This is a genomic window from Candidatus Woesearchaeota archaeon, assembly GCA_016187565.1.
Taxonomy (GTDB): Archaea; Nanobdellota; Nanobdellia; order Woesearchaeales; family JACPJR01; genus JACPJR01.
In genome coordinates, this window is sequence record JACPJR010000013.1 from 1 (window position 1) to 57,169 (window position 57,169).

Sequence of the window (57,169 nt, forward strand, 5' to 3'; positions counted from 1 at the left end):
GACCCTTCTTTCTTATGTTTTGCAACAAGCTTGTAAACCATCTGCCTGCTGATTTTTTGAATTCTTGCTATAGAAGTAGCACTTCTACCGCTTCTGTATTGCTGTACTACCCACTTTCTTTTTTTTCATTCAATTTTTCCATTTAAATCACCAAAAGTGCAGAAATCTCGGCTTATTATTAAAGTGTAAACTAATAATCAAATTAAACAGTTCTCTAAAGATTTAGAAATCTTTATATAGGAAAAGAAGTTTTTTAGTTGTGCTATGAAAAGAGGGTTAATCTGGCTGAGTATGGTTCTTATTCTTCTACTTACAGGACTTATTGCAGGCTGTGCAGAATCCGGGATATTTGGAAATATTGTTTTAAACCAGGAACAGCAACCATCAAACACCAGTACAACCAATCAACAAAATAATCAAATAGTTGAGCAACAAAATGGGCAAGGCAGCGGACAGCCAGAACCAGTAGCACAACCCGTACCATCAGAACCTTCAGGTGTACAAGATTGGCGCTGTATTGATGATAGTGATGGTGACGATCATCACGTCAAAGGAAGTATTCTATTAAAGAACATTCAAAGTGGAGAAACAAAAACAAAATATGATCGTTGTAGTACCCAATATCCGAATGTCCTTCTTGAGTACTGGTGTAATGGAGGTCTTTGGGAGTTAACAACGGTAAACTGCAATGACCTGTATGGAAGTACGTGCAGTGATAGCGTATGTACAGTTAACGGTAAAACCAGTTCTCCAACAACGACAAAAGCTTCGCCAAGTTGTGTTGATTCGGATCAAGCAATTGATGAGTTTACCCCTGGGTATGTTAATCGTACCATCACAACAGATAATGATTCTGCAAGTCTCATCTACAAAGACTCTTGTCTCCAAGATAAAATCTACGAATACTATTGTGAAGGGGAAACTGCAAAATCTGAGTACAAACAATGCGAGTTTGGTTGTATTGATGCAGAGTATGATGCCTGTAAACAGCAAATTGTAGGTAATTGTAATCGTGATAGTGATTGTGGTGAAGCAATCTATAGTCAAAATTTTTGTAGCCAAAACAATGTCTATCAGAATATAACCGAATGGATTTGTTTGAATCCCGGCCAGGTAAACTCAACATGTGTTCAAGAACATGATGAGATTTTGATCGATGCCTGTGATAAGACAGAACAATGTAGTAATGGCAATTGTACCAAGTTAGCATGTTATGAGAATGACAGCGGCTTAGATTATGTCCGTGCAGGAGAAACAACCTATCAGGGAATAACCACAGCAGATTACTGTGAAAATAGTAGTACGATATTGCATGAGTTTTATTGTATTAATAATAATACTCTGCAAAACGAAACAATCATTGATTGCCTTGATGAATTATTTGATGAATGCAGCAAAGGAGCATGTGGCTACATCAATCAAGCCATTGCATGCTTTGCCGATGATGATTGTGGGGATCAAAGAAATCAAACTTACTGTAAAGATAACAGTCCATGGATGAACAGTACTACCTGGACATGCCTTAATCCAGCAACACCTAACGCCAATTGTGTGCAAGAGCCAAAACAAACGCAATTGCAGAACTGTACTGCTACACAAACTTGTTTTGATGGGAAATGTGTTGATCAAGGATCTTGCGTTGATAGTGATTTAGGATTAACCTACCACAAATTAGGGGTAGTCTTTTCAAATAATAAAACCTATACAGACTACTGCCTCGGGAATACCTTAACCGAATATTACTGTAGTAATAACAATAAGAATGAAACAAGCGTTGACTGCATGAATCTTTCCTACACGCATTGTAGTGTTGGTGCATGCGCCAATGAATCAGCAACAATTCAAACTATGCGTTGCAACACCAATGCTGATTGTGGTATTCCAACAACTGTTGGTGGACAGTTTTGCGACGGTCAGGCCATCTACCGTAATGACTTAATATGGGAATGCCTTGATCCAGGGAAAACAAGCAGTTCTTGTGAGAGTTACATCACAAAAAATCTGGTTCAGGCCTGTGGGCTAGATCAGGGATGTATCAATGGAAAATGCACAAGTTCTAGTGAGACAATTCCAAGCATCTTGGAACAGCCGGCTGAGCTCAATGGATGTATCGCTGATGAGGTTCGTGATTGTACTGCGACGGTAAAGAAGGAAACCTGCCAAGCACGATTCTTGTTTTTCTTGTGGTGTCTCAGCTATGAAGTCAAAGAGGTTGAGCAAGAAGGGCAGCAGATCAGAACCTGTAAGGATGGTCTTTATAGCGAATGGAGTCCATGTACGGGCTCGTAAGTAAAGTATAGGTAGAGGGTTAGCGTAAGGGGGTAAGGAAGATGGCAACAATTTCCCAGATAAAGGCACGAGAAATTTTAAGTTCTGGATCAACACCGTCATTGGAAGTTTCTGCAGATCTCAGCGATGGAACGAGAGCTACAGCATCTGTTCCTTTTGGAGCCTCTGCGGGAATTCACGAAGCAACTGTGCTCCTTGATGGAGACAGCAAAAGATATCTTGGTAAGGGAATGTTGAAAGCTGTAGAGAATGTTAACAAGAAGATTGCTCCTACGCTACTGGGAAAAGATGCACAAAACCAAGAAGCTATTGATCAATGGATGATACAATTAGATGGAACAGAAAATAAAAGCAAATTCGGAGCAAATGCTATTCTCGGTGTTTCGTTAGCAGTCGCCAGAGCAGCAGCACAATCGCGAAAGCAGGCATTTTATCACTATTTACGAGAAACTTTTTCGTTGCCCATAACTTCCTTTGTTTTGCCCTGTCCGATGATGGTTGTTATTGAAGGAGGCGTGCACGCAGACCAATCAGCTGATTTGCAGGAATATATGATCTCCCCTGTTGGAGCGTCTACGGTAAAGGAATCTGTGCGTTATGGCATTGAAACGTATCTGCATCTCAAAAAAGTATTGAAGTCTAAAAGCTTAAACGCTAATGTAGGAAATGAAGGTGCCTTTGCTCCTGCAGGTTTGGCAACAAATGATGCGCCGTTAGGATTAATGCTTGAAGCAATCAAGAATGCAGGCTATCAGCCAGGAAAAGATATTGGCCTTAGTCTAGATCCTGCGGTTTCTGAAATCTTTGAGGATGGAAAATATATACTCTCTAAAGATAATAAAGAATTAAGCTCAGAAGAAATGATTGAGTATTTTGCTGCATGGATAAAGAAGTATCCGGAGATTATTACGCTTGAAGATGCTCTTCATGAGGATGATTGGGAATACTGGCCAAAACTTACGGCAAAATTAGGGAGTAAACTACCAATTATAGGTGATGATTTAACCGTTACGAATCCAAAACGGCTGCAAAAGGCTATTGATCTCAAGGCAATCAATGCCATCCTCATTAAGCTCAATCAGATTGGAACACTAACGGAAACGATCAACTGTTGTATGCTTGCACGAAAGCATGGGATGATCACCATCATAAGCCATCGAGGTGGTGGAGAAACGAATGACACAACCATGATAGATTTGGCTGTTGCGGTAAATGCAGCATTTGTCAAGGTCGGACCTTCACGGGGAGAAAGAGTCTGCAAATACAACCGCTTGATGGAGATTGAAGACGAGTTAGGAAAAAAAGCATCCTTTGTCGGTCATGATTTCAAGAAGATACATTAAAAAAAATGGTATAAATAATCAAAAATAAAGGGGGCTCCCCCACACAACACAAACTTCTCGTTAATAGAAGCTATTCACTTTCTGGCTTAATTCTAACCCCCATTAAGCTCTTTGCTTCATATACCTTTTCATTAGCATGTATCTTAACATATAACTCACCATAATCTCTGTCAGATTCTATAACCTTTATGTCATCAAAAGGGATTTTAATCCCACCATCAAACATAAAGTTACCATCTTTCCAAGTATCAATAATTCCTGAGCCATTATATATATTTCTATCTTTAACCTCTTTGAAATCTTCATTTAGTTTTTTTGTCCAAATCTCTATGTCTACTTTTAATTCAATGCCTTCAAACTTAACAACATTGTCACTAGCATCTTTTAGTTCTGGATATACAATGATCCCATCATCCTGTAGATCTTCATCCCAATTTTTTGAAGAAGCGTCAACATAGGCTTTAACTGCAGTTGCTAACACTTCTTTTTGAATATGTTCATTACTTTTTTCTTCTGGTTGAGAATTTTCATTGGGACTTGCAGTAGATCCATTTTCACCGCTACACCCAACTAAAACAAAAAGTCCAATAATTAAAATGCTCGCTAAAAGAAGGTTTTTGTTACTCATTTTTATTCACCTTTTTTCAATAGTGCCATTAAACCCGCAATTATTAACAATACAAAAGCTAGACTATAGGCGAAACTAATACTTATCACACCACCTACTGCACTAACAATCATTAGCCACCCACCAAGCTTTGTTTTGCTTTTTACCAAAGAAGCACCAACGATCCCAATAATTGATAGTAGAACTGCTAACCACCCCATTCCTATAACCCCTGATGCGCCTTCTGCACCTAGGGCGCTGCCTAAACCACCAAAGAATAAAGCAAACAACGCACCAAAGAAACCAAAAATTCCGCCAATTAAACCTATAACAAATTCGGTTGTTCTTTTTCCCATGTATCTCCCACCCCTACTTTCGATCTTGCTCTTTTTACTATACTTTTACTATACTTCCTTATAAATCTTTTGTTTTTTGTATATACTTTGCTAATAGATTGTTGAATTCCATTCTTATAGATATTTCACTAATAGAATTACTATGTCATTGCTTGATTTTGTTTCATTTGTAAAAAGAGGAAGGAATAGACAAACCGTTTTTCACGCACTAGACAAACCAAGCATGCCATCAGAACTCACAAGAAAGATTTATGGTAAAACAAGCAACACTTTTTTTAATATTATTTCAAGAGCATTAACGGAACTTACAGAGAAAAAGCTTGTTGAAGTTGTTAATCCAAAGGAGAAGACTGGCAGAATTTATCGAAAGACAACATTAGGTAAACATGTTGAGAAAAATATACGCCTACTTAAATAAATTCATTACTTTTCCAGAAGGAGCCATTTCCAAAGTGGCAAAATGGTTATCTTTTTTCCCTTTTCTCTCACAACATCTTCTTGATCCTGTGTTATAACTGTTCCTTCTTTAAGTCGAAAGCGAGTCATTGTCTCTAAAAGCCCCTGTATCTCTCTGTCTTTGTTGTTAGTAAGAGTTTCAGTTACCTGGAATGCTTCAACAATAGCCGCTCCTTGTCGTACAATAAAGTCACATTCGTAGATCTCTTTAGCAAAGTAAATCGCCTTATTTTGGCGTTTGAGTTGCAGGAAGACAACATTCTCAAGTAATCTTCCCCGGTCATGAGCTGGTCGAAATCCAACAAGCCTACTCAGTGCCGGATCAATGGCATACACTTTCTTTGGTGCATATATCTGCTTTGCAAGAGAGGGGTCATAACGCGACAACACAAAAAAAAGATAGCTGTTCTCCAAATAAGCAAAATACTCCCGAATAGTTGTTGCACTCGAAAGCCCGGTAAGATGACGAATCTTGTTAAAGCTTAGTTCCTTCCCGAGATTACTTGCTGCAAAATAACCCGTCTCTTTAAGTGGCCTTTCGTCAGGCAGCTTGTATCGAGTAATAATGTCGCGATAAATAATGTTTTCATAGAGGGTAACGAGGTATTCTTCTTTTCCAGTAAGAAGAAACTCAGGAAATCCTCCTGCAGAGAGGTATTCATTTAAATCTCGTTTCAAAAGGCTCTTTTGCTTAGACGTCAATCGCTGTACATCGACGTTTTTCTCTTTCTTCCACCATAAGAACTCTTTGAAGGAGAAAGGATAAAGGGGAAATGATACATATCTCCCGGTGAGATGCGTTCCAAATTCTCTGCTGAGCATTGTTGCATTAGAACCAGTAATGAATACTTTCTTTTTTTCATCATGCAAGCGACGGACAAATCGCTCCCATCCTGAAACGTTTTGTATTTCATCAAAAATAAAAACTGAACGTTCGCCAAACAATTCCAACAATAACTCGTACATCAATGCAAAATCATGAACACTAAAGGACAGAAACCGTTCATCATCAAAATTAACATAGTAATTGTCTACTTTTTCTCTGAGTTCAAGCAACAGCGTTGATTTCCCAGAACGTCGTACGCCAGAAACAATAACGATAAAAGGCGTTCGTAGATGGCTGCTAAGCGTTGACCACAGCTCACGCTGCACAAGGGATTTTAACGGTTTTTTTTGATCCTGTTCTAGGAGCAATTCTCTGAGGATATTTTTTTCCATAGAGCCTAAAAAGCGGCACTTATTTATAAACCTTTGGTTTATCAGACCAAATTATTGGCCAAAAGCTTGGTTTGACAAACCAAAGTTATCTCAGAGAATTTTTTCTGTCCATCAGTTTTTCTGTAAGATCAGAAACGCAAACCTTTAAAAACATCGTTATCTTTCTGAGATCATGCAGCCCAAACATAAGGTCATGCTGATCATTCGAGACGGTTGGGGTCATGGTAAGGACTACAAGGGAAATGCTATTACCCATGCTGACACACCCAACCATGATTTCTACACAACCCATTATCCTACAACTGTTCTTGCCTGTACAGGAAATGCTGTTGGCAATCCTGAAGGGGTGCAAGGCGGCAGCGAAGTTGGACATCTCACCATGGGAGCAGGCCGCATTGTCTGGCAGCCGTATGAACTTATTAACCGAGCAATAAGAGATGGATCATTTTTTACCAATAAAGTACTACAAAAAGCAATCCAGCATTGCAGGGATCATAACACGAAGTTGCATCTTAATGGTCTTTTTTCTACTGAGGGTATCCACGCAGATTACCACCATATGTTTGCGATCCTCGAACTCTGCAAACAACAAAACTTTGATCGTGTGTTTGTTCATCTTACCCTCGATGGCAGAGATGTGCCTGAACGCTCTGCACTGCCAATGGTAGAGGAAGCAGAAAAAAAAATAAAAGCAGTAGGTGTGGGAAAAATAGTATCGGTGTGTGGAAGGTATTATACCATGGACAGGGACAGAAACTGGGATCGAACAAAAAAGGGTTACGAACTTATGGTTGAAGGGAAAGGGTTTACTGCCCTATCTGCAAGCGAAGCAATTCAAAAGGCATATGAGCGAGGAGACAAAACTGATTACTATGTTCAGGCAACATGCATTGTGGATAAAAAGGGCTCTCCTTTAGGGCTGGTCAAAGATAATGATGCCTTTATCTGGTACAATTTTAGGACCGATCGTTCACGACAGATTACGGCGATGATGAACAGCCTTGCATACTGCCCTGAACAACCTAAGACACCGGTCAATGTGCACTATGTCTGTTTTTGTAGTTATGACTCAAATTGGAACTTGCCAGTAGCGTTTCCGCAGCAGAAGGTAACCCATAATTTAGGGCAAACCCTTGCCGAAAATGGTTTAAAACAATTAAGGACAGCAGAAACAGAAAAATTTGCCCATGTAACCTTTTTCTTTAATTCACAACAGGAAAATCCTTATGCCGGAGAAGAAAGAATTCTTGTTCCCTCACCAAAAGTTCCTTCCTATGACCAGAAACCAGAGATGTCTGCCTATGAATTAACTGAGCAACTCTTGAAAAAGATTGGTATGTATGATTTTATCCTGGTCAACTATGCAAACCCGGATTTAGTAGGGCATAGTGGTGTTTTTGAGGCAGTGGTAAAAGCATGTGAAGTAACTGATGCATGCGTTGGTAAGATTGTTACAAAAGCATTAGCGGATAATTATGTTATCCTTCTCATGGCCGATCATGGAAATGCTGATCATATGTTCTACGATGACGGAAGTGTTGACCCAAGTCATGGTCTCAATCCTATTACATTAACTATCATCAGTAATGACCATACCATCAAACGTGCACAGTTAAAAATGAATAGAGGACTCCAAGACATTGCGCCTACTATTTTAAAGCTCATGGATGTACCGCAACCAAAGGAGATGACAGGAGAGAGCCTTATCAAATCATGATTGAAGCTTCATTATAATCTGTTTCTTAAAATGATTTCTCAACATAAAAATGTCTAAGAAAACACGACAACAATCAAAGCAAGAACTTTTAGCACCTGTGGGGAACTGGGCTATGTTAAGTGCTGCTGTCCAAGCAGGTTGCGATGCTGTTTACTTCGGAACAAAGGAACTAAACATGCGGGTTACTGCACAAAACTTTGCGTGCGATGAACTCAAGAACGTGGTTACGTACTGCCACAAGCATGGAGTTAAGGCATACCTCACCCTCAATGTTATCATCTATGATGATGAACTTGAGCAACTGAAGAAGATTGTCTCTGCAGCAAAAAAAGCTAAGATTGATGCTATTATTTGCTGGGACTTGAGTGTTATTCAAGAAGCATTACACCAAAAAATAGAGGTGCATCTCAGCACTCAGGCCTCTGTTTCAAATTCCAAAGCAGCTGCCTTCTATAAACAATTAGGTATCTCCCGTATTGTTCTTGCACGTGAATGTACCCTAGAACAAATTATAGCAATCAAGAAAAAAGTAAAAGTAGAGCTTGAGTGTTTTGTTCATGGTGCCATGTGCGTTTCTCTTTCAGGGAGATGTTTCATGTCACAATTTCTCTATGGAAGGTCAGCAAATAGAGGAGAATGTCTTCAACCATGTCGACGATCCTATGATGCCTGCCTGATTACTGATCAGGAAACAAAAAAAGAGTTACAACTGGAAAACCATTATGTGATGAGTGCAAAAGATCTTTGTACCTTACCCTTTCTTGATAAACTGATTGCCGCTCAGATAGATGTCTTTAAAATTGAAGGCAGAGGAAGAAGTCCTGAATATGTCAAAACCGTTGTTTCGTGTTATCGGGAAGCCATTGATGCCTATGCTCTGGGGAAATTTACACCACGATTGGTTAACAAGTTATTAACAAAAGTAAAAACAGTATATCATCGCGAATTCTCAAATGGGTTCTATATGGGAGTTCCCATAAATGCCTTTACCAATAGCTATGGAAGTAAGGCGACAACAAAAAAAGAATACATCGGAAAGGTATGCAACTATTATAAACAAAAACAAGTAGCTGATATTCTTTTAGAAAGTGGAACACTGGCAATTGGAGATTCTCTTCTCATTATTGGAGACACAACAGGGGTTGTCGAACAAAACGTAGAGTCAATCCAGATCAATAATGCTCCAACAAAAGCAGCCCAAAAAGGAGAACATATTGGACTGAAAACCGCATCATTAGTTAGGGCAAGAGATAAAGTCTATAAAGTAACACGGTTGAGTGATTAAGGTTATATCGAAAAAAGAAATAACAAGAAATAACTATAGGAAATAACTTTATTTTTCATTTTCTGTAGCCCTTTTCATTTCTTTAATGAAATCTCCTAGGTTTGAAATCATCAATTGTTTGTTGTTAATATTTTCATTTATTAGTTCAATAATGGCAGATCCGCATAGAGCACCATCTGCTCCAGTTTCGCAGACCTTACGGACATCTTCAGGATTACTTATTCCAAAACCTACAAAAAGAGGCAAATCAGTACATTTCTTTAATTTCTGTAGAACTTCTCTGGTAACATCAGGAATACCCATTTTTTTACCAGTAACCCCAATTTTAGAAACAATATAGATGAATCCTGTAGTCTTGGTTTTTATCTGCTTAAGCCTCTCATCATCAGTAAGCTCTGAAACAATGAACACGGTTTTAATTCCATAACTTTCAGCAGCTTTGATAATGTCATCAGATTCTTCAAGTGGCACATCTGCTATTAAAATAGTATTAACTCTGAGATCACTGCATGTTTTATAGAATATTCTTATTCCATATTGATAAACAAGATTATAATAAAGCAGGAGGCCAATGGGTAACTTTGTGAAACTCCTTATTTCATTCAGTATGCCAAAACAAGTATCTGTAGTAACCCCTTTTTTTACTGCTTTTGTATTTGCCTCTTGTAATATTGGGCCATCTGCAATAGGATCAGAAAAGGGGAATCCTAATTCAAGCATGTCTGAACCGTTTTCTGCCATTGTCCTTATTATTTCTATAGTGGTTTCTTCATCAGGATAGCCCAGAACAGTAAACGGTATGAATGCCTTACCAGATTTTATTCCAATATTATCAGTTTTTTGCATGATCATTCACTCTATTTCTATTTCTCATTATTTGGGTGACATCTTTATCGCCCCTTCCTGAAAGATTGATGACAATTATTTTATTATGACAGGGGTATTTTTTAAGAAAAGCTATAGCATGCGCAGATTCCAATGCAGGTAAGATTCCCTCTTCTTTGCAAAGCAAATCTACTGCTTCTAGGGCTTCCTCATCGGTTACTGATGTATATGTTGCTCTTTTTATTTCTCTAAGATAGGCGTGTTGAGGGCCAACCGCAGGATAATCCAATCCCGCTGATATCGAATGAGTATTCTCGATTTGACCATATTTATCCTGAAGAACATAAGATTTTGTCCCGTGTAAAATACCAACCCTTCCTTTTTTCGCATCTGAGAATCTAGCTGCATGTTTTCCACTTTCAATTCCTAAGCCTCCTGCTTCTACTCCTATCAACTTAACTTTTTCATCATTGATAAATGCTTGAAATATACCAATTGCATTGCTTCCACCACCAACACAAGCAATAATAGCCGAGGGCAATTTTTTCTCAAATTCCAATATTTGTTTTTTGGTTTCCTCCCCTATTATCGACTGAAAGTGAGAGACAATAGTTGGATATGGGTGTGGGCCAAGAGCACTTCCTAACAGATAATGTGTTGTAGGGCTGTTTGCAGTGAAATCTCTAAGTGCTTCGTTAATGGCATCTTTTAGTGTTTTTGACCCAGTGTCAACAGGAATAACCTCTGCTCCACATAATTTCATCCTAAACACATTCAACTTCTGTCGCTCCATATCTTTAGTGCCCATATAAACTTCACACTTTAATCCTAATTTTGCAGCAGCAACTGCTGTAGCAACTCCATGTTGTCCTGCGCCGGTTTCAGCAATGATTCTCTTTTTGCCCATATATTTTGCAAGAAGTGCTTGTCCAAGGGCATTGTTTATCTTATGGGCTCCTGTGTGAAGAAGATCTTCTCTTTTGAGATAGATTTTTCCTCCAGATTGCTTGCTCAATCGCTTACAAAAGGTTAATGGTGTTGGCCTTCCTGCATAATTCTTAAGAAGGAAATTAAGCTCGTCAGTAAATTTTTCATCGTTTTTATATTTAAGAAAAGCTTCCTCTAACTCCTGTAATGCTGGTACAAGCAATTCAGAGACAAAAATTCCCCCGTAGTTTCCATAATAACCTTTTTCTATCATTTCAATTCACCATTTATGATGCTAACTATATTCCTTATTTTGTTTTTGTCTTTTTTCCCTATACTTATTTCCACACCCGAGTTAATGTCTACTCCGAAAGGACGTAATTCTAAAAATTCTTTAACATTTGATTGGTTTATTCCACCTGCAAGTATAATCATTTTTCTTTTAAACGTCTTCATAGCTTTAATGGCAAGATGTTTATCAAGTGTAATTCCGGTTCCTCCATATTTTTCTGGATGAAAACTATCGAATAGGATATAATTGGCAGGAACACCATTGTGATCTTTGAAAGAGGACTCATCTTTTAATCTAATTACTTTTATCAACTCTTTTCCTGTTTTCTTTTTTATATTGAACTGATATGATTTCCCTTCATCGCCATGTAGCTGGATAATATCAATGCCTGTTTTTTTGCTAATGTGAATAAGTTCTTTTTCTTGCTCATTCTGAAAAACACCAATAATTTTGATTCTTGGAAACTTTTCTTTTGTCTCATTCACTATAGTCTCTGCTTTCTGTATACCAACAAATCGAGGAGATTGAGGACAGAAGTTGATTCCTAGAAACTCTACTCCTAACCTCCCGCATATATATGCATCCTTAATACTTTTAATCCCACATATTTTTATCATTGTCATTTTATCAAACCCTAAGTTCTTCAACTTTCTTTGCGATATTGTTGGATTGTATTATGCTTGTACCGACAAGTATGGCATCAGCTCCATCAGCTTTTATTTTAGCAGCATCATGAGAAGATTTTATTCCAGATTCACTCACCACGACTACATTTTTAGGTATTAATTTTCTCAATTTTGAAAATCTCCCTACATCAACTGAAAACGTTGCTAAATTTCTATTGTTGATTCCTATAATCTCTGCCCCTGATGATATTGCTTTATTGATTTCTTCTTTGTTATGACATTCAACGAGACATTGCATGGTAAGCTCTTTTGCAATTCGTAAATAATCCTTAAGTTCTCGAAGAGTTAGAACAGTGGCGATTAGCAAGATAGCATCAGCTTTGTATAGCTTCGACTCGTATATCTGATAACTATCAATGATGAAATCTTTTCTTAGGAGGGGAACATTGGTGACTTCCTTAACTTCTCTGATAAAATCAAGACTTCCCTTAAAGAAGCGTCTGTCTGTTAAAACAGATATTGCATCAACGTTAGCTTTATCATATTCTTTAGCGATGAGGATATGATCAAAGTTAGCTTTTATAATTCCTATTGAAGGTGACGATTTTTTTATCTCTGCAATTATTGATATTCTTCCATTCTTCTTAAGTGCTTTTTTAAAATTTCTCATGTGAAATATTTCAGATGAAAGTTTATTTTTAATCGTGTCTAATGAAGTCTCTTTCTTTCTGGCTTGCACTTCTTTTCTCTTATGTTCCAAGATTTCATTAAGAATATTAATTTTCTTCACACAAATCACCATGATTAACCACGATTATTTGTTTCTTCTATCAACGATCTGAGTTTGTGTAGTGCCTTGCCTGAATCTATGGAATCTTCAGCAATAGCTATCCCCTCTTTAATGGAATGTGACTTGCCACAGATATAAAGCGCAGCAGCTGAATTAAGGAGTACGACATCTCTTTGTTGTCCTTTCTTGCCATTGAGAATATCTAAAATGATTTTTGCATTTTCCTTTGGAGTTCCTCCTTCAATTTTTTTTAAACGTGTTTCAGAAATTTCAAAATCACCAGGAGAAATATAATATGAGATTATTTCCCCTTTATTAAGTTCAGTGATCTTAGTTTTTCCGCAGATTGTTATTTCATCAAGACCATTGCCGTGGACAACCATGGCACGTTTTATTCCTCTTTTTTTAAGAACTTCTGCTAAAGTTTCTGTAAGTTTTTCATCATAAACACCAACCATTTGATGTGTTGCCCCAGCAGGATTTATCAATGGTCCTAAAATATTGAAGACGGTTCTGATACCTATCTCTTTTCTTGGGCTAGCGATGTTTTTCATAGCTTGGTGAAATAAAGGAGCAAAAAGAAAGCCAATCCCTATGTTATCAATGCACTTTTCCACATCCTTTGGAGTAATAGCAAGATTTACACCTAAAGCTTCCAAAACATCAGCACTGCCACATTTGCTTGAAACAGAGCGGTTTCCATGCTTTACTATAGATATGCCTGCTCCTGCAACAACGAATGCAGTTGCAGTTGAAATGTTGAAGGTATTGCTATTATCCCCTCCTGTGCCACAGGTATCTAAGAGGATTTTACCTTGTAGGTGTATATTGGTAGCTTTATTTATCATAACGTTCACGAATCCTGTAATCTCCTGAGACGTTTCGCCCTTCATTCTTAAAGCAGTGAGAAAACTACCTAGCTGAGCATCTGTTACTTTACCCTCCATTATTAAATTCATGGCAGTTTCTGCTTCAATTTCAGCTAACGAATCAAAGTTTACCAGTTTTTCTATAATTTGCTGCATTTCAGTTCACCTTGATCTTCTTAATAATATTTTCAATAAGATTTTCAATTATTTTTCCGCCATGTGTTGTCATTACACTTTCGGGATGGAACTGAAGCCCTTCAAGAAATACTTCCTTATTTTTGCTTCTAATAGCCATGACAATTCCGCCTCGTGTCTGAGCAATTATTTCAAGCGATTTTGGAGTCTTTACAGCACAAAGAGAATGATATCTTGCTACTATAAACGGGTTCGGTACATTATTAAATAGCCCCTCTGAATTATGATAAACCAAAGATGTTTTTCCATGCACTACTTCAGGAGCTTTATCTACTTCTCCCCCCAAAGCTTCAATGATAGCCTGGTGGCCTAAACATACTCCTAACATTGGAATCTTGCCCATAAATTCTTGTATTAATGGAACACAAATGCCAGCTTGTTTTGGATTTCCTGGGCCAGGGCTAAGAACAATTAAGTGCGGATCATATTCTTCAACTATTTTTTTCATTACATCTAGCGGGATGTTATTCCTATAAATCCGAACTTGGCACTTCCGCTTAGCAAATTCATCTACAAGATTATAAGTGAAAGAGTCAAAATTATCTATCACTAAAACTTTTAGATCAGATTTCATTTTCTTTCACCTGAAATTACTTTCAAACATGCACTTGCTTTTTGTTCTGTTTCCTGAAATTCCTTTTCTGGAATTGAATCATAGACTATCCCAGCACCTACCCTGATGTACGCGGAATCTTTTTTAACAACAAGAGAGCGTATCACCAACCCAGAATCAAAATCTCCATTTGGACTAATATAAGCCACAGCCCCCCCATAGTAACCTCTCTTTGATTTCTCATTTTTTCTTAGAATCTTCATAGCTTCAACTTTTGGGGCTCCACAAACAGTCCCCATGTTCATAGTTGCCAAGTACGCATGAAGCGCATCAAACTCTTTTTTTAAAACGCCTGAGACATTAGATACTAAGTGTTGCACATGTGAATATTTTTCTATTATTAGTGGTTGATCAACAACTCTCGTTCCAGACACAGAAATTTTTGCTATATCATTCCTTGCAAGATCAACGAGCATCATGTGCTCAGCCAACTCTTTTTTATCTGTTTTTAGTTCAACTTCGTACCTACTATCCAAATCACTGTCAATAACATTATTCTTAAACCCCCTTGGCTTAGTGCCAGCAATTGGTCTTATCTCAATTTTTTTCTCATCTCTTCCCTTTACACGGATAGCTAATTCTGGTGAAGAACCTACTAACTGATGATCTCCAAAATCAATAAAGAACATGTATGGGGAAGGATTGATTGATCTTAATCGCTCATAAACCTGTAAAGAGTTGAATTTGCCTTGAACAATAATTGTTCTTGATGGAACTACTTGGAAAACATCTCCATTGAGGATATGCCTTTTCATTTTTTTAACAATCTTGATATAATCCTGCTTGGAGGTATCTGTAGATAGAGAATTTATTTTAGTAGTTTCAGGATTGTTTTGGTTTTTTTGCTCAGCCAGCGCATGCATATATTCTTGAATTTTGTTTAGACATCTTTCATGTATGTATTCTTCATCTTTTCCATTAATTCCTATAGCATTCGCTATAATGTGCATCTTATTCGTACGATTATCAATGATGAACAAATTGTCAACATAATAAAAAATGTAATCGGGAACATCTAAAGGGTCATTTTTATTCTTTGGAAGCTCTTCAAATTGGTCAATGAAATCATAAGAAAAAACTCCAAATAGTCCACAATAGGGGTAATCCGGAATGCTTGTCGGAGGATAAGCAAAAGCTAATGCTCTGAGAATGTCAGTATGATTCTTCTTTTTTAATCTCTCTAATTCATCACCTGAAGATTGTTTGCTCTTTATTGAAAGCTTGCCAACTATCTTTTTATCTTTGAATTCTATCTTATCACAAAAATGTAGCATACTTTCGATGTCTTTTAATAAGAATTCACCAAATTCATTGAGCGCTTCGATTTCAAAGGTTTCAACCTTACCGCTTATCTTTAGACAAGGATCATTAGTTCCTATTGAGAAATCTCCATAGGTGGGAATCGCTTCTTTTGATTCAAAAAGTAACGTATTTTTGTTTCTCCTCCTGAGGGCCTTAAAGTACTGAATCAAATCATCAGGTTTGTCAACGGTCTCGATAATAGGGGTCAATTGCCCTTTTGTTATTTTTGTCATCATTTTATTCACCTGGTGAGTTCTATTAATGGCTGGACTTCATTCATAAGTTTGCTAAATTCTTCGATATTTAGTTGTTGATCTCCATCAGATAATGCCTTTTCTGGGCTTGTATGAGCTTCTATAATCGCTCCATCTGCACCTGCTGCTACAATTGCCTTAGTAAGCGGAATGATAAGACTTCTTTTACCGCAACCGTGAGAAGGATCTCCAATTATTGGAAGATGTGTTAACTCTTTTAAGAGAGGTATCGCATTGATATCAAAAGTATTTCTCGTGGCGGTTTCAAAAGTTCTGATTCCGCGTTCGCAGAGAATAACATTTGGATTACCTTCTGACACTATATATTCTGCTGCCAAGAGGAATTCTTCAATAGTTGCTGCAAATCCTCTCTTTAGAATAACGGGCTTTTTGCTTTGTCCCACTTCCTTGAGTAGTTTGAAATTTTGCATATTTCTAGAACCTATTTGAATTATATCAGTGTGTTCAGAAACAAGTTTGAAATCCCGAGTATCCATTAACTCGGTAACCGTAATAAGTCCTGTCTTTTCTTTAACTTCTTTCAAAATTTTAAGCCCTTTTTCTTCAAGGCCGGTAAATGAATAAGGAGATGTCCTTGGTTTGTATGCTCCCCCACGCAGAAATTTTACACCAAGTTTTTTTAATTTTAAAGCTATTTCAAGCAACTGCTGCTTTGACTCTATTGCGCATGGACCAACAACCATAGTAAAATCTTTACTCCCAATCTTTTCGCCTTCTACTTCAATGACTGTATCTTCTGCTTTAAACTCCCTGCTAACTGCCTTATATGGCTTCAATATGGGAACTACTTTTTCAACAGAGGGTAATGACTCTAGATTCAAGCTTCTCAGTACTCTCTCATCTCCAATGGCCCCTATTACTGTTTTCTCTGTCCCTGGTAAGTAGAGGGGTTTAAGCCCTAACTCTGAAATTTTTTTCATGATGTAATCGATCTGCTTTTTCTGAGTATCTTTTTTTAATACAATTATCATTTTCAACCTCCATAATGAATGGTAGTATTGATGTATCAGGCACTTGCCTGAATAAGAGTAAAACAACTATCGAGAACTAGTTCCAACGCCAATTCTGTTTGAATCTGGTTTTCATTGACATACGTTATTGAAACGCTCAATGGTATATAAATATTATGTCATAAATCGGAAGATTTATAAAAAAAAGACATTTTTCTTATAAAGATGTCACAAATAGAACAAAATTTTAGGCTATTTATCGCTGAAAGGCCAGAGATAGAAAAGTGCTATCAGGAAGGACTTATTAATCGAAGATCACTGGCACGTTATCTTATAGACACAGGAATAGCAAAAAAATCTCAACTTGAAGCAGTAATTGCAATGCTTCGAAGATTCCCGTTCCAGCAAAAAAGGTTGACTAAGAAAAGTCTTCTTGCTGATATGAGGATGGGTGTAAAAGACCATATTCTCATTCTTGACTTTGAAAAAGATAAGGAGTTACTGCAAAAATTACAGAATCTTATCTCACATATTAATTATGACAAAGGTGACACTTTTAAAGTAGTGGTAGGCTCTTCTTGCATTAAGGTTTTTATTGACGAAAAGAAAGAGAAAGAATTGAAAACCTTTTTTGATAGATTTGTATTAAATAATCGCTATGTTGGAATTTCAGAGCTTAGCCTGATTTTTTCAAGTGATTATTCTAACCAGAAAGGTATTGTTGCTTCAATAACCACAGAACTTGCATTACATGATATCTCTCTCGTAGAAATGTTAACTGCCACTCCAGAACTTTTAATCTATGTGAAAGATATTGATGCAATTAAATCCTATGAGATATTAAAGCGCTTTCAAAACAAAAAGTAAAAATTTAAAACCGCAATTGGAGTAGTGGATTTTCTATAATAACGCTCTATTACTGTAAAAGAACGAACACTAAAACTCTTCAAATTCCTCGAGTTTCTTAAGGTACCCTTTTTTGCGCAAAAAGTCTATCTGGGATGAACGATACTTAAAGATAACGTCTCCTTTTTCTTCGCCACTGAATTCCCACGGTTCAACAAGAACAAGATCTCCTTCTCTAACCCATAATTTTCGTTTCAGTCTTCCTGGAATACGACAAACCCGTATTTTTCCATCAAGGCAACGAACTCTATTACGAGATCCTCCGAGACGTTGTTCAAGAATGCCAAGACTTTGGTTATCTCGAGGCAATTTAACCCTTCGGATCTCTTCCTCAATGCGTTCCTGCTCTGTCTGCGTACCTTTCTTTGGATTCATATGTGGGTTCATAGTGAGAGGAAGAACACTCGCTTTTAAATATGTTTCGTATTTCTATTTTTTCTTGAGATGAACGTCCAATTGCGGGAAAGGAATTCCAATACCTTGTTTACGAAGTGCCTTGTAGATTAAGGTGTTTGCTTCATCAATTGCTCGAAATCGTTCATTATAGGATTGCATCCATATATAGACACGGAAGTTAAGTCCTGACTCCCCCAGACTTCTGAACCGTACCATGTTTTCCTGCGTTTCATCCAGTCCTTGGATTTTTTTAATCTCCTGCAGGACAATTTTCTTAACCTTTTCTGGATCTGAACCATACGCTACGGAAAAATCAAGCATTGTTCGGGCTGATAAATCAGGTAAGGCATTATTTTGAATAGTTGCTTCAGAGAGTTTTCCATTCGGAATGATAACTACTTCATTATTCCATGTCTGGATTTTTGTACTTCGCATTCCTACATCAAGTACCTTTCCACTAATTTTACCATCAAGTTCGACAACATCACCAACTTTAATGGACCTATCCATGATCATGGAGATTCCACCGAAGATGTTTCCAAGCGTATTTTGCATTGCAAAGGCAACAGCAATACCCGCAATACCTAAACTTGCCAAAAGTGGACCTATCTCAATTCCCCAGAGATCCAGAATGATCATGACACCAATAAGGAAAAAAAGTACGGTTGATGCACGATGAAGCAATTTAATAACTTGTTCGTCAACAGCAGATTTTGTCCGCTTTGCCCACTGCTCTCCCCAATGATCAATAAAGATCGTCACAACAATGTGGGTAATGTAGATAGAAATAAACACGATGAGAAAATAAATGCTCTTAATAACAATGCTTTCCCACGGCTGGGTAATAGGAAGATCAACAATAGATAACCGCAATCCAACCACTATCAGGAGCAATGAGATAGGTCGATCAGTATGTTTGATGATGAGATCATCGAGTGATGTTTGTGTTTTCTTTGCAAGACGCAAAAGAATATGTTCTGAGAACAGGATGAGTAATTTAGAGATAATAACAAACACTAAGAGAATGAGAATAGATTTGAGATAGATATGGTTAACGAGCAATTCCTGAGGCATACTACCATGAAATCCGAGGGTTATTTATAACTTTAGCATAACTCGTAAGGAGTAAAAAACAAAGATGAAGAACAACATTTTATTTCTTTGCAGCTAGTCGAATATCTTCTTCATGAATTGTTTTTCGTCCAGAATGCTTTGCAATCTCCCAGGCACGTTTTCCAATATCTTCGGCAATATCAGTAACAATACTCGCAAAGACCTCAAGTGATGCTTGGCTTACTCGTTTAGCACCTGCGTTCTGTAAAATCCTTCCCATCGGAGCATAAGGAATAACATTTGCACGTTTTTGGGTCATGTAACCACCTCCTGACTCTATAAACGGTTATACGAACATACATAACTGTCTTTTCTTATATAAATAGACTATGCATATAAATGTTTCTAATAGCCATAGGCACCTTTCAGGGGAACAAAAGAAAAATCTCCTAATGTCTTTTCGTGATACCTGTTTTTTTGCTTGGTAATCTTTAAGAGTACCTGGTGAAAGAGGCCGCCGACGGGAATAAGTAATATGCCTTTTTGTGCTAACTGCTCCGTGAGTGGCTGAGGCACGTGGGGCGCTGCTGCAGTGACCATAACACGGTCATAGGGCTGTTCTTGCCTATATCCCAATGTTCCATCGCCCTCAATAACCTTTACATTCTTGATACCAGCTTTTTCTAAATTCGCTTTGGCAAAAGAAACTAAATAAGGAATGCGCTCAATCGTGTAAATCATTCCAGCGTTACCGACCAAAGCACTCAAGAGTGCAGCCTGATAGCCTGATCCTGCACCAATCTCAAGAATCTTCTGGCCTTTTTTTACTTCTAATGCCTGGGTCATCATCATGACCGTGGTTGGTTGTGAGATGGTTTGGTCCTGCCCAATGGGTAAGGGATAATCTTCATACGAACGATCCTTATGTTCGGGTAAGACAAAAAGCTCACGTCGAACTTTTTGAAACGCGTCTAACACATGCTCATCGGTAATAATATGATGGTCCTTCCAATAACGCAACAGTGCTGCTTTCTTGGTTTTCAAATATTCGGTTTTCCGATTCAGATTCACCTACCGAGATAAGGTAATAAACTATTAAAAACTTATGTACAAGATTTATATAGAAGCGCTTCTTTGGTAGGGGTATGCAGTATGAACTTGAAGAGGTTAAAGAGTTACGAAAGAAATATGGCCTAACCCAAGCTTCTTTTGCAAAGCTTGCCGGGGTAAGTCAATCACTCATTGCAAAAATAGAAGCAAAGAGTATTGATCCCACGTACAGTAAAGTACAACAAATATTCAAAGCGATTGAGGAGCTCCAGAAGCACCATGAATTGGCAGCAGAGGAGGTCATGCAAAAGAAGATTATTCTTGTTCATCCACACGATAGTCTCAAAGAGACCATTCAGAAAATGAAAAAATATGAGATTTCACAATTACCGGTTATTGACGAGCAAAAAGTGGTTGGTCTTATCTCAGAAGCATCCATCTTAAGTGCATTTGTGGAGGGAAAAGGAGAGGTACCTATCCAAGAAGTCATGGGAGAAGCTCCTCCGATTATTGGAAAGAGATCACCTATTCATATCGTGGTAAGTCTCTTGAAATACTATCCCCTTATCCTGGTGGCAGACGGAGGAAAGCTTGAAGGACTGATTACCAAAGCTGATGTTATTAGAAATATGTACGCCTAGTGGATAGAATAGTAAGAAAAGAATCAGGAGAACTCTGGTAAATCCTCTTCAAAACCACAATGTGTACAGATGATTTTCTTCCCCGCATACATCAGTGTCAGATTTCCACAGCGTGGACATTCTTTGACTACTGAAGTCTTACGGAGTTTTTCAGTAAAGTCTGTCAAGCTGTCTTTCATGGTTCATCACCGTTATGAATTTATGGCGCAAAAAAAACATCAAGCTTTTTTTGTTTGGTTTTTTGGGTAAGTTGATCTTTTTCATAGCCAAGTGCTTCAAATATCCGTTCTACTGAAGGCATAATTTGGTTATTGATATAGTATTCTGCATCATAATCTTTTGCTTTTGCTTCATGAGGTAACCGTGCTCGATCACGGATTTTTTCTGTTCCTTTTATAATCACATACTGAATCATAGATCCGGGAGTAACGGGCATTCCCTGTTCTTCCATTCGTCGTGCAGCAGCAACATGTGGGCCAATTTGATCATACGTATGAAGTGGTTTTTGAATCTGGGTTCGCATAATCACCTTCTCGAGAGGAATTGCTTTTTTCTGAAGATCATGAATAATACCTTGGACATACTTCAGTGCTTTCTCTGTACTTTTTTCCTTGAGAATAATAGCAATAACCTTCTCTTGTACTTCCTTTGCGATAGGGCTCCAGTTTCTTCTTACTAGTTCAAAGCCCCTGATTTTAATAGTATTGTCTTCGCGAAGCAATGCATATTTTTTCTTTGCTCCGGCATCTCCCATCTTTAGGGAAACAAAAATTCCTGCAGGATAATGTCCTTCAAGGTCAAGTTCCATAATCCCAGGAAGGTCCTTATTAACAGCATCTTGGAATACCAAAGCGTCCTTGAGTTTTTTACCAGAGAGTGTGAGAAAAATACTATCGGTATCTGAATAAATGGTTTGAAATCCATTTTTTGTTGCTGTTTCAATGACCTGGTGGATATAATGCCTTCCATACGCAGCAATACAACGAGAACATTCCAAGCTATACCACCGTGATGCATAAAAACCAAAATAACCATAGAATGAATTTGCCAAAAGCTTAAGCCCCTGCGAACGGGCCTCAAGGAATTTTTTCCCTTGCTCATCCTTTGTTTTTTTCATTAGTTCCTTAATATGTGATCTTCTCATAATAATATCCTCAATAACCGTCGAAAGAAATCCCTTACGTTTTTTACAAAACCAGTAATGCTCATCAGAGAGAGGAACGGGTTTTGCAGTTTCTTTACAGCATGCACAACAAAATGTTTCTGGGGAAATATTGTGTGAAGCGATAATGGTTGGATACAAACTCCTGAAATCAAAAACCACAAGGTCATTATGTAATCCTGGTTTTGGTTCGAGGACAAAAGCTCCTTGAAATGTTTTTTTCATGCGTTCCTTGACAAGATCATGCTCTGGCTTGTTATACGCAATTTCCTGAAACACAAATGCTTGACGAAGAACATACCACTCGACAAGTTGGCTAAAGGACATTCTTGTCACATCATCCATCGGTTGGCCAATAATTTTAACAAATTCAACCATTGATGGCATTAATTCTTGGGCTAAACGGTAGGTTAGCTGTGCATCATGAAGGTTGTATTCACAATATGCTTCAATCTGGGAAGATCCCTTATCCCAAATTTCCGCAAATCCCCCAATATCAACTTCTTTTTTTTTATCGCCGAGCAATTCTGCTGCAACAGCGTTGAGATCATAGCTATCAGTCTCAAGTGTTGTACGCAAAACATTACGGATAAAGGTAAGGATATCAAGATGAACAATACCCGTTACTTGAACAGTTTCTCTGGTTTTATCAAGAGATGGAGTAGAGTAATCCAAACCAAGTGTCAGAGGAATTTTGTGTTTTTCAGCACGCTGTAAGATATAAGGAAAATCAAAGCCCTCAGAATAATAGCCACAAAGGAGATCTGGCTGAAATTCTTCAATGAGAGCGATAAATCGTTTGAGGAGCTCTGCTTCATCCTTCACAAATTCGATAAAGGAATGCTTGGTTCTAAACTGTTTCCAGCATAAGACTTTTTGGAAATTGTTGCCATAAAGAGCGATGGTCAAGATAGGATTCTTCTTGGGATCATATCCTGTTCCCTTTGGCCAATAGGTTTCGATATCAAAAGCAAGGACCTTTGATTCGGTAACTGATTCTCCTTTAGGTTTTAATGAGCTCAGCGTAAACACCGGTACCTTTGCTTTTTCTTCCCGTGGCTCAACATGAACTTCTACCTCAGTAAGAGGAATGATCCCCTTATCAATACAGTATCGTCGGGTAAAAAGGATATCCGCTTCATGAACTGAAGTACCCGGTAAGGCAGCAATAGCCTCTCGTAAGGGTGGAACATCAGAGGGAATATGAGTAATAACCTGAAAAACTTTCTGTTTTATTCCTTGATAGTTCCTTTGTATAGACGTAACCTGTGCAGGCGTAACACTTTTTCCATGCTTGTCTACGGTTAGTGATGCAATCTTTTTTTGAAGAAGTTCGCTTTTTTTCTCATCTTTTGGAATGACATAGAAATATGGTTGAAAGTTGGGATCAACGCAACAGATCTGCTTCCCAGTATCAGTTTTACCAAAGAGATAGATCAGCGGCTTGTTATCAACTACCTTATACGTGATCGTGTAGGGGAAAAAATGAAGGACAGGCATAGCTCACTAAAAAGCTTGAATGTATTTAAACTTTGTTACGAAAAGTGAAGTAAATCTTTTGTCATTATAGTGCCAGAAAAGCACAATGTTTAAAAAGCAGTGATTGTTTTGCTATTCTATGGTTGAAGAGCTCAATCCTTATGATGCTATTAGCCCACTTGATTTCCGTTATTACTTACCTAATAAAAAATTGTACGATAAATTACATCCGTATCTTTCTGAGGAAGCCTTTGTGCACTACCAACTAAAGGTAGAGGTAGCGATTACTAAAGCACTGGCAAAACAAAGAATTTGTAGTCAACAGATTGCTCGTGAAGTAGAGCAAGCAGCACATCAGGTTACGGCAAAAGAGGTCTATGCAGAAGACGCAAAAATCCATCACTATACCAGAGCATTGGCAAATTGTCTAAGGAACAAGGTTTCTGCTGCAGCAAAGCCCTATGTGCATTTCACTGCCACGTCCTTTGATATCTTTGACACTGCAAATGCCTTACGCTATCGTGATGTTGTCCAAAAAGTAGTCATTCCTGACCTTGGAGAGCTTGAAAAAACATTGATCGATATTGCACGGCGGGAAAAAAATACCTTGCAAATTGGAAGAACTCATGGACAGCATGCCGTACCCATTACCTTTGGATTCGCACTTTCGGAATATGTCGCTCGTTTCGGGAACAGTATTCTGAAATTACGGGAAGCAAGTAAAAATCTCCGGGGAAAGATGGCAGGTGCAGTTGGCGCATATAACGCACAATCATTATTTTTTAGTGATCCATTAGCATTTGAAAAGGAAGTTTTAGCTGAGCTTGATCTCAAACCCGGTTCGTGCGCGACACAGATTGTCGAACCAGAGTATGTCATGGAACTGATGCATGGCATTATTGCTGCATTTGGTGTTCTTGCAAATCTGGCAGATGATATGCGTCATTTACAACGGAGTGAAATTGCCGAGGTTGCGGAAAAGTTTGACAGCAAACAGGTCGGTAGTAGTACCATGCCACATAAGCGAAATCCATGGAACTTCGAGAACATTAAAAGTATGTATAAAACCTTTATGCCACGGATGATGACCTGTTATTTAGATCAGATCAGCGAGCACCAACGTGACTTAAGCAACAGTGCATCATCACGCTTCTATCCTGAAATGATTGCTGGTTTTGTGGAATCTGTCAATCGTATGCATGGTCTTATGAACCGTCTTGTTGTTGATATCACAGCTATGGAACGAAATCTGAGTATGCATAAACAAATGGTTATTGCAGAGCCATTGTATCTTCTCTTAGCAGCCCATGACCATCCAGATGCTCATGAAGTTGTACGAGAATTAACACTCAAAGCCCAAAAGACAGGCAAGTCTCTAATGGTTTTGGTGAGAGCAGATCCTTCATTACAACCCTACGTGAAAAAGTTTACCAAAGAGCAAAAGTTACTTTTAGAACATCCAGAACGATATGTAGGGATGGCCCCAAAAAAGACAGAACTCGTCTGTAACGAATGGGAACAAAAGTTATTTTTAGCACAGAAAAGCTTATAAACGATCTTGGAATTCTCCAACCGTATGCCCCGGTAGCTTAGTTGGTAGAGCGTGCGGCTGTTATCCTCGTAAAGGAAAGAAACCGCAAGGTCACCAGTTCGAGTCTGGTCCGGGGCGCTTTTTTCTCTCACGCTTTAAGTAAATGCTGGACTTTCTTGAATCCTTCGTCTAAGGCTAGAAACAAATTACGTTCTGTAACTACGACGCTAGAAACCTTTCCTCTGTTAAGGATACGAAAGTGTAGTTCATAGATCTGCGATTTTTCCCGTTCATGGACATTTTTCTTAGTAATGACTACTTGCTCGAGCGTGTTACAATGTTTCACCAGTTTTTTAGTATGGGTAATCGATCTTTTCGTGAGCAGATCAAACTCAGCAGGTTCAAGATCATGAAAACCAACAAGTTCTACCTTTTCTTCGCTCATTGCTTTTTTTTGATCAACCGCATCTGAAGGAACCATAGTCTCACCTCATCCAGATCCCCATTTTCAAGGCAAACTATAATAGAGGACAATAGTATTTACTATGTTTTTCCTCTATTATATACTAGAAAACCTAACAAATAATATTAAAAATGTAGGTTTTCTATTATATTTATCAGGCAGTCACTCTTAATAAATGTTTTGCATCAAGTTTTTGCTTGAAAGATATCTTTTACAAACATCGAAAATACAAACATCGAATATTTAAGAGAAAAAAGGTGACAGCTTCCCATGTTTCCCGTACGTAAGTACAGTACCACATGGAACGGAGGCCTGCTTGACTGCCGTGTTCGGAATGGGAACGGGTAGAGCCAGACCCCTATGGCCGTCTAATACGTGGAAAGTACACCCTATTTATAAAGGTTCTGCTTTCACTGTCCCATACTCGGTGTTAGAGTTCAAGGAACCTATGGTAGCGCTAAAAAGAGCATGATAAGACCCGATACCATGAGGTAGCCACCGATAAGGAAGCGTAGCAATCCAGGGACAAACAAAATTAATGCACCTGCAATAATGCTTAAAAGTGCAAGTATAACTCCTTCTGCAGCCATAGTTCTCACCTCGGTTTTAAATATCTATACTACCAAAGATTAAAGCAAATTCCCCTATAACGGACAAAGGCATTAAACTATATAAAATAGATGGTTCAAAGGGACATAACCATCACAGAAGCAGACGCCCACAAACTATTTATACCAGTTCTTCCAAGATCATGCCATGAACAATTATCTCATAATTTTTCTTGCGGCATTTTCTGCACTTTTCACGATAGTAAGCCCTTTTAGCACAGCCTCGGTATTTTTGACGATTACACGGGGAGACTCAAAGGAAAAAAGGCTTCACATGGTCAAAAAAGCCTGTATTACCGGTGCCGTCGTGCTTATGGCTTTTGCTATTGCCGGAAGCTCGATTCTTGAGTTTTTCAGCATTACTATTGATGCCTTCAAAATAGCAGGAGGTATTATTGTAGGTACGCTCGGCTTTAAGATGGTCTATGCAAAACGAGAACATCTCCATACAGAAAAAGCAAAGAAAGAGGCTATTGAGAAGGAAGATGTCTCTATTATTCCTTTAGCAATCCCTATGATGACTGGACCAGGAGCAATGACAACGGGAATTGTACTTATGGGAGAAGCAACAGGACCGGGAGAACAAGGTGCTATTATTTTGGCAATCATTGCCGTGTTCCTCTGTGCTTATCTTATCCTTTCTAAAGCACCATTTGTGGATAAGTATCTCGGAGAAACAGGAAGGTTAGTCATTGATAAGATCATGGGTTTAATCGTCCTTGTTGTTGGTGTACAGTTTATCGTTGATGGTATTGGTGCTATTGTTGGAAGCTGGGCAGCCTTTTGGTAGGAGTTCTTTGAGGGTTTTGATTATTTCGATTACAAATACTCATGCCATGCTTTTATCTTCAAATCCGTGAGTTTCTTAAACGTCAATGCCTCCACGAGTTGATGGAAGATCTGGACATTATTGATTAATGGCACCGAATAATCAACGGTTGCTCGGCGAATAACATAATTCTGGTCATCATCAAGCCGTTTTTCTGGATTAGGAATAGACACCACCAGATCTATTTTCTTTTGACGTAACAGTGTTAAAATATTCGGTTCTCCTGTTTCATGGGCCTTATAGACACGGCGTGCCTCAACACCGTTTTTCATAAGAAACTGATGCGTATGCTCAGTGGCATACAAGACAAACCCAAGCTTTTGTAGTCGTTTGCAGGTACTGATCAATTTGTACCTTGTTTTGTCACCGCCAATACTCACAAGAACATTCTTCTTTGGCATGACAAAACCCGTAGCAATCATGGCCTTCAAGAATGCTTCATGAAGGTCATCTCCAAGACAAGCGACTTCACCGGTTGAAGCCATTTCAACATGTAATGTGGGGTCTGCACCCTTTAATCGAGAAAAGGAAAATTGAGGGGCTTTAACACCAACATAATCGAGCTCAAGTGAAGACCTTGTCAAGGGAACACTTTTCTCACCAAGAATTGCTTTTGTTGCCAGGTCAATAAGGTTGAGATGAAGCACTTTAGAAACAAAGGGAAAGCTTCGTGATGCCCGCAGATTGCATTCAATCACCTTGATCTCATTTTCCTTGGCAATAAACTGGATATTGAATGGGCCGGTAATGTGCAGTGCATGAGCGATCTGTTTTGCAATAGTTTTAATACGGCGGATGGTCTCGATATAGGTTCGTTGTGGAGGTAAGATGATCGTGGCATCTCCACTGTGGACACCTGCATTTTCAAGATGTTCGCTAATGACTGAAAAAACAATAGCACCACGATATGCTACACCATCAAGCTCAATTTCCCTGGCATTGGTAATAAACTTTGAAAGTACTACCGGATATTCTGGACTAAGATGGGTTGCTTCAGAGAGGTACTGTTGCAGGTCATTGCGATTAAAGGCAACGTTCATGGCAGCACCACTTAAGACATACGATGGCCGAACAAGGATAGGGTAACCAACCTCTTCGGAGAACTTCGCAGCATCCTCGAAGGTAGTTAATTCTTTCCACATGGGCTGATCAATCCTCAAAGAGTCAAGCAACTGTGAGAATTTATGACGATCTTCCGCGCGATCAATGTCAAGGGGAGAGGTCCCTAAAATGTTCATACCTGCCTCATGACATTTCAATGCTAAGGTATTGGGGATCTGCCCTCCCATAGAAACAATAAGCCCAAGCGGTTGTTCCTTATCATAGATATCGGCAACTGCTTCAAAGCTTAATTCCTCAAAATACAGCTTGTCAACAATGTCATAATCAGTACTGACGGTTTCGGGATTGTAGTTTACCATAATGGTTTCGAAACCACGCTTACGTAAGGCATTAACCGTACTGACGCAACACCAGTCAAATTCAACACTTGAACCAATTTTATACGAACCAGATCCAAGGACTATAATCTTCTTTTTTTTCTTCATATTTTTTGTTTCGTTTTTGTTTTTAGTTCCATTCTCTGAAGAAGTAGTCTCTTGGAAGGTAATATCATCTTCCTGACCATTATAAGTAAGATACAAATAATTGGTCTGGGCAGGATATTCAGCAGCTAAGGTATCTATCTGTTTTACGACCGGAAAGATGTTGAGCTGCTTTCGCAATTCTCGTACTTCTCGTTCTCTTTTATCGAGGATCATACCGATTTGTTTATCTGAAAATCCGTGCTGCTTTGCTTTCATGAAAAGCGAAGAAGAAACAGATGAGGAAATATCATTCTTCCTTGTAGCGGCAAGCTCCTGTTCTAAATGAATGATATTTTGGATCTTGTACAAGAACCAGGGATCAATACCACTTAAGCCATGAATCCGTTCAATACTAAATCCATTCTTTAATGCTTCCACAATGGCAAAAATTCTCTCGTCTGTTGGTTCACGGATATCTATGTCAAGTTCACGCACATTGACCGTATTACAGACTAAACCATACATCCCTATGTGAAGCATACGAATAGCCTTCTGGAGGGCTTCTTCAAACTTTCTTCCGATGGCCATGACTTCGCCAACACTCTTCATTTCTGAGCCTATTTTGTTCGAAACGTTGCGGAATTTCTTTAAATCCCATCGTGGAATCTTCACAACAACATAATCCAAGGCAGGCTCGAAACATGCTTTCGTTACTCTGGTTACCGAATTTTCGAGTTCAGGTAAGGTATAACCAAGTGCTAATTTTGCAGCAACAAATGCAAGAGGGTAACCTGTTGCTTTTGAGGCCAGTGCTGAACTCCGAGAAAGGCGTGCATTGACTTCGATAATACGATAATCTTCTGAACGAGGATCTAACGCAAATTGGATATTACATTCTCCGACAATACCTAAATGTCTGATAACCTTAAGGGAGATTTCACGCAGCTTATGATACTCGCTATTCGTAAGGGTTTGTGAAGGCGCAACGACAATACTCTCTCCAGTATGGATCCCTAGCGGATCGAAGTTTTCCATATTACAAACCGTAATGCAGTTATCTACACCATCACGAACCACTTCATACTCGATCTCTTTCCATCCACCCAACCATTCCTCAATCAGTACCTGAGGTGTGTAGGTAAAGGCTTGGGTAACTACTTCACGTAATGTTTGTTCATCCTTTGCTATACCACTGCCTCTTCCCCCTAATGCATAGGCGACTCGCGTCATTACTGGATAACCAATGGTTTTTGCTGCAGTAAGTCCATCGTGAACAGAGGTTACCGCTATACTCTGTGGAGTTTTAACTGAAATTTCATGCAACCGCTTCACAAAGCGATCACGATCTTCAGTATCAATCACCGTTTCAACCGGGGTACCAAGAACACGGACATGGTATTTCTGTAAGGTTCCTTGTTTATGGAGAGCGACTCCACAATTAAGTGCGGTTTGTCCACCAAAACTCAAAAGAATACTCTCTGGCTTTTCTTTCCGTATAATCTGTTCAACAAAATAAGGCGTTACCGGTAGAAAATAAATCTTGTCTGCCATACCTTCACTGGTTTGAATAGTGGCAATATTAGGGTTGATCAAAATAGTGTAGATCCCTTCTTCTCGTAATGCTTTTAAGCATTGTGATCCCGAGTAGTCAAATTCACCAGCCTCACCTATCTTCAATGCCCCAGATCCTAAGATCAGTGCTGTTTTTGGTTTTTCTGTTATGCCCATGTTATTTCTCTAGTTATTTCCACGCACCTCTATTCTTGATAACCTGAAGGAATTGATCAAAGAGAAAGCCGGTATCTTCTGGCCCGCAATGGCCCTCAGGATGAAACTGCACACTGCGAAACGGCTTTGTTTTATGTCGAATACCTTCAATGGTGCCATCATTCGTGTTAATAAACCATGGTTCCCAGTCTTCTGACAAGGTCGAGGCAGCTACTGCAAAGCCATGATTTTGGGAGGTAATGTAACAGCGTTGGGTACCAAGCTCTTGACAAGGTTGATTTTGACCTCGATGACCATACTTCAGTTTGTAGGTATCAGCACCTGCTGCTAAGGCAAGAAGCTGATTACCCAGGCAGATACCAAAAATCGGGATGTTCTTCATCATAGCTTTTTGCAACAAGAGAATCGTCGTATGACACATCTTGGGATCTCCGGGGCCGTTGGAAACGACAATGCCATCAAAAGATAAGGAGGCATCGGCAAAGAAATCATAGTCATAAGGAACACGATAAACACTCATAGTTCGCTGAAGTAGTGAACGAATAATGTGGTTCTTACATCCACAATCAATCAAAAGAACACTTGGTTGTCCATTTTTGTAGAATTTCTTCTCGCCAATACACACTTGTTTGACAAGATCTACGGTATTAGGATCATAAAACGGTGGTGAGATTGAGGTAACTCTGTTGTTTGGTTGAACATTGGTATGTATCTGTTGATTAGTGCTCTCAAATACAATCGCTCCTAACATCGTGCCTTTTTCACGTAATTTTTTGGTAAGCGCTCTGGTATCAATGCCTGTAAGTCCTGGAATATGTGAAGCCTCTAGCCATTCTCCCAAACTCTTTTGTGCATGCCAGTGGTTGTGCTGAAAGGCATAGTCAGCAACAATCAATCCTTGAATATGGATCCTTTCAGACTCAAAAAAACGTTGGATGCCAAAGGAGTCCTGCTCTTCTCCCGGAACACCATAGTTTCCAATGAGCGGGTATGTTAAGACAAGAATCTGACCTTTGTATGAAGGATCGGTTAAGGATTCAGGATAACCAACCATACCGGTGTTAAAGACAACCTCTCCTGATGTCAGTGCAGAAGATCCAAATGAAATACCTTGATAGATTGAACCATCCTCAAGAATCAGTTTTGCTTTTTGCTCCATACTAAAAAAAGAAGAAACTTTCTCCTCCTTCTTAAAGATTGTGGTGGTCAACTAGCTAGATGAAGGTCATGTAGTGACTTTACCCAAAAAGGGTAAATTTACTATTGTCTTGTAGTCCAAAAACTTTTAATAGTGCATGTCCCTTATCTTTTTTTAAGGTAAGGCTATGGGGTTTATCGACTTTTTAAAAAAGAGGAAAGAATCATCAGGAAGTACCAGTACTTCACAAATTTCTGCAACCGAGGAAGGGGATGCAGGCTTTAATCTAGATCTCCCTCCAACTCCGGATATAGACAGCTTAGAAGCACCTCAACCGACATCTCCCTTAACCCCCCCACCACTTCCAGAACCCAAAAGAATATCTAAACCACGTCTACAAGATCAACAACCAATTCCTCATCGAGGGGATATTCCACCGATTTCAGTGGTCCCACGCCAAGATGTTCGAACTTCTTCTTACCAAACGCAACACCAACCACAACCACGAATAATGCCAACGCAACCACGTAGACAGGAGCCTTCTTTTCAACCACCTGAACAAGAGATTTCAAGACAAAAAAATGCCCTAGGACCGGAATATCCACAACTTCAAGAAAGCGATCAAGATCCCCTCTCGCTTCCTGAAAATGCTGAAGACTCATTTATGGAAGAAACTGAAATGATAGATAACCATGAGATACCACAACTCCAAGTTCCGGATCCTCCTCTCCAAGCTCAGAGAGGAAATGTTCCCTATGTTCTGGTACCCTCTGCAGTTCCGGGCCAGAATCCTATCCCTATAGTTCCACCATCACTCCAGAAAATAAGTGATGTACATCACAAAAAAGTTGCTCGTCCCTCATCTGAATCGTTAGATGTTTTTTCTAGGGAAGAGGATAAACAAGAACAAAAAGGCCCACAGTTTATCAATGTCAATGAGTTTAGATCAGTACTTCAAGGCATTGAAGAAGGAAGTATGCTCTTAACAAAAACAGGTGATACTATTAGTCATATAAAGAACATTGACGCAGCTAAGGAAGGAGCTATAGCGTCATTGAAAATGAGTCTTGGAGAAATCCAAAAACGGTTCCTTGTTATTGATGGCATTCTTTTTCGGGAAGGAAATGGATAAAAAGGTGGAAACATGGATACACAACCAACGTTATTTGTAAAAATTGATGATTACAACCAAGTAGCTGAGATTCTTGATGAAATCAAAGGGAAGATGGAAGAAGCAAAAAAAGCAATGGAAACCCTCATGGAGCTAAAAGCCAAAGAAGATGCAGAATTACAGAGTTGGCAAGATGGATTAGATCAGATTAATGAACGAATGCATTTTATCGAACAGACTGTTTTCAACCGATAACATTTTCAACAAAAGAGATGAGGTATAATATGGGTGAAAAGTCGCCAGAGGAGCAGAAAAGTGTTTTTTATACACCAATTCCTCAGAAACGAGAAGTAAGGAAGGCAGTTTTAGAATCAACAAAAGTAAGCATCCAATTTCTGAAACGATTTGAACAGCTGAAGGCATTGCGCCAGCAAAAGGCTACAGCTTATACCGGGCTTAAGGAAGTTATCACCGAAATATCCTCACAACTTAGCCGATGCAAGGCAATGCTCCCTAAGCAACAGATAAAAGACCTTCCGGTCATAGAGGGAAGTGTTGCTTCTCCGAATAAAGAGGCAACTGAAAAGAAAAATCAAAGTGAAGCAAAGAAAAAAGCAAGTGAGCTTGAGGCATTAGAAGCTTCATTGAGCGAAATTGAAGCAAAACTAGGCAATCTTAATTAAAGCCGATCTTTAGATTTCTATAAGCAAAGGACAAGTTTGAGGAAATAACAAGATTTATTAATTTCAGGTTATTTTTCCCTCTATTCATGGAAGCCTTTCAAGAGGCGCGTGCCAAAGCTCTTCATCACCTTAAAATTGCAGGACACATGCTTGAAGTAACGTATCCATTGGTAAAGGATACGAGACTTTTACTAAGGGTATTGCACAACCTCGATACATCGTTGGAATATACGATGAAAGCAATATTAGGATACGATCTCTATTATAAGCGTATTCCTCCATTTTCGACCGAATTTCAATCGCTCTTTGCCACCTTCCGAGCAAGGTGCGCAAGAAGATACAACCTCGGTGAACAACAGTTCAAGGTCATCCAAGAGGTAAGGTTCCTTATTAAAGAACATAAAGAAAGCCCGGTTGCCTTTGCACGAAAAGGTTCATTGGTCATGTGCTCTGACAGTTACGATGTAACCATCCTGAGCGTGCAAAAACTCCGTACCATGATGCAAGAGACAAAATTCCTCATAGACTTTATGAATAAAAAAATTGAATAAAAATCGTTTAAGAAAAGAAAAATGGAAGATTCATATGATGATGCAATTCGCGAACTAAAGCGTGCAGACCACCTTATTTTTGTGAGCCTTAAGTATACTCGAACCGTTGATATCTTTAAGAGTATTATTGAACGATTACTGGCAGCCTTCAACCACACGATTGTGTGGATGCTTGACCAGGCAAAAGAAGAGCAAAAAATAGACACTATTCCTAGTTCTCCCGGACTTCAGTGTAATCTTCTCAAATCAGTCTATAAAGAAGATCAGAAACTCTTGGAGTATATAGCATTCTATCTCTATTTACGGAAGCTCGATAAGGCAACCTACACTCCCAAAAATGAATTCAGGAGGCATGTTACCATGATGGCTGTTCTCGAATCAAATGAAGTTACCGATATAACCATGGAAGATATGCACGAGTATTTCAAAAAAACAAAGGAATATTTTGAATACATTACCGAGCAGTATAAAAAGAAAGAAGGTCATGAATAAATGGCTCGTTTTGTTAGTCTGGTCTCTGGAAAAGGTGGCGTCGGAAAGACTTCATCAGCAATTAATCTGGCTGCTGCATTAACTGATTTTGGGAGAGAGGTTATTCTGGTCGATGCTGATATTAACGCATCAAACATGGGAATTCTTTTAGGATACCATAAACCAGCAGTGAGCTTGCAAGAGTGTTTAGCTGGCAAAAAAAAGATAACCAATGCTATCTGTATCCATCCTTCAGGGCTTAAAGTCATTTTTTCAGATGTGGCTTTAGACGCTCATGCCTTTACCTTAGAACATTTAGGAGAGAAACTTCGCGAGTTACAAAACTTAGCAGAGATCATTCTTATTGATGGCGCAGCTGGCTTAGGTGAGGAGGCAAAAGCGGCCATTAAAGCTGCAGACGATGTGATGATTATTACGAATCCAGAATTACCGGCAGTAACCGATGCATTAAAAACCGTGAAGATCGCAAAGGATCTCAAGAAAAATATCCTCGGTGTTGTTATTACGCGAGTTAAAGGAGACCATCTCGAGATGAGTCCTACGAACATCAACCAGATGCTTCAGCAAAAAGTTATTGCAACCATTCCCGACGATGAAGTAATGCGATCGCTTCATCGTATTCAGTATCCAACGGTCGTGTCCCATCCAGAATCAAAGGTTGCAAAAGCATATCGAAAATTAGCTGCAAACCTCATTGGAGCAACCTATGAAGAAAACTTACCAGAACCAAAAAAAGATCTTCTTTCCACAGTCAAAGATCTCTTCATACGAAAAAACTTACGAAAAGAACGAGAAGAAAGAGCAAAAAAATATGAAAAAAAGCGTGCATAAGCTTCTGCAAAAGGGTTGGTCACCAGAAGAAATCAAAACAGTCCTCAAGCATTGGAGGGTAGCAGAAGCACGAAAACATCCGAGCGTACGATTCCTGGATGCATCAGCCTATTGGTTTTTCGTTGTTATTCTTTTCTTTGTCCATGTTGGGTTACAGATCCTGTTGTTCCCTTTCCTTCTCTCGTTTCCCTCTCTTGCAGTTTTGTTAGTGATTCTTGTGTTGGGAATACCGTTTGGTTATCTGACATACACTTGTGTGGAGGAAATGAAACAGTTCACCAAAAAAAAGCATGTGGAAAGGATTTATGTCATCCCACTGATTTTTGCCGTTATTACCCTAAGCGCGCTGACCGTTATCGCGAATAAAATAAAATTACTGTTACACCTCCAAACATCACCACAGAGTATTGTCATGATTGTGGTAGTCTATGTCGTGAGTTTTATTCTTCCTTTCTTGCTACATGAAATTACCTTACAAAAGGCAGAAAATACACCATCCAATCTCTGAAAAGAATGGTGTAGCTATAACGCATGATAAAGAAACGTGCCGTTATGTTCTTCTCTCCTTGCCTGACCATTTTCTTCAAACATTTCAAGATTTCCAATGACCTCTGCCAATGCAAGGAAAGATTCATCTGCACTAAAACGGGACTTACCATTAAGCCTCTCAGCAAAAAGTTCATGCACGATATCAGCAGCTGTTTTTCCGGTACTTCCTCTCAGAAGCCCGATGATAGCATCTGCTCTTTTTGCATGATGCGCTTTTACAAAATCAATATATGCTCTATGATCTTCAATAGGGTCTCCATGCCCCGGAAGAGCTGTTCCTAAATCCCTGCTACAGAGGGTGTCTAAAGTAGCAAGAAACGCCTTTAATCCTCTATCGCTGTTTCCACCACTAAAAAAAGGATTTGGTGTTTTGTCCCTCCAAAACGTATCACCACAGAGAAAGTATGGACCAACCAATAATCCAATGGAATCCTCAGTATGGCCAGGACAATGGATAATTTCTCCACCCAAGGTATCATCATAGCCTTGATTAACTGTTCTTATCCGTGTTGTATCAACCGTAGAACCATAGCGAGTATATCCTTCAAAGATACGAGCAACATGACTTACCACCCTTGGAGCGAAACCTGCACCTTTGAAAATAGTTTCATAGGGCGTATAGGCATCTCCCTGCTCAGTGGGAACCAAATACCTTCTTCCATGACGATGGACAATAACTTTCGGACCAAACTCGTTGACAATGTAGGCTGCCAATCCACGATGATCAAAATGATGATGGGTCAGAACAAGAGCATCAAGAGAAGTAACTCCCAAGCTTGCTAAGCCCTGGGTAAGGTGTTGTTGTGCTTCCGCATCATTAGGACCAGCATCAACTAAGGTCGTATGGTCATTATGCCTTATCAGATAAACATTGACTGGACCAACCCCAAATGGCGTGGGCAGGATTATTCGTGAAACAGAAATGCCAGTCGAGCTATAGGTTACTATAGTTTCGCTTGCTGAAGTTTGAAAACTGCTTTGATAGCTCATGGTATCCGCCTTTGGAAAAGGTTTTTCATGTGCGTTAACATTACTATTGATGAGGTCATAAGAATAGAGGGCGGTAAAGGGGAATCGAACCCCTTCCACAGGATTTCTGCAAGATGTAAATGGTTGCCACAGTCCCGTATTCTACCATTAAACTACTACCGCCACTATACGGCATCACAAATGCGAGGCTCTGGAAGGGCAAGATAACTTATAAATCTTTTTGTTTTTCTCTATAACGGGGCTCATAATCACTCCTGAATAAAAAGGTAAAACCGTTAAAATCAAAATATTTAAGAGTGAGGAGCACTTTTCGTCATGAATGCATGCCAAAGAAGTTGCCATGGTCATTGCCGTAGCCCTGCTTGGAGCACTTTTTGTCGGGCTTTTCTTCGATGCTATCTATGAATCTCCATCCTATGAAGAATACTGCAAAGAAACCTTTGTTCCAAAACCAATGCCGTACCAAGAATGCCAGACCAACACAACACCAGAAGATCAAGCAGCAGCAGAGCAATGTTATCGTGACAATGGCTTTCCAGAATATAATGATGATGCCCGTGGCTGTCCGAACAGCTTTGCATCATGTAATTTCTGTCAAAAAGAATTTAACCTCGCAAACCAGATCTATAACCGTAACTTATTCTTGATTATTGCACCGCTCGGCGTCCTTGCTATTGTCGTGGGACTCTTCCTTAGCTATGAGGTTATTGGAACCGGATTTATGTTTAGCGGCATCCTTTTAGTAGCCTATGCCACCATGCGATACTTTTCAGAGATGAGTAAGCTAATGCGAGCAGTCGTTATTTTCATTGAGTTGCTCATATTAATCGTTATTAGTATCAAAAAACTCAAGAAATAGTTTATAGAAAGAATAAACGACGCTCTGGAGTGAACCCTTATTGTTCATCCTTATGATAAATCTCCAAAAAAATGATTTTATCTTGCTCCTTTATAAATACATAGGATAACCGAAATGGAGCAACATAGAGTTCCCTTGTGCCTTTTCTTTCATATCTCATTGGCTTACCGATTTCCGGATTATCAATGATCTTCTTGATTTGCTTTTTTATATGATCCTTTAACGAACTATTTCTTATTTTTTGTATTCTTCTCTCAAATAGAATACTAAACTCAACCGTTACCATTTTTCAAGTTCTTTTAAGAAATCCTTGGCACTCATACTTCTAAATTCTCCTTTCTCATAAGCCTTCCATGCTTCTTCGGTTCTTCTCGCAAATTCTATATCCTCTAATAGATTTTTTTCCAAGGTGCTTACTTTTTTCATAATAAGCTGATCTTTACTTTGAATGATAATCAGTTTTTCACCTTCTTGAATATATCTTCTCATATTGGCAGGTATGACAACCTGACCCTTTGAGCTCATTTTAGTTATAGCAACTTCCACAGGGATCACCAACGTAAGAATAGTCTTACTTATATATAAACGTTTCTTTTAGCAAGCGTACACGTTTGATTCCACAATTCACGAATAACTCGTTCTGCTAAGGGCTTTAAATTAAGAACATCTTCTTCATTATAACGAATCAAGAGATCAAGATAACGCTCTTCACCAGTAGACTGCCATTGCTGCCACAGAGCAACTGCATCAATACCATGGACACTCATAAGCTCTGGAGGACGGGAGATGGCTACTTGTTGCTCAATAGCTTTTAATCCACCAACCAGACCAACTCTGCTACAGACATGACGAAGATCAATGTGGGGTATTGTTGGAATAACTTTTCCGAAATAACGATCAAGAACTGGGAGATCAAACGAAGATCCATTGAAAGTAATAAGAAGCTTGTATTGCTGGAGCGTTCTTACAAGCAATTCCTTGTTGAGGTTACATCCCTTGACCATGGTCTTGGTTTCTTTGCCATCGTACAGGCCAATAACCGTAACATCACCGTAATAGCCAGAAGTTTCAATATCTAAAAAAAGTGCTTCTCCACGAAATTTTTCGTATAGTCTCCAATAATCCCTCTTTGGAAGATGTTGGGCAAAGAAGCTTATCTCTTCTGCTCTTAATGATTCTTGTGCTTTAGCTAATCCATGATCCAAGAATTGTTTACGAAGCGGAGAAATCCCTTGAATCTGCTTGGCCTGAAGAAAATCATCCCAGTGTAAGATACCTTCCTTCCAGAGCTGCTGCTCTTTACGGTAGCCGATGCCATCCAAAAGAATAAAGCTGTGCGTAATCATGAACTAGCAACCTCATACTCCCTTCGCCGTCGCTTTAATTCTTCCAGAAGGCCTATTTTACGAATGTCAAATTCGAGTTGTATCTGCACAGGAAGCTGTTCTTGAGAAATATTCCTTTCCTGAGTATGGCTCGTAGCACCAGCTGCTCGTATATGACCTCCACCACCTAAACGCTGCATAAGTTTTCCCACATCAACATCACTACTTCTGGCCTCAATACTGAAAACCAGCTCTCTATCAACGAGCTTGGGTTGAAAGAAGATAACCGTACCGTTAAAATCCTGAAAATCAGCAACACGACCTTTATGGAGACGGTAAAGAGTCACATAATTCACAAACGAGTATGATAAATCTCTGGGAACAATGCCCTCTGTGGAGTCATAGAGCAATCCAAAAACAACCTTCGGAGCAGAGGTACCATTACCAAAAGATTCCTCACAAAAATACGGCTTATTTCTTTCTCTGTTTCTTCCCTGAAAACGCTGATACCATGACCGCATCATTTGGTCAGCACGCTGGAATTCATCATGAGAAAAAATCCTTGATGCTGCATCTCCCAAATGACATGCCCTGAGAAGATGCTCTGTTGTATCAACACGGCGCATATTGAGCGCATAGGACAATCGCACCACGGTTTCACGATTAAATAAAGGATTCCCCATGATCTCACCATAGGGTGTGTCAGGACTACGGGGAAGACCATCACTGTACATCCCTAAGACAAGAAGCCAACTATGGGCACGATGCCATGCAGTAACATGCTGCTTTCTCTCATTGAAGTGTTGGTAAAGCATGGCCATGGCAAGTTGATAGGTGAGGACGGCACTACACGTACTATAACCAGGAACTTCGTTAACGGTCTCTGGATGGATGACATATGCATGAGGTTTTGCTTCACCACCACGGAGAGGATCATGCTCTTGTAATACCTTACCCATTTCTCCGAGAGGATGATGATCAACAAGAATAAGACCCTCAATACCCCCACACTCCGATTGTCCCTGATCAAATAATCGCTGAAGAACTGGATTCCCATCTCCTGAGAGATAATTATCAAGGCTAACAATAACTGAATGGCGACGCATGTCATCAAAGGAGATGTCTCGTAAAGGACCAAAAGAAAAATGAAGGTTGCGTGGATTACCCCCTATTGCTTCATAGGCTTTGGTAAAAATACCATACGAGGTTTTACCATCGCCATCAGAATCCGCAACAACAAAAACAGAACCATCAGTATGAATAGTACGAGCTAAAAGCTCATAGCATCGCGAAGCATACGGCGCTATTTCAGGTTTCATCAACAATAACCAAGGTATTGCCATTCTTAATACTCAAATTTCTCTGTTTCAGGTTATTCATTTGTCGTGCTCATGGTTATGATTCACACCACTTATTCGCCGATCAGAGATGATCCATGACATTATTCGTTCATCAAATCATTCGACGGTATAATATAATCTCCGGTTGTTTTTTCCTTTGTTTTCAGCCTTCACAAAGGTAATCGTACCAATCTCACGAGTATAGTGAACATGCGTGCCACCATCTGCCTGGGTATCAACATCCCCTATCTGTACTATTCTCAGTTCTTTAACCATAGGAGGTAAAACTCCTGCAAGTTTTATCATGCTTGGATCTTGAAGTGCTTGTTCTCTTTCCATAAAAGTGATAGAAACAGGAACGTCTCGCTTGGTAGCAGCGTCAGCTTCTGCAACATACCGTGCTAGTTTCTCCTTATCAAATTCGTCCATATTATAATCAATACGACTCTTATCAATTCCTAATTGATTACCAGTAATCAATGCGCCATGTGTGGTGTGGAGTACAGCACTAATAATATGAGCTGCGGTATGCATACGCATGAGTCTATATCGCCTCTCCCAATCAATCTTCCCTGAAATCCTGTCTCCCATCTGTAATCCTGGTTTATCAACCTGATGGATAATCTGGCCATCTGCTTTGGTAACCAAAACAACACGATAGACTGTTCCATCTGTTGTTGTTAAGGTACCTTCATCATGGGGCTGGCCTCCACTGTTCGGGTAAAAGGCAGTCTGATCAAGCACGCAAGAGGTTGGATTGTTGAGAGCGGCAACTGTAGCGTGAAATTCCTGAAGATACGCATCAGTCATGTACAATGGATTCATGGTTCGGTGGGAAAGAGACTCAGTTTTAATAAGTTTCGCTCAAAAGGCAGAAGGAAAAGAGACGCACATAAACAACCGAGAATAAACCATCTATAATAGAGGACAATAGTATTTAATATGTTTTTTCCTCTATTATATACTAGAAAACCTAACAAATAATATTAAAAATGTAGGTTTTCTATTATAAAACAGGGTAGAACGGGTTATTTCCCAGCAATACGTTCTTGAACCCCCTGTGGGGCTATGGCATAATGATGATAGTTTCCCCAACAGTATCCTCGTCGGGAATCCCATTCAGGACCAAAATCAGCAGTCTGAACCATCCCCTTTTCTAAGATACGAAAATCCATTCCAAAAAGGTCTTTTCCATGTCGGACTGCAGGTGTTGTTGCAAAGAATGCTTCGACTGCTTCCTTTGCTGCTAAGGGAACACAGTCGCGGATGGTGACCCGCCCATCCGGCCATATTCTCACGTAAGATCCATCTCTGGAAAGAGAACGGCGTTTTTTCAGATCAGATGAATCCAACATTCCTTCAACATGAGCAACCAAGGCATCAACATCAGGATCTATTGCCCGCCTTCCGTTAAGAGCAGCATGAGCCACATTGGCACCATACTTCGAGTCACCAGACTTCGGGTCTAATCGTAAGGGGTTTGCTTCAATGAGCGCTAAGATTTCAGGAGAAGAGCGTGTCTGAACAAACAAAACCGTGTAAAGATCATCGCGACTACTGTCTTTCAACTCAACTCCTTGAGTTCTTGCATACTGGGTAAGACCGTCGGGAAAGACATGCCCATAGGTTGGGAATGAATGACAAAAAGGAATAGATCCTGTTTCTCCCCCAGTTCTTCCTGCATTTGGCGTTGCTGCGAGTACGCGGAAATAGTCCTTGAGGTGATCAAGATCTGTCGACGGTAAACGCAACCTCTCGTCATAACCCCCAAGATCATCAGAACTATCAGGAACTGTATAAACCATCCTTGCAGCTGAAGACCCATAGACAGGGAGACTTGGAGGAACAATGGAGTGAACAAAGTCAAAAAAAGCACGGGTACGAGCACGGTCTTGTTCAGGAACCGAAGAGAGGTATGCATTGAAACGATCTGGATCAAAAGATAACGGAGTTTGAGCTACATCAGACAAATCTCCGGCAATAGAGGATCCAGCAACATCAGAAACATCCGTAGAAGCAAGAACAACAGAGCTTTCTCCAGGCTTAAATAACCGTCCTATACATTCCAAAAGTTTTTCAAGCGCCATAATCTCCTCAGAAGATGGAGAAACATAAAAAAGATATAAATGTTTCTGTGTTACCTTGATCTTAAAACTCCTTTTCTCGGACAATATACACGGATCATGCATTTACTGCACAAAGGGCTCAGGGGTTTGCATATACTCTGCCCATGGCGAACCATCAGTTCATTGATATTTTGCCATTGTTCACGTGGAACACATGTTCGTAAAGCAAACTCTGTTTCATGTGGCGTCCTTGTGTTTACCCATCCTAAACGGTTGGTAATACGATGAACGTGGGTGTCAACGGCTATGCCATCCTTGCCATAACCAAAGGTAATAACGATATTAGCGGTCTTTCTTCCAACGCCATGAAAAGTGAGGAGCTCTTCAATAGTGTCAGGAACTTTTCCTTGATATTCGTTCATGAGTTTTTGACAAATGCCAAGAATAGTTTTTGCTTTTGTGCGATAAAAACCAACAGGATAGATAGTTTGTGCAATAGTTTCTTCTAAAAGTTTCAACATTTTCGTAGGGGTCTCTGCTAACTGAAAAAGAGCAGCAGCTCGTGGATAAGTGACCTCATCTCGTGTTCGCAAACTCATAATGCAGGCAATCAAAACCTTGAAAGGATCTTTATGATGCGCAACACCAAACCAGTCGGTAGTGTAATGCTTTTTAAGAATTGTAAGAATCTTTGTAATAGTCTCTGGTTGTATGGTTTTTGAGGGTTTCATAACACATTCTTTACGATAATTATTCAAAATTCTGATAAACTTTTCTGTTCTTTTGCTTGGACAATGTGCTTATAGGTCTGCCAACTCTTTCTCACAAAATCATACTGATCATGAGAATGCTGCAGAAACTGTTGGGTAAGAGGATCACTGGTGTACCCTGAACCAAAATCAACCCCATAATGCTGCTTCAGCTTTTGGATTGCACGGTCTCGAGTAACTTTCGCAAGGATAGATGCTGCGCTCACCAAAGGATAGATGAGATCTGCTTTGTGGGCTGTAATGATTTCCATCTCATGGTTATGTTGTTTTTGAAGTTGGCCATGAATGAGGCGTTGATATGCCTGGAGGTTTGGTGAGGGACAATCAACAATTGCTTTCTGGGGCCTCAAGTGAGCAAGGAGTTCAACGGTTTTCATCGCTTCAAGATCATTGAGCTGATTTTTCGACACTGCAGCGTCAATTTCTTGAGGACTGACTTCAATAAGATGATAATGAACACGTGCAATGATTTTTGCAAAAAGCTCTTCCCGTTGCATTGGCCGTAATAACTTTGAATCCTTCACGCCAAGCTCTTGTAACTGTGCAATCTCTTCTTCTGGAATACAAACCCCACAGATCACTAAATTCCCGATAATACAACCCCTTCCCGCTTCATCAATCCCACAGATAAGGACCATACCATATGCAACGACGGGGCATTATATAAGATTTCTGTTCTTAACAACGTGCTACGTCATAAAAATCGTAAGGTTTATATATACAGATACTAGTATACGAAATATGGCATTCTGGTGGATGGAAGATCCTGCGCAAGAACCTGCATCATGGACATTACTAGCTGCAAAATGGAGAGTACGGCATATCGGCATCCTCAATTTGAAGGAATTTTACCGAATGATGCATGACTGGTTTGTGGAGCTTGAATATGGAACCTTTGAGGATAAAAAGTTTGCCGAAAGCCTTATGTGGGAGGAACGTTCCCAGCAATATGGCAGGACAATTTGGTTTTGGTGGCGTGGAAAGTTCATACCCCAAAAAAGCAGCTTTCACCGGAGAGCACTTCACATCGAATGTAACTGTGTGAATATCCAGGACAAAGAAATTATTCGCGAAGGGAAAAAATACAAAGTCCAATCAGGAGAGGTAAATGTCTATTGCAAGTCAATATTAGAATCTGACTACACGGGTGCATGGAAAAAAAATTGGCTCATGAAAAACCTCCAAGAGATCTACTGGAGGAGGATGGTCCACAGAACCTTCCAAGAGCACCGTCTCCGTGTCATGGAAGATGCTGATAATTTAAAGGAAACCGTTAAACAATTCTTTAACCTTACACTCTGGGAGGAAAGACCCAAAGCATTTTTCCCACCAAAAGCAATTACGAGACTAGGAGATACAGCACGAGAATAAAAAAAGATCTTGGGTATTTTATCTTTTAAAGATTTCACAAAACTTATTTTCAATGAATTTTATTTTTTCTTGTTTTAAATTTCCAACTTTATAATCAATTCGTGAATGATGAATAGTAAACAAGGTTGTTGGCCTGATAAAACTATCATGCTTCAATGCTCCTTTTTGAAAATCGTCTTTGGTTATTGATATTATATCCGGATCTGGTCTTTTTTTACTTGTTATCTGGCATAGGATTAGATTTTCATCAGTAGTGTTAGCTACCACTAAAGCAGGTCTTTTCTTTGATTCATCCGTATCTGAAAATGGAAATTGAAATACTACAATATCGCCTTTTACAAATCCTTCCATGCTTCATCTTCTTCTTTTGTGTTCCATTCTTTAGCTAAAACTTCCTCGGAAACCAATGCAGGAAATAATTTTTCGCTTACTTGTTCCATAGGTCTCAATTCAACATGATCCGAATATACTAAAATGCCTATTTTTGAGCCTTCTTTAAATCCCTTCATAGCTCTAGCTATGTGGGGTATGCAAATCTGACCTTTACTTGTTACCGTTACTGTTTTTATTTCTTTGATTTGATTTGCTAACATGTTCCACCTTATAAGTAAGATAAGTAAGAAGTTAGATATAAATGTTTCGCTTTATTTCGAAAGCTACTTCCGAGCGGTTGATACACAAACATAAGAGATGTTCGTTAATTTTCTCATTCCCATATGAATATTAGCTGAAGCAAAGAGATTTTTGAGACTATGAAGCGTAAATCGCTCGGATATTAAACCCTCTGTGGTATAAACGCAATTTTCATCTTCTTTAGTAACATTAAACCCCAGATTATTATAGAATTGTTCTTGGATTTCTTTTGCATGTTCAGAATAAACGCTAATAATTATTTTACCATTTTTCTTAAACTTATTTCTTTTCAAATACGATTCGCTTGACACGCTCGGTAATATACGTATCGTGGAGCAGGTGTTTTACCAAATCACTGGCTTTTTTGTATTTTCGTTGTACATGAGCATAGATTCTATTTCCTCGCACAAACGTTACTGCATGTCGCTGCTTAAATGCTGTAACATTCTGCTGTTGGCTGAGTGGAGGGCCTTGCTTTTCATAGTATTTTGACAGCGTTTTCTTCGGAATAATGTACCAGAAAGAAGCATTTTTTCCTTTATCCCTTGTTTTATCCCATTTCCATCCTTCATTGATAAGTTTAAAATCATGTGCAAGTATATTTTTTTTCAGATATTCGTGTGCTTTCAGCAGTTTACTGCCAACGATATCTTTCTTTCCATCTTTAGGAACAACCTTTAAGAGGATGAGTTCGTTCTTTCCTGTCAATCCGCGAATTTCGTCCAAGGTTGTTTCTTTCTTAACAAAAAAAACCTCTGAAGGATTAGTGAGAAATGCTGTTGCTGCTTCGATAAATGCCTCAAACTTTTCAATGCTCAGTGCTGCAGACGCATTCCGTTCTGGCTGTAACGGGTCGACGACAATTAAAGGGCTTTCGGTCTTGGCTCGATTGAGTTGTTCCAAGGCATGACCATTATAGACATTGTTATAATCAACAACTATTTTTGCTTTCCAGTGTTGTGCAGCTTTGAGGAGAGGAAGAAATCCACCATAAACAATGGTAAGAATATCTAAAACATGACCTGAAAATCCTTTAATATACGACTCTGCACCATACACCTCCTGAGCTTTGCAAAAAGCCTTGACCAGCCGAATTTCCTGCTGCAATCGTAGATTTTCTTTGCAACGCTCCTTAACCCAAGAAACATGCATGGGGCTTACATCGGTTACATTCTTTGCCTTTGAAGGTGTAGAAATAGCTAATACCGGAATAACCTCATACATCAGCATACCTTCACGGATCTGAAAGTAATCCCGAGACCCTGGAACTTTCAGGGGTTTAAACGAGCGTAAGACATTCCCCAAGACTAAAGAAATAATTTGATGTTCATATCGTTCATAGTCGAATAACACAAAAATATCAATATCAAAGTCATCCTTCAAATAAGTACCTTTAGCAATAGAACCACCCGCAACTGCTGTTGCTTGGATACGATAGTTTTTGAGTGCAGTATTTAATCGCTGGAGGAAATCATCTACACGACGACGCAATGCTTTTTCATCCGGTTGTACTGCTTTACTGACCTTATTCAGGATTGCCTCTATCTTTTCCATGAGCTGGCTTGAGGACTTTATCATATATAAATGTTCTTCTCAACAAAAGAACAACATCTTTAAATAGGGCGAATCTCACCCAATAATGGTAAACAGGTGGAATCATGAGTTATGATGTGATGGGAATCGGAAACCCGCTTATTGATCTTCTTATTCAGGTAGAAGACAATGTTCTTGTAGAACTTAACCTCACCAAAGGGCAAGGTCATCTTGTTTCTGAAGAACAGCTAAAGCTCATTGAAGACAAAATCAAACATCTGTCTATTATCAAAGCGCCTGGTGATTCCAGTGCAAATACACTTGCAGGAGTTGCTAATCTGGGAGGGACTGCTATCTTTGTTGGTAAAGTCGGCTTAGATCCTGAAGGCACCTACTATGAAATGTCATTAATCAATCACAACGTCATTGCAAAGTTACGTAAAGTCGAGGGAATTACCGGAAAGGCATTAACCTTTATTACCCCTGGAGGGGAACGCACATTTGTCGTCCATCTCGGGGTTGCTGATAAACTTCATCGTGATGAATTGCTTGAGGAAGACATAGCCAAAAGCAAAATCTTACATCTAACCGGCTATCAACTTGAAGCACCAACACTGAAAGAGACAGCACTCCACGCAATGCAGATTGCGAAAGCCCATCATAAAAAGATCTCAATAGACCTTGCTGATCCTGCACTTATCGCAAGAAATAAAGAAGAACTTAAAAAGATTGTCCAAGAATATGCATCTATTATTTTTGTCAATGAGACAGAAGCCAAAGCATTTACGGGAAAAGACCCTGAAGAAGCCCTCAATGAATTAGCGCGAGTAGCAGACATCGCAATAGTTAAGCTCGGTGAACGAGGCTCGCTAATAAAACAAGGAAATACGTTTATCAAAATTAATGTGTTTCCAATAAACTGTGTCGATACAACAGGAGCAGGTGATATGTACGCAGCCGGTGTTCTTTATGGCATAACGCATGGTCTTGATCTTGAGCTCAGTGGTAATATCGGATCGCTTGCTGCTGCCCATGTTGTTGCCCAAGTAGGTGCTCGATTACCCTATTCTCTTCGAGATAAAATTCTTCAGTATATTCAAAAAATAGAAGTCAAGGAGGATGGAAGGAATGGATAACGGGAAGCATTATGAAGTCAAGGATATGAGCCTTGCACAGCAGGGAGCATTACAGATCGAATTTGCAGAGCATTCTATGGGTTCTTTACTAAAAGTCCGTGAGCGATTTCAAAAAGAAAAAACATTGAGAGGTATCCATGTTGGCATGGCCTTACATGTCACCAAAGAAACTGCAGTACTCGTAAGAACGCTTATTGCTGGTGGAGCAACCGTTGCCATTACCGGTTGTAATCCATTATCAACCCAAGATGATGTGGCTGCAGCACTAGCACAGGAAGGGGTTCATGTTTGGGCGTATAAGGGCGAGACACATGAAGATTACTATCGGTATCTGAATAATGTTATTGCCACTAAGCCGCAGATTACCATTGACGATGGGTGTGACCTTGTCTCAGAGATTCACAAAAAGCATTCTGCACTTATTCCAAAGATCATTGGAGGATGTGAAGAAACAACAACAGGAATTATACGGTTAAAAGCTATGGAAAAAGACGGAGCGTTAAAATATCCCATGATAGCAGTTAATGACAACAAGACAAAACATCTGCTTGATAATTACTATGGTACTGGTCAATCAACGATTGATGGGATTTTACGCGCAACAAATATTCTCTTTGCAGGAAAAGCTGTTGTTATAGCTGGGTATGGAAGCTGTGGGAAAGGAGTAGCATTACGTGCAAAGGGTTTTGGTTCAAATATTATTATCACTGAAATTGAGCCTTTCAGAGCACTTCAGGCAAAACTTGATGGTTTCCAGGTTATGCCCATGACCCAAGCAGCTCCCTTAGGAGATGTTTTTATCACGGTTACAGGAAATAAACATGTCATTCGTATCGAGCATATGAAGACCATGAAAGATGGAGCTATTCTCGCTAATGCAGGTCACTTTGATCTTGAGATCGATGTCAAGGGACTAAAGGCGGCTGCTACCTCAGAACGAAAAGTACGGCCTTCGTTAGATGAGTACGTTATTAACCGAAAAAAGATCTTTGTTTGTGCAGAGGGAAGGCTTGTTAATTTAGCAGCGGCAGAGGGACATCCTTCTGAAGTTATGGCAACAAGTTTTTGTGGACAAGCACTTGCTGTTGAGTATTGCGTTAAGAACAAAGGGAAACTAGCCAACAACGTTATTACCCTTCCTGGAGAAATAGACATGCACATTGCTAAACTCCAGCTCAGTGCGCTTGGTGTGTCCTTTGATATACTTACGCCTGAACAAAAAGAATACCTTGAAAGCTGGGAAGAAGGAACTTGATGATAGTTCGTTGATTACAGTTTCTTCAAGAAAATAACAAGGAATATAATAAAACCCACAAGGATAATCAGATTCACCATAATAAGACTAGCGACAGCGATAACATACATCTTCTGGGCACGATTTAAGTGAGATAATTGTTCTTTCCACTGTTTCCATTTTTTCAACGGGCTAGAGAGACGGATAAACGTCATAGAAGTGTTGAACGAGAAACAAGTATAAAAAATGTTTCATTCATTAAGGGATCTATGTCCTTCTGACAAGATAAGTCGCAAGGCCAGAAACAATCAAGAGCGCCAGTATCGTAACCACAACAAATGGGGCATAAATTGCAACAAGATCTACTCGTGTAGGAACTTGCGGAGAAAGCTCAAGGCTACCATCAACATTCTTCGTTACAAATCCTGTAGGAATACCCGTCAAAGAAGATTGCAAAGGCGATCCTGTCTTTTCGAGGTTTTGGAGGAAATACCAGTTTGCTGAGCCTGCAAGAAAGAGCGTTAGGATAATGAGCACATGAATTCCTGCATCAGGAATGGTTTTTTGAGAAATAATTGTCATACTTTTTTTGCTCACACGATTGTTCTCGTTTACCTTAGCCATACTAACCTAACCTTCAGGGTCACTCGTATTTAAACGTTTCTATTCAAGAGAAAAGAAGGGTTTATATATCTCTAACGGATTAAAGGAGCAATGCCCAAAATAAGCCGAGAAAAGTTCAAGACCTTACATAATGTTTTTGATGAGTTTACTGAACGAAACATCTTTAAGCTGATGGGACAGAGGCATTTTGAGGGATTCTACAGTGCCATTGGCATGGGCAAGGAAGCCAATGTCTTTGTGGCAAGAAAACACGATGGTACCTTTGTTGTTGTCAAGATTTATCGATTACACACCTGTGACTTCAACACCATGTATAATCACATTAAGTTCGATGCTCGATATCTTCACCTCAAAAAACAACGGAGAAAGGTCATTTTCGCCTGGACGCAGCGAGAATTTAGGAATCTGCTGAAAGCCCGAGAAGCTGGTGTTGCTGTTCCCACACCATACACTTTCCTCTACAACATCTTAGTCATGGAAATGATTGGTGGACAAGATCCTGCAGGTAAGCTTATCCATCAACAACCAAAAGATCCTGATGCATTTTTAGCAACAGTTGTTACCAATATGCAAAAAGTCTACCGTGCTGGGCTGATTCATGGTGATTTATCACCGTTCAATATCCTTAATGATAAAGAACGAGCTGTGTTTATTGATTTTTCTCAGGCAACACCTCTCGAAAGCGCCAATGCTGAAGAACTGCTGGCTGCGGATATCAAAAATGTGTGTGTGTATTTTCGTAAGTTACGGGTGGACATTACCGAAGATGTCTTGCGAAAAAAAATTTTGGAAAATAATGGGAATGGTAAAGGACAACAAACAAAACATCGGAGGAAACAATGACATCAACAATACCAACTTCCGAAGAGGAATGGAAAAATAAGCTCACGCCAGAACAGTATGCTATTCTCAGAAAGAAAGGAACAGAGCCTGCCTTTACCGGTAAATATAACGACTTCAAGAAGAAAGGATTTTACAAATGTGCAGGTTGTGGCACTGTCTTGTTTGATGCCGATCAAAAGTATGATTCAGGAAGCGGATGGCCAAGTTTTTGGGCACCAAAAAATAAGAGTGTGGTAGAAACAAAACCAGACCACAGCTTATTGACGAAACGAACAGAGGTTCTCTGTCACAATTGTCAGGGTCATTTGGGACATATCTTTGATGATGGACCACAGCCAACAGGAAAGAGATTCTGTATTAATTCAGCATCGCTTGCGTTTGAAGAGAAAAAAGAAAAGAAAGAGACGAGCCAAAAAAAGTAGACCACTATATCATAATATCATAAGGGGGCGCTGACTCGTCTCTGCCATGATTGCATGAAGCTTATCCGGGAAGACCTGGTGGAAGAACCTCTTCCTTACCAAAAAGATCTAAACCTGGATCAATGGCTTGAGGAGATTCGTTGACCGGTTCCACAGTCTCGTTGTTTTCTTGTATTGTTTCATCTACTGGATAACAACCATACACGAAAAAAGGACCAAGAAGTATAATTAAAAAAAGAATGGTTTTAAGTAGTGGCAGTGAACAGTACTGCCGGCATATCCCGGGAAAAAAGGGACGAGTTTCTTTAGCGTCTGTCATGGTCTCACGCTTGATTCTATTCTCGAATACCAGAAGCACGTTCTTCTTCAACAGGCATAGGTGGTGGTAAGAGTGTATACTCTCCCCATTCACAGTAACTTGTTGTCTTCACTAAGAACCCACGCATGAGATCTGCTTCAGTAATAAGTGTTGAAATCTCAGCGGATAGCCATTGCTGATCTTCTGAATTCCAGCGATAAAGCTTATGGTACTGACAATTGCTTCCCAAATCAATAAATCGCTGACCAATCATATCATAGGTAACGGGCATCAAGTTCCAACCTTCAGACAAACTAAGATCACTGTACAAGGTTTCTTTTCCGAGGGTAACGTCTAAAGTACAGGAAGTATAACTGTACATCCATAACGCTCGTTCTGAAATGTATTTGAGGAATGCAGAGCCGAGTTGCTTTTGTGCATCCCGGAAGGAAAGATACTTTTGCTCCTCATCATTATACACAAATGCCAAGGGTTTTTTATCTTCAGAACAGGTTGAGGTATCAAAGGTAATCAAACGGTTAGGGATACTTACCAAATTCCAGCCGTCGATGAGCTGGATCTGTTTTGTGTGGCGTTTCTCAACAGAGCTTTGATTACCAATGACAAGGGTACCTGAGGCAACATCATTCTCTGATCCATCTGTAGAGATAACAACAACCGTGAAATGATACACTTCTCCCTCGGCAACAGTTTTATCCGTAAGTTGTTCTGGAGAGAAAAAAGTTCCAGCTGAAACTGGACGAACAACAACACTCTCAGGAAGAGCAACTGATTCTGTTGCTGTTGTTGACGATGCTGTTGCTGATACTGCAACATCTGTTGCAGGAAGTGCAACGGTTTCATAAACCACTGATGATTCAGAAGATTGTACTCTTCGAACAGATGCTGTTACAGATGTTACTGTGGCTTCAGCTTGTGTACTATCATCGCTTATACGTGGACCTGCTGCTCCGCCACCTCCTCCTGCAGATTCACCAATGTACGGCCATGCTGCACCAACACCACCTTTCTCTTCTTTAGGAGGGACTTCGCCACCACCAGCACCACCTCCGCCACTTGGTGCAGTGCTACTACCATAACTACTAACGCTCGTGACACTATCCGTAAGTTTTACCTTCTTGGTTTGGATGGTATAAGTAACCTGGTTACCAATCTCGGATGCATAACCATAGTAAATCATATTGGTTACACCCAACTCACTACCCTCTTTTAAGAGGTAGGTTTCTCCTTCTTCAAGGTCTCCGATTGATTCTCCGTTAACGGTGAAATAAGCCTTTGGTCCTGAAGCAACTGCATCAACCGTTATGGCATACTCAACACCGTTTACCGTAACAGTCTTGCTGGTTCCTTCTTTCTGAGTAAAGGTTCCAACATCGCTACCACCGCCATTGCTCCGACTCTCAACCATAGGTCCTGCTCCTCCAGAACCGCCACTAGAAGTTCCAGTTTCAACAACTACCTCTTCATCAACGTCATTTAGATGGTCCGTAGTAGTACCACTTGTCTCTTCCTTAACAGAGGAAGAAGAATAAGAGTTACATGCCATTTCGGTACAACTGCCCGGATAAAGGTTACCATCACTTCCCATTACACAGCTACAGGTATTGCAATCACAACGAACCTCTTGTCCTTCTGAAAGGCCGCTGCAGTAATCTTTGTTGTAAATATTGCTGTCAGTACATCCCTTGAGAACAAAAACAACTCCTGTTGGTGAGGTAATAGTAACCACTGCAGAATTTGCAAAATTACCATGGTAATTGATACTATCTACGGTTAAATTAAAACCACTTCCAAATGTCCATACCTCTCCTTGCTCCAATTGCAGTGAGGATTCTCCATTAACTGAAAAAGAAGCTTCTGTTGCACTTACTGTCTCAAGCACAAGTTGAAGTAATTCTCCATCCATTTCAATGGTTCTGGTAGTCCCTTGACGCAAAGAAAGGCTGACTGTTTTAGGGACGGTATCTCGATCAGTTGCTACTGTTGTACTTGATGCAGTTGTTCCACCAACAATCTGTTTCTGGAGATTAAGACGAGAGGAAGTGTCAACAACAAGAGGAACTCGTTTTGTCTCACCTGGTCCGAGGGTTATGGTAGAAGGGAAATCCTTTGCAAAAGGTAGACCAACAATATCAAGTGTGTAATTCTGCTCCATTCTACCATAATAACCAAAGAAGCGATCATCCTCAACAATAATCTCGTAATAAGCCTTTTCTCCAGCAGTTACCTCAACGCTTCTTGGCTCTAGACCTACATCAACCCATGAGACCGTTTGATCATTTCCTTTGGTTAGTTTAAACAATCCCTTATCAGCGTTTAGGGATAAAACGCTAAGCTGTGCACCAAACACACCACGTTGCTTGCCTTCCGTTAAGGTAATAAACGGCAGAGAAAAATAATTGTCGGCTAAGCGAGCAGTAACATCCATGTGCGCAAAAAAATATAGTAGGCCAGGACAACCCATCATACTAAAACAAATATCCTCACCTGACATACTGGATATACTGTTCAAGGTTATTTCCATGTCCCTATAGTCAACGACATGTGCGGTCTGGCCAGCAGACAAAACAAACTCATCCCCTAGCATAACATCAATGGTTTTCGGCATAGCTGTTGAAGAAGGTATAATCACCGCAGTTGCAGCCTCTGCAGAGGTTGCAACAGAACTACGACCACCAGCACCAGAATCAACTGAATCAGTAACAGCAGACGCTGTTTCTGTAGGAGTATCCTGAATCGTCATTGTTCGTGTTGCATCGCTATCATGGACATCATTCCAGAGCACCAGATCTATTCGTGTGCCTGTATAGGTTTGGCCAGTGTCCTCAAGCACTACTTTCTTTGGTGTAGGATACGCAAGGATGAGATGAGTCTTATCAGTATACTTGACTCCTTGATCTACCCATTTCTCGACAAAGATTTTATTTCCACTCGTGTATGCAGTAAAACGAAGATCTTCCTGGTCAAGTAATAAGCTAGGAGAAGCATCTTCAAGATGGGCAATGACCTTATTACCAATTTTTTCGGTATAGGCTCTGTTTGGATCATTCCAATGAACATTACCTACCCATGGTTCAGAGGTGATGTAAAAGTCCTCAATACCATAGTAATCATCAAAATAATCACGTGGATCCGTGGTTGTTCGAGGAGCTACAACCGCATCTGCCATTGATGAGCCTCCCGATACCCTGACATAGCCAGAAAGTTTATTGTTGTGTTCATCGAGCTCATTGATGCTATTCTCTGGATCAATAGTAAATGAAGGAGTGTACGTCATTGTAGTGGAGGGGGATGAAGTACCGGTGTTATACTGAAAGCTAAGGGTTAATGTTCTTTCCTCTCCTACGGCAAGATTCTCAAGAACCCCGTCTTGGTTTCCTCTTGCCCACCCAGCACCAATGCGAGCATTACTACCAATGTCATCAGCAATAGCCTTCCAGGAAACTCGTGCAACAGGCGCATAGTCATTACGCACGACAACTTTCATGGTAACGTTTTCATTATTCTTTGCTTGGGTTGGACTCAACTCGAGGCTCTTGACAACAAGATCGGGTTTTTTGATATCATCATAACCAGTCACATACACCCAATAATCATCCTTGTCAAACCATTGGTAGAGCTCATTTCCTGCTTTATCTCGGACAACTAACCTTCCAAGATGCCAAGGCCCTATCTCAGAAAACTTAGGAACACTAAACGAGGTCGTATAGGTACTGGTTTGGGAGTCGTACGACCATTGTTGGGAATACTGATACTGCCCTTGAGCAAAGGACTCAAGCATGGCAAAGAGACTACTCTCATCAATACCTGAAAGATCGTCAGTGAGTTTAACTCGTAATGTTACGGTATTACCATAACGGAGTTGTTCTGGTGAGAGCTTGATTTCAGAAAAAACTGGCGCTTTCGTGTCATCCTTATTATTATTTGACTTGACATTAAAACCAGCCTCATACTGATTGCCATAATACAACACTGCTTTGTTATGAGCATTATCTTCAATTTCAAGTTGGGTTATTTTCCAGTATCCTTGTTCTGCATAATCTTTGATGACAATGGAGGATTGCCATGTATTTTCGCTAATTAATTGCCACGGGGTAAACAGCTCGTTCTGCTTTCCGGTAGGACTTTTTGCCGTTGCACGTAAGGTCTTGACTCCAGAAAGATCATCTCTTGCGACAACGGTCAGCGTAACCGTTTCTCCATAAAAAACTGATTCGGTAACTGCAATGCTCACCAACTCTGGCTCTTGGACATCACTCTGTTCGCTTACCACACGGAAGGTTTTAGTAAAATCATCAGGATTGTACAGATATTCCTGATTGGCAACAGCATCGATCACCAAAACTTGACTGATCTTCCAAAAACCATCTTCTGCGTTTGTTGGCACAGCAACAGGAAAACTATAGGTCGTTTCAGGATTGTGTTGTACGCCACCTCCCGCATAGAGGGTCTGACCACCTGAAGGGCTCTTTGCATCAATTGCAAGATAACTCACACCAGTAAAATCATCCTCAACAGTTAATATGACCGTAATGGTTTGCCCTGCCTTGACACTGTCTGCATCTGTCGTAATTCCCTGAAGAACAGGAGCATGTACGTCTTCAGCTGAGAGGCTCAATTCCACAATATCTGTTGTTCCCTGCTGACTAATTTCAGTAACCACCAGTTCGCTACCATCCTTCAGCAGAACATGCTCGCCAAGCGTTGCAGTAATGGTTTCTCCCTCAACCTGGAGCATGGCAGTTTGGGTATCAATCACTTTGTTGAGTTTCAGTGCATAATTTTTTATGCCTAATTGAACCGTTTTCGACTGCTCTTTTTGAAGGCTCGCATCAACAGAGATCGTTCCGGCATCTACCTCAAGAGCAACAAGAGGCACTATGCTCATAACCATAAGAAAGGCCATGAATAATGACTGCATTTTTTTTGTTATGGTTCTCAGGGTAGTATTTTCCATTGCAGACCTCCATATGTCTTTCACAAATCATTCGGAATCTGAGGGCAGATAGGCATAGCCATAATTAACCTCAAGACAGGATCCCGCTCCTTTACCTGACTCACGGCACACATCATCTTTTGGACAACCACACTGCTGACATTTGGGAATTAATTCTCCATCGTCACAGAAGAGTGGCTTTGTTGCCGAACAGTTACCATACAAGGTACCGTCACCGCAAACTCTGGCAAGATATCCATAATTAACTGATACACATGTCCCGTTTAAAGGACCACCATACTGGCAACTACCCCCGTCGTTACAACCACAAAGATCACAACGGGAAACAATCTCTCCTTCTCCTTCGTCGCAATAGAAGGGTGGATTTGCGGTGCACCGACCAAAGGGAGTACCATCGTCACAGTAGGGATAGACTGGTGTAGTAAAATTCATCAGTGAACTATTAGAGCATTCTAAAATCGTACAACTTGACACCTTAAAATAATACGTTGTGTCCCCGGTAAGGTTACGAAGATCTATTTTATGCGACGTAACGTAAAGACTATCACTTACTGACTGATTAAGGTCAGAGGGGTTGGTTGCATAGTAAACCGTTGAGGTAGAATAGCGATCAGTGTCCCAAACAACTCGCGCTGATATACTGGTTATATAGGTTGCGTTAATTCCAGAAAGATCCGGATAATAATCACTATTACAATCAGGACCAGAGAACCCATGATACCTGTTTTCTTTCCCATCATAACAATAAATCTTCTCTTCATAACGATCTTCAAACAAGGAATCATACAGATCGTTATCGTAAATATAACTCCCAAATCCTATATCACTAACATATTCAAAAAATTGGTTTCCGGTTATATTTTGGAAGTTGCCGGTAAAGGTCATAGGCACAAAAAAATCGTTGTTAATGATTGCATTGTAGTCTCCTTCTGGTTGAAAGGAATAATAACCAAAAAAAGTATTTTCTTCATAAACATTATACGAAGCATTGTACACATAATAGCCAAAGTAATCTCCAAAATAATTCTGGTAAAAAAAGTTGCTGTGAGAATTACCCCAAAATCCAACGCTTCGTGATCGTCCAC

Annotated in this window: 60 protein-coding genes, 2 tRNA genes, 1 rRNA gene and 1 pseudogene (1 of these 64 cut by a window edge); 23 read left to right on the forward strand and 41 right to left on the reverse strand. The window is 39.7% G+C overall.

What is annotated here, in order from left to right; genetic code table 11:
* Positions 1-110: pseudogene (locus HYW21_03830) on the reverse strand (helix-turn-helix domain-containing protein).
* A 154-nt stretch (positions 111-264) separates the two neighbouring features.
* Between HYW21_03830 and HYW21_03835 the strand changes: the two are divergent.
* Positions 265-2,289, forward strand: a complete 2,025-nt coding sequence (locus HYW21_03835) for a hypothetical protein (GenBank protein MBI2548456.1) — start codon at positions 265-267, stop codon at positions 2,287-2,289.
* A gap of 41 nt (positions 2,290-2,330) precedes the next feature.
* Positions 2,331-3,632, forward strand: a complete 1,302-nt coding sequence (gene eno, locus HYW21_03840; GenBank protein MBI2548457.1) for a phosphopyruvate hydratase — start codon at positions 2,331-2,333, stop codon at positions 3,630-3,632.
* Between the two features lie 70 nt (positions 3,633-3,702).
* On the opposite strand, the gene HYW21_03845 is transcribed toward eno, so the two are convergent.
* Both HYW21_03845 and HYW21_03850 read right to left on the reverse strand, forming a co-directional pair.
* Positions 3,703-4,260: a hypothetical protein gene (locus HYW21_03845; GenBank protein MBI2548458.1), complete on the reverse strand. Its 558-nt coding sequence runs from the start codon at positions 4,258-4,260 to the stop codon at positions 3,703-3,705.
* A 2-nt stretch (positions 4,261-4,262) separates the two neighbouring features.
* On the reverse strand, positions 4,263-4,595 hold the full coding sequence (locus HYW21_03850; GenBank protein ID MBI2548459.1) for a DUF4064 domain-containing protein: 333 nt from the start codon (positions 4,593-4,595) through the stop codon (positions 4,263-4,265).
* A 142-nt stretch (positions 4,596-4,737) separates the two neighbouring features.
* On the opposite strand from HYW21_03850, the gene HYW21_03855 reads away from it, so the two are divergent.
* Entirely contained in the window at positions 4,738-5,013 is a 276-nt protein-coding gene (locus tag HYW21_03855; GenBank protein MBI2548460.1) for an ArsR family transcriptional regulator, read from the forward strand.
* 5 nt (positions 5,014-5,018) lie between these two features.
* Here HYW21_03855 and HYW21_03860 read toward each other — a convergent pair whose 3' ends face one another.
* Positions 5,019-6,269, reverse strand: coding sequence for an ATP-binding protein (locus HYW21_03860; GenBank protein ID MBI2548461.1), 1,251 nt, complete (start codon positions 6,267-6,269; stop codon positions 5,019-5,021).
* A 172-nt stretch (positions 6,270-6,441) separates the two neighbouring features.
* On the opposite strand from HYW21_03860, the gene HYW21_03865 reads away from it, so the two are divergent.
* Both HYW21_03865 and HYW21_03870 read left to right on the forward strand, forming a co-directional pair.
* Complete coding sequence (locus HYW21_03865; GenBank protein MBI2548462.1) at positions 6,442-7,986, forward strand: 2,3-bisphosphoglycerate-independent phosphoglycerate mutase; 1,545 nt, start codon at positions 6,442-6,444, stop codon at positions 7,984-7,986.
* 49 nt (positions 7,987-8,035) lie between these two features.
* The gene (locus HYW21_03870; GenBank protein ID MBI2548463.1) at positions 8,036-9,271 is read left to right on the forward strand and encodes a U32 family peptidase; all 1,236 of its coding nucleotides are present in this window, start codon (positions 8,036-8,038) and stop codon (positions 9,269-9,271) included.
* A gap of 48 nt (positions 9,272-9,319) precedes the next feature.
* Here the strand turns inward: HYW21_03870 and trpA are convergent, their stop codons facing one another.
* Genes trpA through aroF form a run of 8 tightly spaced genes read right to left on the reverse strand, consistent with a single transcriptional unit; the run spans position 9,320 to position 16,956 of the window.
* The gene (trpA, locus tag HYW21_03875) at positions 9,320-10,117 is read right to left on the reverse strand and encodes a tryptophan synthase subunit alpha (GenBank protein MBI2548464.1); all 798 of its coding nucleotides are present in this window, start codon (positions 10,115-10,117) and stop codon (positions 9,320-9,322) included.
* A complete protein-coding gene (gene trpB, locus HYW21_03880; protein MBI2548465.1) occupies positions 10,104-11,297 on the reverse strand; it encodes a tryptophan synthase subunit beta in 1,194 nt (397 codons plus the stop codon). The genes trpA and trpB overlap by 14 nt, the downstream gene beginning before the upstream one ends.
* Positions 11,294-11,938: a phosphoribosylanthranilate isomerase gene (locus HYW21_03885; GenBank protein ID MBI2548466.1), complete on the reverse strand. Its 645-nt coding sequence runs from the start codon at positions 11,936-11,938 to the stop codon at positions 11,294-11,296. Before HYW21_03885 ends, trpB begins: the two co-directional genes overlap by 4 nt.
* 4 nt (positions 11,939-11,942) lie before the next feature.
* Complete coding sequence (gene trpC / locus HYW21_03890) at positions 11,943-12,743, reverse strand: indole-3-glycerol phosphate synthase TrpC (protein MBI2548467.1); 801 nt, start codon at positions 12,741-12,743, stop codon at positions 11,943-11,945.
* Positions 12,744-12,745: 2 nt separating this feature from the next.
* Complete coding sequence (gene trpD, locus HYW21_03895) at positions 12,746-13,756, reverse strand: anthranilate phosphoribosyltransferase (GenBank protein ID MBI2548468.1); 1,011 nt, start codon at positions 13,754-13,756, stop codon at positions 12,746-12,748.
* A gap of 1 nt (position 13,757) precedes the next feature.
* Positions 13,758-14,369, reverse strand: a complete 612-nt coding sequence (locus tag HYW21_03900) for an aminodeoxychorismate/anthranilate synthase component II (GenBank protein ID MBI2548469.1) — start codon at positions 14,367-14,369, stop codon at positions 13,758-13,760.
* Positions 14,366-15,946 (reverse strand): anthranilate synthase component 1, encoded by a 1,581-nt coding sequence (locus HYW21_03905; GenBank protein ID MBI2548470.1) that lies wholly within the window; start codon positions 15,944-15,946, stop codon positions 14,366-14,368. The genes HYW21_03900 and HYW21_03905 overlap by 4 nt, the downstream gene beginning before the upstream one ends.
* Positions 15,947-15,951: 5 nt before the next feature.
* Entirely contained in the window at positions 15,952-16,956 is a 1,005-nt protein-coding gene (gene aroF, locus HYW21_03910) for a 3-deoxy-7-phosphoheptulonate synthase (protein ID MBI2548471.1), read from the reverse strand.
* A 204-nt stretch (positions 16,957-17,160) separates the two neighbouring features.
* On the opposite strand from aroF, the gene HYW21_03915 reads away from it, so the two are divergent.
* Entirely contained in the window at positions 17,161-17,802 is a 642-nt protein-coding gene (locus HYW21_03915) for a hypothetical protein (GenBank protein ID MBI2548472.1), read from the forward strand.
* A gap of 69 nt (positions 17,803-17,871) precedes the next feature.
* Here HYW21_03915 and eif1A read toward each other — a convergent pair whose 3' ends face one another.
* From eif1A to HYW21_03935, 4 genes are all read right to left on the reverse strand, one after another.
* On the reverse strand, positions 17,872-18,216 hold the full coding sequence (eif1A, locus tag HYW21_03920; GenBank protein MBI2548473.1) for a translation initiation factor eIF-1A: 345 nt from the start codon (positions 18,214-18,216) through the stop codon (positions 17,872-17,874).
* A 54-nt stretch (positions 18,217-18,270) separates the two neighbouring features.
* Complete coding sequence (locus HYW21_03925) at positions 18,271-19,311, reverse strand: mechanosensitive ion channel family protein (GenBank protein MBI2548474.1); 1,041 nt, start codon at positions 19,309-19,311, stop codon at positions 18,271-18,273.
* A gap of 79 nt (positions 19,312-19,390) precedes the next feature.
* Positions 19,391-19,609, reverse strand: a complete 219-nt coding sequence (locus HYW21_03930; GenBank protein ID MBI2548475.1) for an NFYB/HAP3 family transcription factor subunit — start codon at positions 19,607-19,609, stop codon at positions 19,391-19,393.
* An 86-nt stretch (positions 19,610-19,695) separates the two neighbouring features.
* Positions 19,696-20,334 carry a protein-L-isoaspartate(D-aspartate) O-methyltransferase gene (locus tag HYW21_03935; GenBank protein ID MBI2548476.1) on the reverse strand — a complete coding sequence of 213 codons (639 nt, stop codon included), beginning with the start codon at positions 20,332-20,334 and terminating at the stop codon, positions 19,696-19,698.
* A gap of 101 nt (positions 20,335-20,435) precedes the next feature.
* On the opposite strand from HYW21_03935, the gene HYW21_03940 reads away from it, so the two are divergent.
* Positions 20,436-20,981, forward strand: coding sequence for a CBS domain-containing protein (locus HYW21_03940; protein MBI2548477.1), 546 nt, complete (start codon positions 20,436-20,438; stop codon positions 20,979-20,981).
* A gap of 23 nt (positions 20,982-21,004) precedes the next feature.
* Here the strand turns inward: HYW21_03940 and HYW21_03945 are convergent, their stop codons facing one another.
* Together HYW21_03945 and HYW21_03950 are read right to left on the reverse strand one after the other, a co-directional pair.
* Positions 21,005-21,160, reverse strand: a complete 156-nt coding sequence (locus HYW21_03945) for a hypothetical protein (protein MBI2548478.1) — start codon at positions 21,158-21,160, stop codon at positions 21,005-21,007.
* A gap of 20 nt (positions 21,161-21,180) precedes the next feature.
* Positions 21,181-23,643, reverse strand: coding sequence for a ribonuclease H-like domain-containing protein (locus HYW21_03950; GenBank protein ID MBI2548479.1), 2,463 nt, complete (start codon positions 23,641-23,643; stop codon positions 21,181-21,183).
* Between the two features lie 118 nt (positions 23,644-23,761).
* On the opposite strand from HYW21_03950, the gene HYW21_03955 reads away from it, so the two are divergent.
* A complete protein-coding gene (locus HYW21_03955; GenBank protein ID MBI2548480.1) occupies positions 23,762-25,174 on the forward strand; it encodes an adenylosuccinate lyase in 1,413 nt (470 codons plus the stop codon).
* A 26-nt stretch (positions 25,175-25,200) separates the two neighbouring features.
* Positions 25,201-25,291: transfer RNA gene (locus tag HYW21_03960), tRNA-Asn, on the forward strand.
* Positions 25,292-25,301: 10 nt separating this feature from the next.
* On the opposite strand, the gene HYW21_03965 is transcribed toward HYW21_03960, so the two are convergent.
* The 3 genes from HYW21_03965 to HYW21_03975 all read right to left on the reverse strand — a co-directional run bounded on the left by HYW21_03965 (position 25,302) and on the right by HYW21_03975 (position 26,206).
* On the reverse strand, positions 25,302-25,634 hold the full coding sequence (locus HYW21_03965; GenBank protein MBI2548481.1) for a hypothetical protein: 333 nt from the start codon (positions 25,632-25,634) through the stop codon (positions 25,302-25,304).
* 237 nt (positions 25,635-25,871) lie between these two features.
* Positions 25,872-25,988, reverse strand: a 5S ribosomal RNA gene (rrf, locus tag HYW21_03970).
* Between the two features lie 74 nt (positions 25,989-26,062).
* The gene (locus tag HYW21_03975; protein ID MBI2548482.1) at positions 26,063-26,206 is read right to left on the reverse strand and encodes a DUF3096 domain-containing protein; all 144 of its coding nucleotides are present in this window, start codon (positions 26,204-26,206) and stop codon (positions 26,063-26,065) included.
* A gap of 166 nt (positions 26,207-26,372) precedes the next feature.
* On the opposite strand from HYW21_03975, the gene HYW21_03980 reads away from it, so the two are divergent.
* Positions 26,373-27,014, forward strand: coding sequence for a MarC family protein (locus HYW21_03980; protein MBI2548483.1), 642 nt, complete (start codon positions 26,373-26,375; stop codon positions 27,012-27,014).
* Positions 27,015-27,043: 29 nt separating this feature from the next.
* Here HYW21_03980 and carB read toward each other — a convergent pair whose 3' ends face one another.
* On the reverse strand, positions 27,044-30,307 hold the full coding sequence (gene carB / locus HYW21_03985) for a carbamoyl-phosphate synthase (glutamine-hydrolyzing) large subunit (GenBank protein ID MBI2548484.1): 3,264 nt from the start codon (positions 30,305-30,307) through the stop codon (positions 27,044-27,046).
* A gap of 13 nt (positions 30,308-30,320) precedes the next feature.
* Positions 30,321-31,466 (reverse strand): glutamine-hydrolyzing carbamoyl-phosphate synthase small subunit, encoded by a 1,146-nt coding sequence (carA, locus tag HYW21_03990; GenBank protein ID MBI2548485.1) that lies wholly within the window; start codon positions 31,464-31,466, stop codon positions 30,321-30,323.
* Between the two features lie 166 nt (positions 31,467-31,632).
* Here carA and HYW21_03995 point away from each other — a divergent pair, with 166 nt between their 5' ends.
* The 7 genes from HYW21_03995 to HYW21_04025 all read left to right on the forward strand — a co-directional run bounded on the left by HYW21_03995 (position 31,633) and on the right by HYW21_04025 (position 35,621).
* Complete coding sequence (locus tag HYW21_03995; protein ID MBI2548486.1) at positions 31,633-32,577, forward strand: hypothetical protein; 945 nt, start codon at positions 31,633-31,635, stop codon at positions 32,575-32,577.
* 12 nt (positions 32,578-32,589) lie between these two features.
* Positions 32,590-32,811: a hypothetical protein gene (locus tag HYW21_04000; GenBank protein ID MBI2548487.1), complete on the forward strand. Its 222-nt coding sequence runs from the start codon at positions 32,590-32,592 to the stop codon at positions 32,809-32,811.
* Between the two features lie 29 nt (positions 32,812-32,840).
* The gene (locus HYW21_04005; GenBank protein ID MBI2548488.1) at positions 32,841-33,239 is read left to right on the forward strand and encodes a hypothetical protein; all 399 of its coding nucleotides are present in this window, start codon (positions 32,841-32,843) and stop codon (positions 33,237-33,239) included.
* An 86-nt stretch (positions 33,240-33,325) separates the two neighbouring features.
* Positions 33,326-33,790, forward strand: a complete 465-nt coding sequence (locus HYW21_04010) for a hypothetical protein (protein ID MBI2548489.1) — start codon at positions 33,326-33,328, stop codon at positions 33,788-33,790.
* Positions 33,791-33,811: 21 nt separating this feature from the next.
* A complete protein-coding gene (locus tag HYW21_04015) occupies positions 33,812-34,282 on the forward strand; it encodes a hypothetical protein (protein MBI2548490.1) in 471 nt (156 codons plus the stop codon).
* Positions 34,283-35,113, forward strand: a complete 831-nt coding sequence (locus HYW21_04020) for an AAA family ATPase (GenBank protein MBI2548491.1) — start codon at positions 34,283-34,285, stop codon at positions 35,111-35,113. It begins immediately after the preceding gene.
* Entirely contained in the window at positions 35,094-35,621 is a 528-nt protein-coding gene (locus HYW21_04025; GenBank protein ID MBI2548492.1) for a hypothetical protein, read from the forward strand. The genes HYW21_04020 and HYW21_04025 overlap by 20 nt, the downstream gene beginning before the upstream one ends.
* A gap of 14 nt (positions 35,622-35,635) precedes the next feature.
* On the opposite strand, the gene HYW21_04030 is transcribed toward HYW21_04025, so the two are convergent.
* Complete coding sequence (locus tag HYW21_04030; GenBank protein MBI2548493.1) at positions 35,636-36,652, reverse strand: MBL fold metallo-hydrolase; 1,017 nt, start codon at positions 36,650-36,652, stop codon at positions 35,636-35,638.
* A gap of 69 nt (positions 36,653-36,721) precedes the next feature.
* A tRNA-His gene (locus HYW21_04035) sits at positions 36,722-36,814 on the reverse strand.
* Between the two features lie 157 nt (positions 36,815-36,971).
* Between HYW21_04035 and HYW21_04040 the strand changes: the two genes are divergently transcribed.
* Positions 36,972-37,511 (forward strand): hypothetical protein, encoded by a 540-nt coding sequence (locus HYW21_04040; protein MBI2548494.1) that lies wholly within the window; start codon positions 36,972-36,974, stop codon positions 37,509-37,511.
* Positions 37,512-37,548: 37 nt separating this feature from the next.
* On the opposite strand, the gene HYW21_04045 is transcribed toward HYW21_04040, so the two are convergent.
* The 8 genes from HYW21_04045 to HYW21_04080 all read right to left on the reverse strand — a co-directional run bounded on the left by HYW21_04045 (position 37,549) and on the right by HYW21_04080 (position 43,650).
* Positions 37,549-37,797 (reverse strand): type II toxin-antitoxin system RelE/ParE family toxin, encoded by a 249-nt coding sequence (locus HYW21_04045; GenBank protein MBI2548495.1) that lies wholly within the window; start codon positions 37,795-37,797, stop codon positions 37,549-37,551.
* Positions 37,791-38,057 carry an AbrB/MazE/SpoVT family DNA-binding domain-containing protein gene (locus HYW21_04050; GenBank protein MBI2548496.1) on the reverse strand — a complete coding sequence of 89 codons (267 nt, stop codon included), beginning with the start codon at positions 38,055-38,057 and terminating at the stop codon, positions 37,791-37,793. Before HYW21_04050 ends, HYW21_04045 begins: the two co-directional genes overlap by 7 nt.
* Before the next feature lie 29 nt (positions 38,058-38,086).
* On the reverse strand, positions 38,087-38,857 hold the full coding sequence (locus HYW21_04055; GenBank protein MBI2548497.1) for a ribonuclease H-like domain-containing protein: 771 nt from the start codon (positions 38,855-38,857) through the stop codon (positions 38,087-38,089).
* The gene (locus HYW21_04060; protein ID MBI2548498.1) at positions 38,854-40,155 is read right to left on the reverse strand and encodes a hypothetical protein; all 1,302 of its coding nucleotides are present in this window, start codon (positions 40,153-40,155) and stop codon (positions 38,854-38,856) included. Before HYW21_04060 ends, HYW21_04055 begins: the two co-directional genes overlap by 4 nt.
* A 138-nt stretch (positions 40,156-40,293) precedes the next feature.
* Positions 40,294-41,001, reverse strand: a complete 708-nt coding sequence (locus HYW21_04065; GenBank protein ID MBI2548499.1) for an alanyl-tRNA editing protein — start codon at positions 40,999-41,001, stop codon at positions 40,294-40,296.
* Positions 41,002-41,204: 203 nt separating this feature from the next.
* Complete coding sequence (locus tag HYW21_04070; protein MBI2548500.1) at positions 41,205-42,263, reverse strand: hypothetical protein; 1,059 nt, start codon at positions 42,261-42,263, stop codon at positions 41,205-41,207.
* Positions 42,264-42,313: 50 nt separating this feature from the next.
* Entirely contained in the window at positions 42,314-42,955 is a 642-nt protein-coding gene (locus HYW21_04075; protein ID MBI2548501.1) for an endonuclease III, read from the reverse strand.
* A gap of 41 nt (positions 42,956-42,996) precedes the next feature.
* Positions 42,997-43,650, reverse strand: coding sequence for a ribonuclease HII (locus HYW21_04080; protein ID MBI2548502.1), 654 nt, complete (start codon positions 43,648-43,650; stop codon positions 42,997-42,999).
* 103 nt (positions 43,651-43,753) lie between these two features.
* Here HYW21_04080 and HYW21_04085 point away from each other — a divergent pair, with 103 nt between their 5' ends.
* Positions 43,754-44,383, forward strand: a complete 630-nt coding sequence (locus tag HYW21_04085) for a hypothetical protein (protein MBI2548503.1) — start codon at positions 43,754-43,756, stop codon at positions 44,381-44,383.
* A gap of 18 nt (positions 44,384-44,401) precedes the next feature.
* Here HYW21_04085 and HYW21_04090 read toward each other — a convergent pair whose 3' ends face one another.
* From HYW21_04090 to HYW21_04100, 3 genes are all read right to left on the reverse strand, one after another.
* Entirely contained in the window at positions 44,402-44,734 is a 333-nt protein-coding gene (locus HYW21_04090) for a type II toxin-antitoxin system PemK/MazF family toxin (GenBank protein ID MBI2548504.1), read from the reverse strand.
* On the reverse strand, positions 44,719-44,976 hold the full coding sequence (locus HYW21_04095; protein ID MBI2548505.1) for an AbrB/MazE/SpoVT family DNA-binding domain-containing protein: 258 nt from the start codon (positions 44,974-44,976) through the stop codon (positions 44,719-44,721). Before HYW21_04095 ends, HYW21_04090 begins: the two co-directional genes overlap by 16 nt.
* 319 nt (positions 44,977-45,295) lie before the next feature.
* Entirely contained in the window at positions 45,296-46,570 is a 1,275-nt protein-coding gene (locus tag HYW21_04100; GenBank protein MBI2548506.1) for a nucleotidyltransferase domain-containing protein, read from the reverse strand.
* Positions 46,571-46,674: 104 nt separating this feature from the next.
* Between HYW21_04100 and HYW21_04105 the strand changes: the two genes are divergently transcribed.
* Positions 46,675-47,685, forward strand: a complete 1,011-nt coding sequence (locus tag HYW21_04105) for an adenosine kinase (GenBank protein MBI2548507.1) — start codon at positions 46,675-46,677, stop codon at positions 47,683-47,685.
* Positions 47,678-48,940 carry an adenosylhomocysteinase gene (locus HYW21_04110; GenBank protein MBI2548508.1) on the forward strand — a complete coding sequence of 421 codons (1,263 nt, stop codon included), beginning with the start codon at positions 47,678-47,680 and terminating at the stop codon, positions 48,938-48,940. Before HYW21_04105 ends, HYW21_04110 begins: the two co-directional genes overlap by 8 nt.
* Positions 48,941-48,954: 14 nt before the next feature.
* Here HYW21_04110 and HYW21_04115 read toward each other — a convergent pair whose 3' ends face one another.
* Both HYW21_04115 and HYW21_04120 read right to left on the reverse strand, forming a co-directional pair.
* The gene (locus HYW21_04115; GenBank protein MBI2548509.1) at positions 48,955-49,134 is read right to left on the reverse strand and encodes a hypothetical protein; all 180 of its coding nucleotides are present in this window, start codon (positions 49,132-49,134) and stop codon (positions 48,955-48,957) included.
* A gap of 52 nt (positions 49,135-49,186) precedes the next feature.
* Positions 49,187-49,543: a hypothetical protein gene (locus HYW21_04120; GenBank protein MBI2548510.1), complete on the reverse strand. Its 357-nt coding sequence runs from the start codon at positions 49,541-49,543 to the stop codon at positions 49,187-49,189.
* A 90-nt stretch (positions 49,544-49,633) separates the two neighbouring features.
* On the opposite strand from HYW21_04120, the gene HYW21_04125 reads away from it, so the two are divergent.
* Together HYW21_04125 and msrB are read left to right on the forward strand one after the other, a co-directional pair.
* Positions 49,634-50,386 (forward strand): serine protein kinase RIO, encoded by a 753-nt coding sequence (locus HYW21_04125; protein MBI2548511.1) that lies wholly within the window; start codon positions 49,634-49,636, stop codon positions 50,384-50,386.
* Positions 50,383-50,808, forward strand: a complete 426-nt coding sequence (gene msrB, locus HYW21_04130; protein ID MBI2548512.1) for a peptide-methionine (R)-S-oxide reductase MsrB — start codon at positions 50,383-50,385, stop codon at positions 50,806-50,808. Before HYW21_04125 ends, msrB begins: the two co-directional genes overlap by 4 nt.
* A 61-nt stretch (positions 50,809-50,869) precedes the next feature.
* On the opposite strand, the gene HYW21_04135 is transcribed toward msrB, so the two are convergent.
* The 3 genes in view from HYW21_04135 to HYW21_04145 are tightly spaced (at most 27 nt apart) and all read right to left on the reverse strand, a layout consistent with a single transcriptional unit that may run on beyond the window.
* Entirely contained in the window at positions 50,870-51,127 is a 258-nt protein-coding gene (locus HYW21_04135; protein ID MBI2548513.1) for a hypothetical protein, read from the reverse strand.
* Between the two features lie 16 nt (positions 51,128-51,143).
* Entirely contained in the window at positions 51,144-56,084 is a 4,941-nt protein-coding gene (locus HYW21_04140; protein ID MBI2548514.1) for a hypothetical protein, read from the reverse strand.
* Positions 56,085-56,111: 27 nt separating this feature from the next.
* Positions 56,112-57,169, reverse strand: partial view of a hypothetical protein gene (locus HYW21_04145; protein MBI2548515.1) — the 3' portion only. 550 nt of this gene lie beyond the right edge of the window; the window shows 1,058 of its 1,608 coding nt (coding positions 551-1,608); the start codon falls outside the window, past its right edge; it ends in the stop codon at positions 56,112-56,114.

Excerpts from the sequence above, each read along its gene's own strand:
- HYW21_03835 (MBI2548456.1), top strand. The coding sequence starts at position 265 with ATGAAAAGAGGGTTAATCTGGCTGAGTATGGTTCTTATTCTTCTACTT.
- eno (MBI2548457.1), top strand. The coding sequence starts at position 2,331 with ATGGCAACAATTTCCCAGATAAAGGCACGAGAAATTTTAAGTTCTGGA.
- HYW21_03845 (MBI2548458.1), bottom strand. The coding sequence starts at position 4,260 with ATGAGTAACAAAAACCTTCTTTTAGCGAGCATTTTAATTATTGGACTT.
- HYW21_03850 (MBI2548459.1), bottom strand. The coding sequence starts at position 4,595 with ATGGGAAAAAGAACAACCGAATTTGTTATAGGTTTAATTGGCGGAATT.
- HYW21_03855 (MBI2548460.1), top strand. The coding sequence starts at position 4,738 with ATGTCATTGCTTGATTTTGTTTCATTTGTAAAAAGAGGAAGGAATAGA.
- HYW21_03860 (MBI2548461.1), bottom strand. The coding sequence starts at position 6,269 with ATGGAAAAAAATATCCTCAGAGAATTGCTCCTAGAACAGGATCAAAAA.
- HYW21_03865 (MBI2548462.1), top strand. The coding sequence starts at position 6,442 with ATGCAGCCCAAACATAAGGTCATGCTGATCATTCGAGACGGTTGGGGT.
- HYW21_03870 (MBI2548463.1), top strand. The coding sequence starts at position 8,036 with ATGTCTAAGAAAACACGACAACAATCAAAGCAAGAACTTTTAGCACCT.
- trpA (MBI2548464.1), bottom strand. The coding sequence starts at position 10,117 with ATGCAAAAAACTGATAATATTGGAATAAAATCTGGTAAGGCATTCATA.
- trpB (MBI2548465.1), bottom strand. The coding sequence starts at position 11,297 with ATGATAGAAAAAGGTTATTATGGAAACTACGGGGGAATTTTTGTCTCT.
- HYW21_03885 (MBI2548466.1), bottom strand. The coding sequence starts at position 11,938 with ATGACAATGATAAAAATATGTGGGATTAAAAGTATTAAGGATGCATAT.
- trpC (MBI2548467.1), bottom strand. The coding sequence starts at position 12,743 with ATGGTGATTTGTGTGAAGAAAATTAATATTCTTAATGAAATCTTGGAA.
- trpD (MBI2548468.1), bottom strand. The coding sequence starts at position 13,756 with ATGCAGCAAATTATAGAAAAACTGGTAAACTTTGATTCGTTAGCTGAA.
- HYW21_03900 (MBI2548469.1), bottom strand. The coding sequence starts at position 14,369 with ATGAAATCTGATCTAAAAGTTTTAGTGATAGATAATTTTGACTCTTTC.
- HYW21_03905 (MBI2548470.1), bottom strand. The coding sequence starts at position 15,946 with ATGATGACAAAAATAACAAAAGGGCAATTGACCCCTATTATCGAGACC.
- aroF (MBI2548471.1), bottom strand. The coding sequence starts at position 16,956 with ATGATAATTGTATTAAAAAAAGATACTCAGAAAAAGCAGATCGATTAC.
- HYW21_03915 (MBI2548472.1), top strand. The coding sequence starts at position 17,161 with ATGTCACAAATAGAACAAAATTTTAGGCTATTTATCGCTGAAAGGCCA.
- eif1A (MBI2548473.1), bottom strand. The coding sequence starts at position 18,216 with ATGAATCCAAAGAAAGGTACGCAGACAGAGCAGGAACGCATTGAGGAA.
- HYW21_03925 (MBI2548474.1), bottom strand. The coding sequence starts at position 19,311 with ATGCCTCAGGAATTGCTCGTTAACCATATCTATCTCAAATCTATTCTC.
- HYW21_03930 (MBI2548475.1), bottom strand. The coding sequence starts at position 19,609 with ATGACCCAAAAACGTGCAAATGTTATTCCTTATGCTCCGATGGGAAGG.
- HYW21_03940 (MBI2548477.1), top strand. The coding sequence starts at position 20,436 with ATGCAGTATGAACTTGAAGAGGTTAAAGAGTTACGAAAGAAATATGGC.
- HYW21_03945 (MBI2548478.1), bottom strand. The coding sequence starts at position 21,160 with ATGAAAGACAGCTTGACAGACTTTACTGAAAAACTCCGTAAGACTTCA.
- HYW21_03950 (MBI2548479.1), bottom strand. The coding sequence starts at position 23,643 with ATGCCTGTCCTTCATTTTTTCCCCTACACGATCACGTATAAGGTAGTT.
- HYW21_03955 (MBI2548480.1), top strand. The coding sequence starts at position 23,762 with ATGGTTGAAGAGCTCAATCCTTATGATGCTATTAGCCCACTTGATTTC.
- HYW21_03965 (MBI2548481.1), bottom strand. The coding sequence starts at position 25,634 with ATGGTTCCTTCAGATGCGGTTGATCAAAAAAAAGCAATGAGCGAAGAA.
- HYW21_03975 (MBI2548482.1), bottom strand. The coding sequence starts at position 26,206 with ATGGCTGCAGAAGGAGTTATACTTGCACTTTTAAGCATTATTGCAGGT.
- HYW21_03980 (MBI2548483.1), top strand. The coding sequence starts at position 26,373 with ATGAACAATTATCTCATAATTTTTCTTGCGGCATTTTCTGCACTTTTC.
- carB (MBI2548484.1), bottom strand. The coding sequence starts at position 30,307 with ATGGGCATAACAGAAAAACCAAAAACAGCACTGATCTTAGGATCTGGG.
- carA (MBI2548485.1), bottom strand. The coding sequence starts at position 31,466 with ATGGAGCAAAAAGCAAAACTGATTCTTGAGGATGGTTCAATCTATCAA.
- HYW21_03995 (MBI2548486.1), top strand. The coding sequence starts at position 31,633 with ATGGGGTTTATCGACTTTTTAAAAAAGAGGAAAGAATCATCAGGAAGT.
- HYW21_04000 (MBI2548487.1), top strand. The coding sequence starts at position 32,590 with ATGGATACACAACCAACGTTATTTGTAAAAATTGATGATTACAACCAA.
- HYW21_04005 (MBI2548488.1), top strand. The coding sequence starts at position 32,841 with ATGGGTGAAAAGTCGCCAGAGGAGCAGAAAAGTGTTTTTTATACACCA.
- HYW21_04010 (MBI2548489.1), top strand. The coding sequence starts at position 33,326 with ATGGAAGCCTTTCAAGAGGCGCGTGCCAAAGCTCTTCATCACCTTAAA.
- HYW21_04015 (MBI2548490.1), top strand. The coding sequence starts at position 33,812 with ATGGAAGATTCATATGATGATGCAATTCGCGAACTAAAGCGTGCAGAC.
- HYW21_04020 (MBI2548491.1), top strand. The coding sequence starts at position 34,283 with ATGGCTCGTTTTGTTAGTCTGGTCTCTGGAAAAGGTGGCGTCGGAAAG.
- HYW21_04025 (MBI2548492.1), top strand. The coding sequence starts at position 35,094 with ATGAAAAAAAGCGTGCATAAGCTTCTGCAAAAGGGTTGGTCACCAGAA.
- HYW21_04030 (MBI2548493.1), bottom strand. The coding sequence starts at position 36,652 with ATGAGCTATCAAAGCAGTTTTCAAACTTCAGCAAGCGAAACTATAGTA.
- HYW21_04040 (MBI2548494.1), top strand. The coding sequence starts at position 36,972 with ATGCATGCCAAAGAAGTTGCCATGGTCATTGCCGTAGCCCTGCTTGGA.
- HYW21_04045 (MBI2548495.1), bottom strand. The coding sequence starts at position 37,797 with ATGGTAACGGTTGAGTTTAGTATTCTATTTGAGAGAAGAATACAAAAA.
- HYW21_04055 (MBI2548497.1), bottom strand. The coding sequence starts at position 38,857 with ATGATTACGCACAGCTTTATTCTTTTGGATGGCATCGGCTACCGTAAA.
- HYW21_04060 (MBI2548498.1), bottom strand. The coding sequence starts at position 40,155 with ATGAAACCTGAAATAGCGCCGTATGCTTCGCGATGCTATGAGCTTTTA.
- HYW21_04065 (MBI2548499.1), bottom strand. The coding sequence starts at position 41,001 with ATGAATCCATTGTACATGACTGATGCGTATCTTCAGGAATTTCACGCT.
- HYW21_04070 (MBI2548500.1), bottom strand. The coding sequence starts at position 42,263 with ATGGCGCTTGAAAAACTTTTGGAATGTATAGGACGGTTATTTAAGCCT.
- HYW21_04080 (MBI2548502.1), bottom strand. The coding sequence starts at position 43,650 with ATGGTCCTTATCTGTGGGATTGATGAAGCGGGAAGGGGTTGTATTATC.
- HYW21_04085 (MBI2548503.1), top strand. The coding sequence starts at position 43,754 with ATGGCATTCTGGTGGATGGAAGATCCTGCGCAAGAACCTGCATCATGG.
- HYW21_04090 (MBI2548504.1), bottom strand. The coding sequence starts at position 44,734 with ATGGAAGGATTTGTAAAAGGCGATATTGTAGTATTTCAATTTCCATTT.
- HYW21_04095 (MBI2548505.1), bottom strand. The coding sequence starts at position 44,976 with ATGTTAGCAAATCAAATCAAAGAAATAAAAACAGTAACGGTAACAAGT.
- HYW21_04100 (MBI2548506.1), bottom strand. The coding sequence starts at position 46,570 with ATGGAAAAGATAGAGGCAATCCTGAATAAGGTCAGTAAAGCAGTACAA.
- HYW21_04105 (MBI2548507.1), top strand. The coding sequence starts at position 46,675 with ATGAGTTATGATGTGATGGGAATCGGAAACCCGCTTATTGATCTTCTT.
- HYW21_04110 (MBI2548508.1), top strand. The coding sequence starts at position 47,678 with ATGGATAACGGGAAGCATTATGAAGTCAAGGATATGAGCCTTGCACAG.
- HYW21_04115 (MBI2548509.1), bottom strand. The coding sequence starts at position 49,134 with ATGACGTTTATCCGTCTCTCTAGCCCGTTGAAAAAATGGAAACAGTGG.
- HYW21_04120 (MBI2548510.1), bottom strand. The coding sequence starts at position 49,543 with ATGGCTAAGGTAAACGAGAACAATCGTGTGAGCAAAAAAAGTATGACA.
- HYW21_04125 (MBI2548511.1), top strand. The coding sequence starts at position 49,634 with ATGCCCAAAATAAGCCGAGAAAAGTTCAAGACCTTACATAATGTTTTT.
- msrB (MBI2548512.1), top strand. The coding sequence starts at position 50,383 with ATGACATCAACAATACCAACTTCCGAAGAGGAATGGAAAAATAAGCTC.
- HYW21_04135 (MBI2548513.1), bottom strand. The coding sequence starts at position 51,127 with ATGACAGACGCTAAAGAAACTCGTCCCTTTTTTCCCGGGATATGCCGG.
- HYW21_04140 (MBI2548514.1), bottom strand. The coding sequence starts at position 56,084 with ATGGAAAATACTACCCTGAGAACCATAACAAAAAAAATGCAGTCATTA.